Source organism: Rhizobium cerradonense, assembly GCF_030182455.1.
Lineage (GTDB): Bacteria > Pseudomonadota > Alphaproteobacteria > Rhizobiales > Rhizobiaceae > Rhizobium.
The window spans coordinates 171366-221855 of the sequence record NZ_JAQJCK010000009.1 but is presented as its reverse complement, the minus strand read 5'-3'; the positions used below and the strand labels follow the sequence as shown (position 1 = coordinate 221855).

Annotated in this window: 37 protein-coding genes, 1 pseudogene and 1 riboswitch (1 of these 39 cut by a window edge); of the genes and pseudogenes, 25 read left to right on the top strand and 13 right to left on the bottom strand. The window is 58.3% G+C overall.

Going from position 1 to position 50490, the window contains the following annotated elements; genetic code table 11:
- The coding region (locus tag PH547_RS21565; protein WP_285169419.1) for an ATP-binding protein at window positions 1-172 on the top strand (172 nt) is incomplete at its 5' end.
- Between the two features lie 73 nt (window positions 173-245).
- Here PH547_RS21565 and PH547_RS21560 read toward each other — a convergent pair.
- Together PH547_RS21560 and PH547_RS21555 are read right to left on the bottom strand one after the other, a co-directional pair.
- Entirely contained in the window at window positions 246-1460 is a 1215-nt protein-coding gene (locus PH547_RS21560) for a tetratricopeptide repeat protein (protein ID WP_285169418.1), read from the bottom strand.
- Window positions 1461-1588: 128 nt separating this feature from the next.
- A complete protein-coding gene (locus PH547_RS21555) occupies window positions 1589-1981 on the bottom strand; it encodes a hypothetical protein (RefSeq protein WP_285169417.1) in 393 nt (130 codons plus the stop codon).
- A gap of 864 nt (window positions 1982-2845) precedes the next feature.
- Between PH547_RS21555 and PH547_RS21550 the strand changes: the two genes are divergently transcribed.
- The 6 genes from PH547_RS21550 (at window position 2846) to PH547_RS21525 (ending at window position 21363) form a co-directional block, all read left to right on the top strand.
- Entirely contained in the window at window positions 2846-3658 is an 813-nt protein-coding gene (locus PH547_RS21550) for a helix-turn-helix transcriptional regulator (RefSeq protein ID WP_285169416.1), read from the top strand.
- A gap of 475 nt (window positions 3659-4133) precedes the next feature.
- Window positions 4134-4709: a toxin-activating lysine-acyltransferase gene (locus tag PH547_RS21545; protein ID WP_285169415.1), complete on the top strand. Its 576-nt coding sequence runs from the start codon at window positions 4134-4136 to the stop codon at window positions 4707-4709.
- Between the two features lie 348 nt (window positions 4710-5057).
- Window positions 5058-5609 (top strand): protein kinase family protein, encoded by a 552-nt coding sequence (locus PH547_RS21540; protein WP_285169414.1) that lies wholly within the window; start codon window positions 5058-5060, stop codon window positions 5607-5609.
- Complete coding sequence (locus tag PH547_RS21535) at window positions 5609-18286, top strand: calcium-binding protein (RefSeq protein WP_285169413.1); 12678 nt, start codon at window positions 5609-5611, stop codon at window positions 18284-18286. Before PH547_RS21540 ends, PH547_RS21535 begins: the two co-directional genes overlap by 1 nt.
- Window positions 18287-18340: 54 nt before the next feature.
- Window positions 18341-20056 carry a type I secretion system permease/ATPase gene (locus PH547_RS21530; protein ID WP_483315568.1) on the top strand — a complete coding sequence of 572 codons (1716 nt, stop codon included), beginning with the start codon at window positions 18341-18343 and terminating at the stop codon, window positions 20054-20056.
- Entirely contained in the window at window positions 20053-21363 is a 1311-nt protein-coding gene (locus tag PH547_RS21525; RefSeq protein ID WP_285169410.1) for an HlyD family type I secretion periplasmic adaptor subunit, read from the top strand. The genes PH547_RS21530 and PH547_RS21525 overlap by 4 nt, the downstream gene beginning before the upstream one ends.
- 131 nt (window positions 21364-21494) lie before the next feature.
- On the opposite strand, the pseudogene PH547_RS21520 reads toward PH547_RS21525, so the two are convergent.
- Together PH547_RS21520 and PH547_RS33845 are read right to left on the bottom strand one after the other, a co-directional pair.
- Window positions 21495-21917: pseudogene (locus tag PH547_RS21520) on the bottom strand (LysR substrate-binding domain-containing protein); the annotation flags it as partial.
- A gap of 52 nt (window positions 21918-21969) precedes the next feature.
- Entirely contained in the window at window positions 21970-22185 is a 216-nt protein-coding gene (locus PH547_RS33845) for an RNase H family protein (RefSeq protein ID WP_350223748.1), read from the bottom strand.
- Window positions 22186-22892: 707 nt separating this feature from the next.
- Between PH547_RS33845 and PH547_RS21515 the strand changes: the two genes are divergently transcribed.
- Window positions 22893-23381, top strand: a complete 489-nt coding sequence (locus PH547_RS21515; RefSeq protein ID WP_285169408.1) for a helix-turn-helix domain-containing protein — start codon at window positions 22893-22895, stop codon at window positions 23379-23381.
- A gap of 129 nt (window positions 23382-23510) precedes the next feature.
- Here the strand turns inward: PH547_RS21515 and ribB are convergent, their stop codons facing one another.
- The 7 genes from ribB to PH547_RS21480 all read right to left on the bottom strand — a co-directional run bounded on the left by ribB (window position 23511) and on the right by PH547_RS21480 (window position 30486).
- Window positions 23511-24152, bottom strand: a complete 642-nt coding sequence (ribB, locus tag PH547_RS21510) for a 3,4-dihydroxy-2-butanone-4-phosphate synthase (RefSeq protein WP_285169407.1) — start codon at window positions 24150-24152, stop codon at window positions 23511-23513.
- A gap of 119 nt (window positions 24153-24271) precedes the next feature.
- Window positions 24272-24417: riboswitch (FMN riboswitch) on the bottom strand.
- Between the two features lie 99 nt (window positions 24418-24516).
- Complete coding sequence (locus PH547_RS21505) at window positions 24517-25299, bottom strand: glucose 1-dehydrogenase (protein WP_285169406.1); 783 nt, start codon at window positions 25297-25299, stop codon at window positions 24517-24519.
- Between the two features lie 101 nt (window positions 25300-25400).
- On the bottom strand, window positions 25401-26141 hold the full coding sequence (gene tpiA / locus PH547_RS21500) for a triose-phosphate isomerase (protein ID WP_285169405.1): 741 nt from the start codon (window positions 26139-26141) through the stop codon (window positions 25401-25403).
- Between the two features lie 5 nt (window positions 26142-26146).
- Window positions 26147-26935 carry an SDR family oxidoreductase gene (locus PH547_RS21495; RefSeq protein WP_285169404.1) on the bottom strand — a complete coding sequence of 263 codons (789 nt, stop codon included), beginning with the start codon at window positions 26933-26935 and terminating at the stop codon, window positions 26147-26149.
- A 24-nt stretch (window positions 26936-26959) separates the two neighbouring features.
- Window positions 26960-28438, bottom strand: a complete 1479-nt coding sequence (locus tag PH547_RS21490; protein ID WP_260304823.1) for a sugar ABC transporter ATP-binding protein — start codon at window positions 28436-28438, stop codon at window positions 26960-26962.
- 22 nt (window positions 28439-28460) lie between these two features.
- On the bottom strand, window positions 28461-29390 hold the full coding sequence (locus PH547_RS21485; RefSeq protein WP_260304824.1) for a sugar ABC transporter substrate-binding protein: 930 nt from the start codon (window positions 29388-29390) through the stop codon (window positions 28461-28463).
- Window positions 29391-29505: 115 nt separating this feature from the next.
- A complete protein-coding gene (locus PH547_RS21480) occupies window positions 29506-30486 on the bottom strand; it encodes an ABC transporter permease (protein WP_285169403.1) in 981 nt (326 codons plus the stop codon).
- Between the two features lie 225 nt (window positions 30487-30711).
- Here PH547_RS21480 and PH547_RS21475 point away from each other — a divergent pair, with 225 nt between their 5' ends.
- The 4 genes from PH547_RS21475 to PH547_RS21460 all read left to right on the top strand — a co-directional run bounded on the left by PH547_RS21475 (window position 30712) and on the right by PH547_RS21460 (window position 34999).
- On the top strand, window positions 30712-31521 hold the full coding sequence (locus PH547_RS21475) for a transketolase (protein ID WP_260304826.1): 810 nt from the start codon (window positions 30712-30714) through the stop codon (window positions 31519-31521).
- Window positions 31521-32477 (top strand): transketolase family protein, encoded by a 957-nt coding sequence (locus PH547_RS21470; RefSeq protein ID WP_285169400.1) that lies wholly within the window; start codon window positions 31521-31523, stop codon window positions 32475-32477. The genes PH547_RS21475 and PH547_RS21470 overlap by 1 nt, the downstream gene beginning before the upstream one ends.
- Before the next feature lie 71 nt (window positions 32478-32548).
- Window positions 32549-34018: an FGGY family carbohydrate kinase gene (locus PH547_RS21465; RefSeq protein ID WP_285169399.1), complete on the top strand. Its 1470-nt coding sequence runs from the start codon at window positions 32549-32551 to the stop codon at window positions 34016-34018.
- Window positions 34019-34039: 21 nt separating this feature from the next.
- Window positions 34040-34999, top strand: coding sequence for a sugar-binding transcriptional regulator (locus PH547_RS21460; protein WP_260304829.1), 960 nt, complete (start codon window positions 34040-34042; stop codon window positions 34997-34999).
- 54 nt (window positions 35000-35053) lie between these two features.
- On the opposite strand, the gene PH547_RS21455 is transcribed toward PH547_RS21460, so the two are convergent.
- On the bottom strand, window positions 35054-37180 hold the full coding sequence (locus PH547_RS21455) for a bifunctional diguanylate cyclase/phosphodiesterase (protein WP_285169398.1): 2127 nt from the start codon (window positions 37178-37180) through the stop codon (window positions 35054-35056).
- Window positions 37181-37552: 372 nt separating this feature from the next.
- On the opposite strand from PH547_RS21455, the gene PH547_RS21450 reads away from it, so the two are divergent.
- The 12 genes from PH547_RS21450 to PH547_RS21395 all read left to right on the top strand — a co-directional run bounded on the left by PH547_RS21450 (window position 37553) and on the right by PH547_RS21395 (window position 49368).
- The gene (locus PH547_RS21450; protein WP_260304831.1) at window positions 37553-38248 is read left to right on the top strand and encodes a GntR family transcriptional regulator; all 696 of its coding nucleotides are present in this window, start codon (window positions 37553-37555) and stop codon (window positions 38246-38248) included.
- A 502-nt stretch (window positions 38249-38750) separates the two neighbouring features.
- Window positions 38751-39353, top strand: coding sequence for an amino acid synthesis family protein (locus PH547_RS21445; protein ID WP_285169397.1), 603 nt, complete (start codon window positions 38751-38753; stop codon window positions 39351-39353).
- A 16-nt stretch (window positions 39354-39369) separates the two neighbouring features.
- Entirely contained in the window at window positions 39370-40212 is an 843-nt protein-coding gene (locus tag PH547_RS21440) for an alpha/beta fold hydrolase (RefSeq protein ID WP_285169396.1), read from the top strand.
- The gene (locus PH547_RS21435) at window positions 40209-41144 is read left to right on the top strand and encodes a flavin reductase family protein (protein WP_260304834.1); all 936 of its coding nucleotides are present in this window, start codon (window positions 40209-40211) and stop codon (window positions 41142-41144) included. Before PH547_RS21440 ends, PH547_RS21435 begins: the two co-directional genes overlap by 4 nt.
- Window positions 41141-42181: an LLM class flavin-dependent oxidoreductase gene (locus tag PH547_RS21430; protein WP_260304835.1), complete on the top strand. Its 1041-nt coding sequence runs from the start codon at window positions 41141-41143 to the stop codon at window positions 42179-42181. Before PH547_RS21435 ends, PH547_RS21430 begins: the two co-directional genes overlap by 4 nt.
- Window positions 42182-42187: 6 nt before the next feature.
- Complete coding sequence (locus tag PH547_RS21425; RefSeq protein ID WP_260304836.1) at window positions 42188-43651, top strand: aldehyde dehydrogenase; 1464 nt, start codon at window positions 42188-42190, stop codon at window positions 43649-43651.
- 5 nt (window positions 43652-43656) lie between these two features.
- Entirely contained in the window at window positions 43657-43989 is a 333-nt protein-coding gene (locus tag PH547_RS21420; protein ID WP_104826382.1) for an NIPSNAP family protein, read from the top strand.
- 39 nt (window positions 43990-44028) lie between these two features.
- Window positions 44029-45039 carry a polyamine ABC transporter substrate-binding protein gene (locus PH547_RS21415; protein WP_260304837.1) on the top strand — a complete coding sequence of 337 codons (1011 nt, stop codon included), beginning with the start codon at window positions 44029-44031 and terminating at the stop codon, window positions 45037-45039.
- A gap of 119 nt (window positions 45040-45158) precedes the next feature.
- The gene (locus PH547_RS21410) at window positions 45159-46031 is read left to right on the top strand and encodes an ABC transporter permease (RefSeq protein WP_285169395.1); all 873 of its coding nucleotides are present in this window, start codon (window positions 45159-45161) and stop codon (window positions 46029-46031) included.
- 1 nt (window position 46032) lies between these two features.
- Window positions 46033-46833: an ABC transporter permease gene (locus PH547_RS21405; RefSeq protein ID WP_260304839.1), complete on the top strand. Its 801-nt coding sequence runs from the start codon at window positions 46033-46035 to the stop codon at window positions 46831-46833.
- The gene (locus tag PH547_RS21400) at window positions 46830-47906 is read left to right on the top strand and encodes an ABC transporter ATP-binding protein (RefSeq protein ID WP_104826386.1); all 1077 of its coding nucleotides are present in this window, start codon (window positions 46830-46832) and stop codon (window positions 47904-47906) included. Before PH547_RS21405 ends, PH547_RS21400 begins: the two co-directional genes overlap by 4 nt.
- A 10-nt stretch (window positions 47907-47916) precedes the next feature.
- Window positions 47917-49368, top strand: a complete 1452-nt coding sequence (locus PH547_RS21395; protein WP_260304840.1) for an NAD-dependent succinate-semialdehyde dehydrogenase — start codon at window positions 47917-47919, stop codon at window positions 49366-49368.
- A gap of 92 nt (window positions 49369-49460) precedes the next feature.
- Here PH547_RS21395 and mug read toward each other — a convergent pair whose 3' ends face one another.
- A complete protein-coding gene (mug, locus tag PH547_RS21390; RefSeq protein WP_260305222.1) occupies window positions 49461-49967 on the bottom strand; it encodes a G/U mismatch-specific DNA glycosylase in 507 nt (168 codons plus the stop codon).
- Between the two features lie 282 nt (window positions 49968-50249).
- Between mug and PH547_RS21385 the strand changes: the two genes are divergently transcribed.
- On the top strand, window positions 50250-50490 hold the 5' end (the start) of the coding sequence (locus PH547_RS21385; protein WP_104826388.1) for an acetolactate synthase large subunit. Its footprint extends 1406 nt past the window's final position; the window shows 241 of its 1647 coding nt (coding positions 1-241); the start codon lies at window positions 50250-50252; its stop codon lies off the right edge, out of view.

Genomic DNA, 50490 nt, shown 5'->3' with positions numbered 1-50490 from the left:
CTACGGCCGCCGATCAACCATCATCACCAGCCAACTTCCCGTATCGGCATGGCATGGCGTCATAGGAGACCCGACTTACGCCGATGCCATACTGGATCGCCTCGTTCACAACGCTCATCGCATCGAATTGAGCGGCGATAGCCTACGCCGAAACCTGCCCCGAAAAGCTTGACACCCTGCCTAAATGAACTGACAACAATCATCGCCTGCAGACCCCACTAAAAAGGGGCGAGATCATCCCGGAATCAAGGGGCGCAATCATCTCGGAACAAAGGGGCGGCTTCATCGGAATCGGCAGTCTGCATAGCCTTCTTCAGGTCTACCAAGGCGAGGTCTTGTTTTCCGGCTCGGTGGTAAGCCTCCGCCCTTGAGCGATAATAGGTGAGATTATTGGGATCTGTCTCAAGTAGCTTGCTTAAATCGCCCGCCGCAAGGTCATACTGCTTCGTCCTAAAGTAAAGGCGGACGCGCTGTTGTCGTGCCATCGCACTGTCGACAATAGCCAAGAGATCGCTGCAAACTTGGATTGCATGCAAGTCGGATTTTTGATCTAAGCCGGTGGCGGCGAAGCTGCAGTCAAATTCCGACGGTATCGTTTTGTTGAGGAGAGCCCCCAATGCTTCCCGCCCTTCCGCGCCGTTAGGATAGGCCGAAACTGCAGCGGTTAAGTCCAGCCGCGCTTTCTCCTTGTTGCCCATTTCCAGATAAATGCGACCCCGCTGCGTGAGGGATACGCTGAGATCGATCTTGAACTCTGTGTCCGTAGGGCTCACTTCTACAGCGCGATCGGCAAAAGCCAGAGCTTGCTCAAGCTCGTGGCGCGCAAGATGAATCTCGGCCATCATTTGCAGGACGTCAGGTCGCGGAGGTGCCATGGCGAGAAATTTCTCGCAATCCTTCAAAGCAAGATCGTCCTTGCCCGTTCCTTTGTAGGCGCTGCCCCTGAAAAGATAGACGAGTGGATCGTCAGGGCTGATCGCTGCCGCCGTGTCAAGATCTTCCAGTGCAAGCTGATATTGCTTGGTTTCAATTAGATAGCGGCCTCGCAACAAATAGGAGCGCGCTTGTTTCGGTGCGAGCTCCACGACCTTGTCGAGATCCGTTTTCCGTTGTGCCGCGGCGTTCTGCTTTTCGATGGGGTTCGGTGAAGTACCGGAGATAATGTCGTTAATCCGGGACCGTATGTCGTAGGCTGGGACGAGAAGCGGATCCAGCCTAGTAGCCCGGTCACAATCGATAGTGGATAGCCGAAATGGCGATTCTTTAAATTGAAGTCCGCATCGATCAGCGAGTGCTTGCGCGCGTCGAGATGTATCATTCGTCGCCTCAATTAGCTTGGCACAATCGGCTAATGTCGAGCAGAGTTGCGGCGCTGGTAAGTCGATCGAGCCTGCATGAGCATAGCTCACTCCCGCCAAGCCGATAATGCAGGACATAAGAATATTTTTGGGCAGGGTCATTCAATAATCTCGCGGATGCAAATTAGCCGTTCGCCGAATAAACTGGGATGTTACGAGCGATTTCAAACTTGTTCGATTCGTCAGTTTCAAATCTCGTCAGAGTGGGGTTTGCGGTGGTGATGAGGGGATCAACGAGTGATTTCAAGGCGCTCGATGTAGTCGTCGGCGATCCCATAGTGGCTTTCGTCGTGCATGCTTAAAAAATAGCGAAGCTCCTCGATGTAAAATCCGTGCTTCTTCCAGTCGGAGCTTTCGCAATCCAGTTGCCATGCACGGCCCTTAAGAGATGGATGGACAACGCTGGCCTCGATCGGTTGACCAATCTTACAGGAGGTTTTCCACGTGCCAGCTGTTGGCGATGTCCCAGTCTCGAAGGAAAAAGAGGCTCCCGCAGCCCATGTCGAGGCGTCCAGCGCGAATGCTGACGTAGTCGTTATCCTCTGGTCTCCCGAAGGTCCGAGATATCCCCGCGTGTTGTCTCTTGATTTCAACTGCGCGGGACCCATCAATTCACGATCCATGGTGAAATTCGTGTAGTCTTGCTTCCGGTGTCTCGTGCCAATGTGCTTGCTCGTCGTGAATCGTGAACTGCGGATGAGGATTCGCAGGCGACATATAGCAGTCAGCTTCTGGGGCAATGAATTTCACCTTTCCCGTTCTCAGAAGCTGTTCGATCAACCAAAAAAAGGCCTCCTCGTGCTCCTGGAACGTTAAGTGTTGGTTTCCACGCAGAACTGAGCCGGTTAGGCGCATAATTTCCATTGAGAATTGAGCCATGTGAACCTTCCCCCAACGCGGAGAGCGACGGGGGCAACGGAGTGATCCACATGGGACTTTTTAAACATCATCCGTCGGATGGCACTGCGCGAGAAGTTGTCGGTGCGCGAGATCAACCTCACCGAATTCACCGGAAAAGCTAATGCACCCGGCGACGCTGGCCTCGATAGGCCCTCAAACTATGGAGCAGGCCAATCAGTTCGCCCGCTTCAATGTCTATAAGAACCTAAGGCCTCCCATATTAATGATCGCTCGGGCGAGACTCCAATCAGCGTTATACTTCTGTCGGGCGCGCTCTAAGCTTGCCGACATTGTCGGCGAACTGCCAGCCATTGGCCGAATGTTTCCTGGTCTGGTTCCCGAAATACACTTCGCACTCACAGATAGTGTTCCGGAAAGCGCTGTTCGTTGCCCTTTATAACCACTTTTGTGCAAACGAGAGAGTAGTGGTTCGTTAAACCGTCAGACCCACTTGAAATTGCGTATTGCCGATCTCATCTCTCGCCTGAATAGCATTGAGACCGGTGGGTTTTTGGTGGCTCGCTACAGGTTCTCAAATTTTTCTGTAAACCTGACGTAAAAGAATTTTCGAAAACCAGGCTTGAATAATGAGCTATAACGCTTTTCTGATTCATGATCGTTCCGCAATCGAACGTGCTCAAACATATGATGATGTTTGTCGCTCCCTCTACGAGCTTCGTGAGCGTTATGGAGCTGCGAATGTGATTTACAATGCTTCGCGCTCTGGGAATTCCCTCGGCAGCTCGCCCCTCATGCTTGGAACATGCGATCCATCGTGGGTGAAACAATACTGCGACGAACGGTTGGCGGAAATAGATCCGATTGTACTGGCAGCTCGTCGTTCGATGTTGCCAGTGGAATGGAAAAATGTCGACCAATCCTCTCGCGCTAATCGCTATTTCTTTTCACAGCTTGACCGATTCAATCTTGGCCGCCATGGCGTCACGATTCCCCTTGAAGGTCATGGCGGTGAGCGCGGGTTTATAGCGATGAGCCATCACGGGAATGAAGATGATTGGCATACTTGCTATCATCAACACGTTGCCGAACTCACCTATCTTGGCCGGTACATTCATGATCGCATGCTAGCGATAAGAGAAGGTCCTCAGGCACGGGGAACAGCTAGACTCTCAAGACAAAGCGCTGCTTGTCTCGATCTATTAGCGCGCGGAAGCGATGCTGCGGAAATCGCCTACACGTTGGGCCTGTCAGTCCATACTGTTCGTAAACATCTCAATCGAGCCATGACGACCCTTGAATGCAAAACGAAAATGGAAGCTGTGCTCAAGGCGGCAAGACTGGGTTTTTTGCCAAATGCCGTTGGGTTTTTGAGCGCGGTGGTTATGTCGGGTGCTATGCTGGATGATATTTTCATTGATCGCATGATCATGTGGATTTAGTTGCCCGCTATTGCGTCGGAACAATAAATTTATCTGCTAATATAGATTTATGATCAATAATTTATCAAATTATGTGGTCAATTTTGGTACCTTGCGTCATAGCTGACCTTGCGTAATCTCATGCCACGGGCGGTCTTTCTTTTCCGCCGTGAACGCCGATGGATCGAATGGAGCAAAATATGACACATAGCCGGATTGGCGGGCCTATCCGCTTGATCCAGGACCGCTCATTTTCTGGCGCATTCGAGTGCCATCGGCTCAGGCACCGGCTCGTTTGAACCGGCGTGTAGGGCTGGAGTTCGAATTCGGACAGTAGTCGTGTCATCTGTTCTCGTCGTATTTTTTCGCCTTAAAGGCGCAAACAGGAAAAATTTTACTTGCAATTGTAGACTCAGTTTTTATCTTTATGCGTTAGTAACCTCTGCCATAGTTACAACTTTAGGGACTTCCTGCAGCAGTTTAATTGGGGGAAAATATGAACGCCATTGCGACGGAAGTGCCGTCAAAGCTAAATCAGAGCCAGATTTCTGAGGAGACCAAGCAAAAGCTTGCGGGAGCCAAGGCGGCATTGCAATCGACCTTTGGACAAGTTGTTCTCGCGATGAGTTCCGTTCCTCGGTACCGCAGTCAGATGATTTCCGATCTGTCTCACCTGGTGATCGATCCTCTTATTAACGACCGTGTTGCGATCGCTACCCCAAAGACGGCAACCGGCATCGAGCCGCCGGCAATTGCGATTTGGGCAACAGTGGGCGCCGAGGTTGATGCGCGAATTTCGGAGCAGACAAAAGCTGGCGTATTTCCAATCCGGTTGAAGCCGGAGGACTGGAAGAGTGGCGAGATTGTGTGGCTGTTAGATGTGATCGCCCCGACGCGCGAGCTCGCAACGCTGGTGCTGACGCACTTCCATCAGGTTGCCAAGCAAGGTAACATTAAAATCCATCCCATGGTCGCGCATCTGGTCGACCCGGAAGTTCTTGCCAAGCTGTCCGCGGGCGCTTCTGCGCCGTTTGATGCGGTCGGCGACGAGCCCAGCAAGCATCTGAACTGACGCCTCGATCGAGGCGCCAGCATCTCATTTTCAAGTTAAATTTTGTGCGAGACAGGCATGTCGATACGGCATGGCGTAGCTATTACGACGGCTAGTTCTACTCTGCCCAATGAAGCCTGGGGCAGGGATAGATTTGCAGTGTGTATAATAGCGCAATTACTCATCAATCGTGTCCGGCCTTCTTCGGCGCTTATAGTTAGAAAACTCCTGCTAATACTGTGGGGCACCATTCTATTGACAGGTTGCCAGGGCGAGACTGCGAGCGTCCGTTATCGTGTCATCGCAGGCGTTGAGGTCGATGGGAAACCTGTCGAAGCCTCGACGGTGATGGAGGTCCGCTATAGTCGCGTGACCCAAAGCCTTACGGGGGCAGGCGGCGCAACCAGGCTCTATGGCGAGACGCTGATCTTTGACCTACCGGGCAGAGGCACTTTCTACATCCTTCCGGTCGAGCATGAGAAGGGCGGTACACTCGCACAAATTTGGGAGAAGGCAATTCTCCTGACACTCGGCATTAAAAGCAGCATCGGCATGCTTCAAGACGCCGACTTTGATCGTATGAAGGCTGCGACCGGGAGAATGCCATTTCGGATGTTTGGTGGAAACCGGTATCCAGCATTCATCGCCTTTCGAGACGAACAAAATCCAAAGACGATTTACGAGATCCAACCACGGGATCTTGGGAGGGTCTTTCCAGGTGTCCGTTTTACAGGAATCGATATTCAAATCACAGACGAACCGGTGACCTCCAAAATACGTGATCGGCTGCCTTGGCTGAACACTCCCGTTGGCAAGCAAGTCTTCGAGAGAGACCCGCCAGGCCACCAGCGGTCGTATCGGGACAGTCCAATCGGATTTCTCATTACAAAAGCTCATTTTTTCGGTGACGGGAGCAGATGATGACTGCGACACATCAGGACGTAATGCTTGCGCTTCTCTCGCTTGATGCCTATTCGCGAGGAACAGTGCGCCAACTTGAGCGCGGCGGAGCCGAGCTCAGCCACAACATCGGCACTGCAACTTGGAGCAGGGTATCCGATGAAATTGATGGGGCGTTGGCGGCCGGCTTCAGTGCATCGAGCTACACATTGGCTTCGGGCGAGACCGTTATCGCCTATCGCGGCACCGATTTTTTCACGAGTACGTTGTCACCCCTCGAAACAATCAAGGATATCCTTGCCGGCTGGATGAGTTCCTTCGATGTTCTAGGGGCGGATGTTGAAGGCGTTGGCCTTCAACCATACTACGCGGGAGAGTTTTACAAACTGATCACAGGTCGGGAGCTATTCCCTGATTTAGGGGAGACAACCCCACCGACAGGAAATGTTATCATAACCGGTCACTCGTTGGGTGGCAGTCTCGCGGGCTACGTGTCGTCGCTCACCCACGACCAAGCGGTGATTTTTAATGAGATTCCGTATTTAGGCCTAGCCCTCACCGCCTCCTTAAACACCTTCATAGAAGGTATCGAAGAACAAGCGGACCCAACGGTTGTCTACCAACAGCTTGTCGACATTTTGAACGGCAATGGACTGAGCCTCCCTGGTCTGAACCTGCCCTATGCCACAGACGTCACCTCGTTTCGCACAACGGGCGAGATTGCGACATTCGCGCGTTTATTAGGCCCCTTTCTTGGCTTCCTCGCACAGGACTATCTCCCTGAAGATGTCGCTGCAAGCCAGGCAATTGCCGCCGCCGCGCTCATCTACGGCAACACCGCGGATGCGCAGCAGGGGGTCGTCTACCTCAATTCGTTCGGCGGCTTTCGCAACCCAATCGACCTGCATTCGCAGGGCTTGATGGTATTACTTACCTATGCTGATTCTGAAAATCTGGTCGACTGGCACGCGATCGGAGCGCCGCTTCTTGACGCACTGTTCAGCACCGACGTTGCACTAGCTGTCGGGGTAGACAAGCTTGGAGGTTACGCGGAAGCCGCTGCCAGGCTGATGGATATCTTGGCATACTCCGTCCTTGACGAGGGCGCGCTCGTCTTTGGCAATACCGGCGCGAAAGCCTTGTTCGATGATGCAAATGCCCTCGGTCAGCTCGTCGACGCGGATAAGGCGTCCAGGTTAGTAAAAGATGCCATGCCCGGTCTAGCCGATACACTCGTGCAATTTGCCGGGCTAATGGCCTTGAGGGAAATCGATTATAAGAACGTCGATTCCGCCTATCATCCTGAAAAGGGGATCATAACCCTCACCGACGCGAGCGGGAGCGAAGTCAACGATGGGGCAACCGCACAGGTATTGACGGTAAATGTCTCACAGGATTTGTGGGGTGTTGGAAAGGTCGAGACGGAAGACGACGTCATAAAAATCGTAGGTGTTCAAACCATCCTCGAGGGCCTCTACAAAAAAGGATTGGGCGCCGTTACCGAGTCCCTCATCTCCTCTGCGATGCAGGAACTTTACACAGATCCTCATGCGGACCATTTCTCGGTTTACGAGGTCATTGGGGCGCTCGAGTTTTCTCTTTCGGATGACCCACTCGTCTTGACCCTCGGCGACACTGCTGATGGCTATGATAAGTACCATGCCGGCCTTTTCGCAGCGACCGACGGCGACGACCAGATCACGGGCAGTGACGAGAACAATATCATCGCCGGCGGCGACGGTGATGACACGCTGACCGGACATCTTGGTCGCGACCTCTTGGTGGGCGGCAACGGTTCCGACAATTTCATCGATTCAGTTACCGTCGCCGATCATCAGACCGGCCGTCAGAACGAAAACGACGTCTACATTGGCGGAAACGAGAATGTCGGGCTCCTGACAGATTTCCTCGAATGGCTCGTGGGCGCAACCGAGACCGACACAGTTCGTTATACGGTCGACAACCTGATCGAAGACAATCCTAATACGCCCGTCGACGAAAGCGCTCTACAGCAGGAAGGCGTCAGGGTCACGGACCTGAAGGTCAACCACGACTTCGGCGGTATCGAGGCGCTTGAGGTCACCGTCGAGGATATGGCGACCGGAAAGGCAGGCACAGACACGCTGGTGTCGATCGACAAGATCGAACTTTCTGATCGTGCAGACGAACTGATCGTGACCGACGAGGGGCTTGATGCCCCGATCCTCATCGACATGGGCAAGTCAGGACGCATCCAGTCCGAGCTGCCGGCCGGCGAGACCCTCAGCCCCAACGCCTTCATCGAGAAGGTCGATGTTGTCGACTATTCCGGCCTGTCGCACGGCATCAACTATCTGAACGGCGTCACGTCAAACCACGATGACGTCGACACTCTCGACAACATCTTCCAGTGGCAGGGCTACGACCAGGAGCTGAAGACGATCGTCGACTATTTTGCAAATGGGGCGCTCGGCTACAACAACGCACTGCACGTTCAGGGCGCCGATCAGGTCAAGCTCAGCGACCACGACGACGTGCTGATCAGCGCCGACTTCGGTTCGATCATCACGACCGGCGAAGGCCAGGACAAGATCTGGTTCACCAATGGCATCGGTGTGACGGACCTCAGCGCTGACGACCGCATCGCGCTGGGTGGTGTGCTGACCCTTTATGGTGGCCTGAAAAACGAAGCGTCGGAGGACCCCTATGCCTGGGGACCCTATGGAACCTCGTACGGTCTCAATGCTGAGGGTGAACTCGTCATCCGCAATGCTTTCTGGCATGTTACCAACCCCGACGGGACGCCGTCCGACGAGGTCGCGACCATGTATGTCCTCAACTGGAAGGACAGGACGACACAGGGCCCAGGCGGTCAGGGCGAAGTCGGGCCGGGTGGGATTTTCCTCGCCGAATATCACATGTCTTTCGTACGCTTCCGCGACATTACGCAGGATATGAAGGGCCAGTATTCCGTCCTTGGCGAGGGCGCCTTCGATATTCTCGGCCTGATGATCAAGACGATGACGGGTCATTACCCCTGGGGTGGGCAGGATCCGCTCGTCCTCGACCTCGACGGCGATGGTATCGAACTCACCGCGCTCGATCGCACGAAGTCCAAGCTCGACCTCGACAACGATCTCTACGCCGAGTCATCCGGTTTCGTCGGCAAGGACGACGGTGTTCTCGTCCGTGACCTGAATGGTGATGGCAAGATCACCGGTTCCGACGAGATGTTCGGCAACGCCACCACTTCGGGCCTCGCCGCACTCGCCCTTCTCGACGGCAATCACGACGGCAAGGTCGACGCCAACGATAGCGGACTCGCAGACTTTAACGGTGATGGTGCGGTTACCGCGGCCGACAGCTTCTCCTCACTTCTCGTCTGGCAGGATGCCAACGAGAACCACCGCACCGATGCTGGTGAACTCAAGAGCGTCGTAGAGCGTGGCATTGCCTCGATCAACGTGACGCCCAACACCGGAACGGTGCCCCAGGTCGTCAATGGCAACACGATCGCCAGCACCGCAGGCTATACGCTCGCTGACGGTACGGTTCGCACGATCGCTGATGTGCTGCTCAAGCTCGACAACCAGAACACCACCTATGTCGGTGCCCCGATCCAGGTCTCGCAGTCGGTCCTCGACCTTGCCGACCTCAAGGGGCGTGGCACGCTCGTATCCCTGCATGAGGCAATGAGTGTTCTTCCGGCCGCTGAGACGGCCGTGCGTACTGCAGTCCAGACGCTGACCTCGCCGGTCCTGTCGGCTTTGCGTGAAGCAATCCGGCCGATCCTGACGGCATGGGCTGAAGGCTCTCCGGTCAAGATCAGCGCTGATATCATTACCGGTGCCGCAGGTCTGAGCACCTATGACGACCTTGCGATCGTTCGCAAAGACGGAAATGTTGTCGACTACGCCTGGGGCGTTTCCGCTTCGGGTGACGGAACGTCCGACATTCCGGGCATCCGAATGGCCTCCGGGGTCATCGTCTCGAGCAGTGAAGGTACGTCGGGGCGCGGCCAGCTCTCCGACCTCCTGTCGCAATGGACAGGCGCTGGTTCATCGAATGTCGTCACGACTGGAACGGAGCTGCATAATGGCGTTTCGGTATCCTATCTCGATTACCGCAACGGTGATGACTACTTTCGTATCTACAATTACCAGAAGGCTGACTGGAGCAGCGCTCTCGCATCGTCGACCACTCACACGCTCGGCAGCGGCGTCGTCATCGACACTGTCGCAGGCTCGGACTTCTCCTTCTATGAACGGTTGATCGGCGAGTCACTCCAGGCCTTCTTCGATATCCCGGATTCGGCGACAAACGGTTACAAGGCCGTCGCTGCCTTTCTCGATAAGATGGACGACGCCCTCAACCTCTTCGCGGTCCGCTTGGCGGTGCAAAGCGGCCCCCTTGCGCATTATTTCGACAGCATCGACTATAATGCCCAAAGCGACGGCTTCACATCGAAGAGCGGCTCTCAGATCGCCGCCGTCTTCACCGCGCTCCTTGTAGACGCCGAGCAGAGCAGCAACGCCGCGTCATGGCTCACCGAATGGAAGCCCTTCTTCGACGTCTTCCTGTCGGACTATTCCCGTGGTTCGGCATCGCAGAAGAATACCTACGCGTTCTTGGCACAGAACATGCTCAACGCGGTTGAGCAGCATGCCGGCGGCATCTCGGTTGTCGACTTCGCACGTGCCTTCGGCATGGCGCAGGATCTGTTCTTCACGGGAACCGGCGAAGTCAATGGCAGCGGGCAGGACGATATCCTGATCGTCGATGGTGGCGAAACGGTCGTGCGCGGCGGCAAAGGTTCCGACAACTATGTCATCGGCAAAAGCTTCGGCTCAACCGAGATCTTTGATGACGATGGTATCGGCGGCAGCGTCGACTCGGTCCGCTTCTCCGCCCACAATGCCGGCGACATTATCGCCTCGCGCGACGGCATCGACTTGCTTTTGACCGATAAGGTCACCGGCGCCGTTCTGCGCATCACCAATGAGTTCGAAGGGCGCTGGCCCGGCTCGATGGTCGGCGACGTCTCGCGCGACTATGGCATTAACCAGATCGTCTTCAAGGACGGCACTGTCTGGACTAAGGTCGATATCGCCGAAGCGGTCTCCAAGATCGATGACGCATCGACCCACATCGTCGGCACCGCCGATATCGACGTGCTCGAAGGCGGCAAGGGAGACGATCTGCTGGAAGGCGGGGGTGATACCGATATCTACCGCTATGGCCGCGGCGACGGCAAGGATATCGTTCACGACTACGAGGACAATGCCTTCCGCAACGACCAGGACATGCTGCAGTTCCTGGACGGCATCCGCACTGGTGACCTGATCTTCCAGCGTGACAGGGCCTCGGCTGACCTCGTCATCCGGTTCAAGGACCACCCGCTCGACCAGATCACCATCCAGGGGCAGTTCGCGGCGACCTATACCGGCGTCTACGGCACCTGGTACATGAGCCGCATCGATCTCTTCACCTTTGATAATGGCACCAGCCTAACGAGCGATCAGGTCGCAAACCTTGTGTTGAAGGCCTACTCGACAGACGGCAACGATCAGCTGTACGGCATGGAGCGCGAAGATATCCTGCGGGCCGGCAAGGGTGACGACTTCATCTCCGGCGGAAACCAGAACGATCTTTACCTTTATGCCTTGGGCGATGGACACGACATCATCCAGGACTCCATGACCAATATCCTGTCCGGAACCACCGATGTGCTGCGCTTCGGTGTGGGGATCGACAGAGACGACATCAGCTTCGGTCGGGTGGATGGCGAGCGCAATTCCGTCGTCATCTATGTCAACGGCGAAGAAGGCAGCGTCACCTTACGCAACGAGTTCTCCTATGCTGCCTCAGGCGTTTTCGGAGACATCTTCTTCGATCGCATCGAGAGCATCGAGTTCACATCGGGCGATCAGAGCATCGCCTGGTACCAAATCGCGACCGCGGTCATTGCTGGGCAGAAGACCGATGGAGGCGATGTCATCGACGGTTTCGATATCGATGACGTACTTGATGGTGGCGCTGGCAACGACACACTTTACGGCAACAACGGCAACGACACCTATGTGTGGGGTCGCGGCTACGGCAACGACAAAATCCAGGAGCGCGGCGCCGGCGCCCTGAATGGTGGCGATTCCGACAAGATCATCTTCCACGATTATGTCACCGCCGATGACATCGTCCTTTCACGGACACCTGGGGCTAGCGATATCATCATAACGCTGCAGGATACGGGCGAGACCCTGACCCTCATCGAGCAAGTATCTTATAACGCCATCAATTACCGCCCCGATCAGGTCGACGAAATCCACTTCTCGGATGGCGCAATCTGGTACGCGTCCGACATTCGCGCCCACTACCTGCTCGACGCCAAGACCGATGGCGACGACCACATCTACGGCTTCTGGACGAACAACACGCTCGACGGGGGCGCCGGCCACGACATCCTGGAGGGCGGCGACGGTTCCGATACCTATGTCTTCGGTTATGGCTATGGCCATGACGAGATCCGGGAAACCTACGGGATCGTTACCTATGATGATGACGATGCGGTTCGGTTTGCGGCAGGTGTCGATGTCGACGACGTCACCTTCCAGCGGTCGGGCGAATACGATTTGCTGATCTCGCTTGCCGGCTCGAGCGACACGCTTCTGATCACCAGCGAATTCTATGTTGGCGTCTGGGATATGAACGACGTCGAACGCTTCCTGTTTGCCGACGGCACACAGATCACCAGAGAACAGATCAGCCAGCGCATGATCGAAGCGCAGAGCACGTCCGGCGACGACACGATCAACGGATTCGAGCTCAACGATACGATCAATGGCGGTGGCGGCAACGACATCATCAACGCGGGCAAAGGCGCAGATTCGATCACCGGCGGCCGAGGAAACGATGTCATCGATGGCGGCGGATGGAGCGACTCCTATTATTATAGCCGTGGCGACGGCAACGATACCATCGTCGACGGTGACTGGAGCGGTGGTAACGACCGTCTCTTCTTTAAAGATGTAAATTCGAGTGAAGTCTCGCTCGTGCGCAACGGCAACAGCCTTCTAATCGTCATTGCAGAGTCCGCTCCCGGCGTTGGGGACGGCGGATCGGTGCTGCTGAAGGACACGATCGACGGCTTCTACGAGCGCGGCATCGAGACGATTTCGTTTGCGGACGGCATCTCCTGGTCGCGGGATGTCTTCGTGCCGATGGTTATCAATCAACAGGGCACGCCCGGCAACGACACGATCACCGGTTCAAACATTGCCGACACGCTAGCGGGCGGCAAGGGTGACGACATCATTAACGGCGGCGGCGGCTATGATACCTATGTCTATGCCCGCGGTGACGGCAATGACACGATGTTCGACGGCGACTGGAGTGGCAATGGCGACCGCCTGCTGTTCGTCGATATCAATCCGAGCAACATTTCGCTCCTTCGCCAGGGTAACAGCCTCAAGATCCTGATTGCTGAGACTGCACCCGGAGCAGGCGATGGCGGTTCGATCCTGTTCCAGGACACGGTCGACGGCTTTTACGAAAAGGGCTTCGAGACCATTCAGTTTGCCAATGGCACGATCTGGACCAACGACCAGGTTCGCCAGATGCTCGTGGATCAAGCGACCACCGCAGGCAATGACACGATCAACGGCACGGGCCGGGGTGATATCCTGCGCGGCGGCGTCGGTAACGATACGTTGAACGGCGGTGGCGGCAGCGACGCCTATGTCTATGCCCGCGGTGACGGCAATGACACGATGTTCGACGGAGACTGGAGTGGCAACGGTGACCAGATCCGCTTCGTCGACATCAATCCCAATGAGGTAACGCTCGTTCGCCAGGGCAACGATCTGAAGATCCTGATCCGAGAAAGTGTTGCGGGGGCGGGCGACGGCGGTTCGATCCTGTTCCAGGACACAGTCAACGGCTTTTACGAAAAAGGCTTTGAGACCATTCGCTTTGCCAATGGCACGATCTGGACTAATGACCAGGTTCGCCAGATGCTGATGGATCAGGCAGCGACCGCCGGCAACGATACGATCAACGGTTCGGACAGGGCCGATATCCTGCACGGCGACGCTGGAAACGATACGCTCACCGGCCGCGGCGGCAGCGACCTCTACGTCTGGGCGCACGGCGATGGCAGCGACACGATCGTCGAAGGAGATTGGTCTGGCACCGGCGACCGCCTCCAGCTCTCCGACGTCAACCCGCAAGACGTCACCTATCTTCGCAATGGCAACGATATCGTAATCGTCATTCCCGAAAGCGCACCTGGCGCTGGCGATGGCGGTTCAATTTCGCTCCCCTATTTCCTGGACGGCTATTACGAGCGTGGCGTCGAGAGCGTTCTCTTCGCAGACGGCACGATCTACACGCGCACCGAAATCCTGCCGCTATTGCCGATCATTCCGGCAACTGCCGGCAACGACAGCATCGACGGCTCGAACGGCGCCGACACCTTTGAAGGGGGCCGTGGCAACGATGTGCTGAACGGTCTTGGTGGTAACGACACCTATCGCTACTCGCGTGGCGACGGTGCCGATACGGTGATCGAGGGCAGCGCCGGCGGCAACGATGACCGGCTGGTGTTCACGAACATCAATTCCGCCGAGGTCTCGCTGTCGCGCAATGGTATCGATCTGACCATTACGATCCCGAAAAGCACGCCGACCGCAAATGATGCGGGAAGCGTTCTTCTACGCGCCGCTTTGGATGGCGACCAGGGAGGTGTCGAAACGGTCGTCTTCGCCGATGGCGTCGAGTGGACGAAAAACGATATCAGGGTGAAGCTGCTCGGCGCCGTCAGCACCACCGGCAACGATACGATCACTGGCTTCAGCAGCGGCGACGATATCACGGGTGGTCTCGGCAACGACACGATCAACGGCGCCGGCGGCAATGACGTCTACCATTATGCGCGCGGCGACGGTAACGACATCATCACCGAAGCGGCTGCCAGCGGCATGGCCGATACGCTCCTCTTCAATGGAATCGTCGCGAGCGACGTTAGCTGGGGCCGCAGTGGGGCTGATCTCGTCCTGACGATCGCTCCGAGCGTCGCGGGCGGAACGGACGGTTCGACCATTACGCTGAAGGGCGCGCTGGATGCGAATGCCGAGCAGGGGATCGAGCGAGTTGTATTTGCTGACGGAACGGTCTGGGCGTTCATCGATTTCGCCTCGAAGGTCGTCAACGTGGCTGGCACGACGGCGGCGGAAACGGTGAACGGCACCAACGGCTCCGATATCATTCGTGCAAACGCCGGCAACGACGTCATCAACGGTGGCGGCGGCAACGATGTTTACCTATACCAACGTGGTGACGGCAACGACACGATCAACGATGACGCCAATGGCGGTTCAAATGACCGCCTGGTCCTTGCCGATATCAACCCCGCGTCGGTTTCACTTGTTCGCAACGGTATCGATGTGTCGCTCGTCATCGCACCGACGGTGGCAGGTGGCGCCGATGGTGGAACCATCCTCATCAAGAACGAACTCGACGAATATTACGCGCGCGGTCTTGAGCAGATCGTCTTTGCCGATGACACAGTATGGTCGAGAGCGGACCTGCGGACAATGGTTCTGCAGCAGGCTGGCACCGCCGGCAATGACGTCATCGACGGCTTTAACATCGCGGATACGATCAGGGGCGGTAAAGGCGACGACAGCCTGAACGGTCAGGGCAGCAACGACACCTATCTTTACGCCCGTGGCGACGGTAACGACACGATCACCGAATGGGATAGCGCCGGCGACGACGATCGTCTGGTCTTCACTAACCTCAACGCGAGCAACGTGTCCTTGGTGCGTACCGGCATCGACCTGAAGCTGGTGGCCACCGAGAGTGCCGTTGGCGCAGGCGACGCCGGGTCGATCGTCCTCAAGAACATGCTGGACGAATATTACGCGCGCGGTGTCGACAAGGTGGTGTTTGCGGATGGAACGGCCTGGACACGGGCGGATTTCCGAACCAAGGTCCTGCAGCAAGCCGCCACTGATGGTAACGATACGATCGACGGCTTCAATGTCGCCGACACGATCCGGGGCGGTAAGGGCAACGACAGCCTCAATGGCCAGGGCAGCAACGACACCTATCTTTACGCCCGTGGCGACGGCAACGACACCATCACCGAATGGGACAGCGCCGGCGACGACGATCGTCTGGTCTTCACCAATATCAATGCGAGCGACGTGATGCTGGTGCGTACCGGTATCGACCTGAAGCTGGTGGTCGCCGAGAGTGCCGCCGGCGCCGGCGATGCCGGGTCGATTGTCCTCAAGAACATGCTGGACGAGTACTATGCGCGCGGTGTCGACAAGGTTGTGTTTGCTGACGGAACCGCCTGGACGCGGGCGGATTTCCGGACGATGGTCCTGCAGCAGGCCGTGACCGCCGGCAACGATACGATCGACGGCTTCAATGTCGCCGACACGATCCGCGGCGGCAGGGGAGACGACAGTCTCAACGGCCAGGGTAACAACGACGCCTACCTTTACGCTCGCGGCGACGGCAACGACACGATCACCGAATGGGACAGTGCGGGTGACGACGATCGCCTGGTATTTTCCGACATCAACGCAAGCGACGTGACGTTGGTGCGCACCGGCATCGACCTAAAGCTGGCGGTCACTGAGAGTGCCGCCGGCGCCGGCGACGCCGGGTCGATCCTGCTGAAGAACATGCTGGATGACTATTATGCGCGCGGCGTCGACAAGGTGGTTTTTGCCGACGGTACGATCTGGACGCGGGCGACGATCCGCACCAAGCTGCTGACGCAGGCGGCCACTGACGGCAACGATACAATCGACGGCTTCAACGTCGCCGACACGATCCATGGCGGCAAGGGCGATGACAGTCTGAACGGCCAGGGCAACAACGACACCTACGTCTATACCCGCGGTGACGGCAATGACGTGATCACCGAATATGAGAATGCCGGCGGTAGCGATCGGCTGGTGTTTGCAGACGTCAATGCTGCCGACGTGACATTGGTGCGCAATGGCAACGACGTGACCATCGTGGTGGCCGAAAGTGCCGTCGGCGCTGGCAACGCCGGCTCTATTACGCTCAAAGCGTCCTTGCAGGACTATTATGGACGCGGCGTCGACGCGATTGTCTTCGCCGACGGCACTAGCTGGTCGCGGGCCGATATGGTCGCACACGTGGCTTATGTCGGAGGAACAGCCGGCAACGAGACGATCAACGGATCCTCGGGCACCGACGAAATTCGAGCAGGCGCCGGTAACGATACGCTTGTCGGTGGCGCAGGAAACGACACCTACGTCTATTCGGCCGGAGACGGCAACGATATCATCGATGAGCAGACGTCAGGGACCGACAGCGACATCCTTCGACTCAACGATCTTTTGCGGAGTGACGTGCGGTTCGAGCGGACGGGATCGGCTGTCAACGATGTGATCATCCGCGCGCTTTCGACCGGAGAGACGATCATGCTCAAGAACCAATTCAACCTCGCAGGCGGCGTCGAATCGATCGTCTTCAAGGACGGTGAGGTTCTTGGGGGTGCTGCAGGTGCGCTCGACACGGCGTTCAAAGGTTTGGTTGTGATCTACGGGACGACAGGGAACGATACGCTCGCCGGCACTCCTGATGGCGACACCTTCATCGGTGGGGCCGGTGACGACCGCTATAACAGCGGTGCGGGCAGCGATGTCTATCTCTATGCCAAGGGCGAGGGCAGCGACTATATCGACGACCAGTCGAGTTCGACGGTCGATGTCGACGCCCTGCGCTTTAGTGACCTGAATGCCAGTGATGTCACATTCAGCCGGTTAGGGGTCCACACTCTGATCACAGTTAATGAGACAGGGGCGGTCATCACACTGGACGAGCAGCTTTCGTCGACGACCGCCAATTGGGGGGTGGAGCGCATCCAATTTGCCGACGGCACAGTATGGGACAGAACCCAGATCGAGGTAGCATCCTGGATCCGGGGTTCGGCTGGCAATGATACGCTGACTGGCACCGCGGGCAATGACACACTGGGCGGCGGTGCAGGCAACGACATCGTCAATGGTGCTGCCGGCAATGACACCCTCCATGGCGAGGTCGGCAATGATACGCTCAACGGCGGCGATGGAAACGATGCTCATTTCGGCGGTGACGGCGACGATCTTCTAATCGGTAATCTTGGCATCGACACATTTGACGGTGGTGAGGGCAATGATACGCTCGACTTCACCTATTACACGACCGCCAGCCACACGATCGATCTGGCTGCGGGTCTGGTGACCTTCTCGGACGCATCGCCTGCCGAGCAGATCCTGAACATCGAGAATGTGGTGGGCGGCGCCGGCGTAAATGATATCCGCGGGTCCGCGGCTGACAACAAGCTGGATGGCGGCGCCGGCAACGACGTGATCTCGGGCAATGACGGTAAAGATACCCTGATCGGCGGTGCTGGCAACGACACGCTGACAGGAGGATCGGGCGACGATGCCTTCGTCTTCAGGGTTGGCTTCGGTAAGGATACGATAACGGACTTCGTAGCGGGCGCGGCAAGCCACGACTCCATCGATGTCAGCACCAGCCTCTTTGCCGATTTCGCATCAGTGATGGCAGCCGCGACCCAGGTGGGTGCGGATACGCTGATTACCTATAATTCCAGCAATGTCATCACGCTGAAGAATGTTGCATTGACAAGCCTTCATCATGACGACTTCCACTTCACCACCGCCGCGTGATGAAAGGCATTCGTCTTGAGCAGTAATCGGGAACAACCGTCACAAGTCTTTCTTGTGGCGGTCCTTTCATCGCTTCGGCGGGCCTTCCTCGGTGTCGGCGTCACGAGCTGTGTCATCAATATTCTGGCGTTGACCGGTTCGTTCTTCATGCTGCAAGTCTACGACCGGGTCATTCCCGGTCGCAGCCTGCCGACGCTCGTCGGCCTCGGCATCATCGCAGCCACGCTGTTTATCTTTCAGGGCGTGCTGGAGTTGATCCGGTCGATGCTCCTGGTCAGGGTGGGAACGGCCATCGATGAGCGTTTCGGCGACCGCGTCTACGGTTCGCTCATCCTGTTACCATCGCGCATACAGATGCCGGGCGACGGGCTGCAATGCGTGCGCGATCTCGATACGATACGCGGCTTTCTATCGGGGCAGGGGCCAACGGCGCTTTTCGACATGCCGTGGATGCCGTTTTATCTTGGTCTTTGTTTCCTCTTCCACTTCTGGATAGGAGTGACGGCACTTGCAGGCGCCCTTTTGCTCATCGGTCTGACAGCGCTTACCGAAATCCGCTCACGCGCACCAGCAAAGGAGGCGGCAAGGCTCGCGGCCGAGCGTATCACCCTTGCCGAAGCTACCAAGCGCAATTCGGAAGCCGTGCTTGCCATGGGCTTTGGTCATTTCATCGGCGAGCAATGGGCCGGTCTCAACCGACGTTATCTCGCCAACCATGTTGCGGCGAGCACCGTTACCGGCGGGCTGGCGACGGCGTCAAAGATCCTGCGCATGATGCTGCAGTCGGGCGTTCTCGCCGTCGGTGCCTATCTGGTGATCAACCAGCAAGCGACAGGCGGGATCATGATCGCGAGTTCGATCCTCGCCAGCCGGGCGCTTGCGCCCGTGGAGCTTGCCATAGGTCAGTGGAAGGGTTTCGTCGCAGCAAGACAGAGTTGGGCGCGTCTGACCAAGCTGATGACGCTGATGGCATCGCAACAGCGCGAGATTGCCATGCCGGCGCCACGCGAAAGTCTTGCCGTCGAGAACCTGCATCTTGGGGCTCCTGGTGGTCGCAATCCGATCCTCAAAGGCGTCTCGTTCGGTGTCTCGGCAGGTGAAGCGGTCGGCGTGATCGGCCCGAGTGCGTCGGGAAAATCGACTCTCGCGCGCGCCATCACCGGCCTGTGGCTTCCGCTGAGTGGCGCTGTCAGGCTCGACAAAGCTCTACTTTCGCAATGGGAGCCGCGCGCCCTCGGCCGCCATCTCGGTTATCTGCCGCAGGATGTCTCGCTCTTCGACGGTTCAATCGCTCAAAACATTGCCCGCTTCGATCCGGCCGCCAATTCCGAGGCCGTCATCGCGGCCGCAAGGGCCGCCGGCGTCTATGACATGATCGTGCAGCTTTCCGACGGGTTCGATACGAGGGTTGGTGAACACGGATCGGTTCTCTCGGCCGGACAGCGGCAGCGCATCGCGCTTGCCCGAGCCCTTTACGGAGATCCGTTCCTAGTCGTGCTCGACGAACCGAACTCCAATCTCGACGCCGACGGCGAAGCGGCACTGACAAAGGCGATCTCTGGCATCCGTGCAAGGGGAGGGATTGCAATCATCATCGCCCATCGGCCGAGCGCGCTCGTTGCTGTCGATAAGGTCCTTGTCATGGGCAACGGCCAGATGCAGGCGTTCGGTCCAAAGGACGAGGTACTGAGCAAGACGACGGCAAGGCTGCCGAAAGCTGCCCCGCAGCCCGTGCGTCTCCTGGTCGGCGGGGAGGAGGCAGGTTCGTGACAGAGATCGGAGGGCCATCGGCGGAGCGCGCTATCAGTAAGCTGACAGTGGCAGCCCTCAGCGTCGTCGTGCTGCTTGGTGGTGTCATGGGAGGGCTTGCGGCAACCACGCATCTGTCGGGTGCCGTGATCGCCACCGGAACGGTGGTCGTCGACACATACGTGAAGCCAGTGCAGCATCAGAAGGGTGGGACTGTCGGCCAGATTTTCGTGAAAAACGGGGAGCTCGTGGAAGCCGGCCGGATCCTCATCCACCTGGATGATACGCAGACGCGCGCCAATCTCGCGATCGTGCGCAAGCGTCTGAACGAGCTTTCAGCCAGAACCGCGCGGCTGGAAGCCGAACGCGATGGAGTCGACGTTATCGAATTCTCCGAGGAGCTACTGAAAAAAGGCGACGATGCTGACGTCAGCCGCTCGATTGACGGGGAGAAGAGACTTTTCGCCGACCGCAGGTCCTCGCGCACGAGCAGGAAGGCGCAATTGCGAGAGCGCATCGAGCAGCTAAAACAGGAAGCCGAAGGTCTGGTCTCGCAGGAAACCGCCAAGCGGCAGGAGATCGCGTTGATCGAAAAGGAGCTGACAAGCCTGCAGCGCCTCTTCGACCAGGGGTTGGTTCCCGCAAATAGGGTCTATGCTCTCCAGCGGGAGGCGGCAAGCCTAACCGGCGAACTCGGCAGCCTCGTTGCCAACGAGGCGCAGACGAAGGGCAAGATCACCGAGACGGAGCTTCAGATCATCCAGATCGACGACGACCAGCGCAGCGAAGTCTCAGATCAGCTCCGCCAGGCAGAAAGCGATATCGGCGAATTTTCCGAGCGTCTGGTCGCCGCCGAGGATGAGCTGCAGCGCATCGATATCCGCGCGCCGCAGGGCGGCATCGTCCACCAGCTCGCCGTTCACGCACCCGGCGCCGTCATAGCGCCCGGAGAAGCGATCATGCAGATCGTCCCGGATCGCGATGCGCTGGTCGCCGAGGTCAAGCTTTCGCCGACCGACATCGATCAGGTCAGCATCGGCCAGGCCGTGCATCTTCGGTTTTCCGCTTTCAGCCAGCGTAACACGCCGGAACTTAATGGTATCGTCACAAGCGTAGCAGCTGACCTCACCGCCGATCCACGGTCGGGTCTCAGCTACTACGTCGTGCGTGCCAAAGTTTCTGACGGCGAATGGCAGAGGCTGGGCGAGGTAACACCACTGCCCGGCATGCCGGTCGAAGCCTTCGTCCAGACGGGGGAACGCACAGCTCTCGCCTATTTGACGAAGCCTTTCATGGATCAGGTCGCGCGTGCCTTCAGGGAGGAATGACCGGATCCTGACGGTTTACAGCGGCTGCGTCTCAGTCGAACGAGAATACGACGGTTCGTATCTCATCAAGGCGGCAGGTCTTTGTGGCATCGCTCATGCGGCGAACGATGCCAATCGGATCATAGAAATCGCTATATTTTCCCGGTAGCCATTTCCTTTGCCAGTTCGGCTATCACCGAGCGCAACCACCTGTGGGCTGGATCGTGGCGGTAGCGAACATGCCAAGCCATCTCGACCGGAAAAGTTCCGAGATCGACGGGCGTCGGAAGCACCTTTAGGCGCGGATCGCCTTCGAGGCTCTGGCAGACCAGCCTCGGCAGCGTCGCACAATAGTCCGTGACGGCAAGCATCGCGGGCACGGCAAGGAAGTGGGTGACGGAAACGGCGACCTCGCGCTTGAGGTTTTGTTGTCCCAATGCCTGGACGAGACCGACGCGTAGACGGCCCGGCGGGAGCACGTTTACATGCTTGAGGCTCTCATACTGCTCTCGGGAAATGCTGTCTCCGACGTCCGGATGACCCTTGCGCATCACGCAGGCAAGCCCATCGTCCAGATTTTCAGAAGTCTGTTGCAGCCGTCGACAACGTAGTGGGAATCGCACCAAATCACGACCGCTCGCGGATTTCTGAACCTTCGAGCCATTCAAGTGCTTGCAGCAGGGCCAGGACTTCCATCTGCCCGTTGCCCGGGGCCGCAACTCGCCCACAATTCGAGGTCACCTCAATTCCACCGCGATAAACCACGAATGCCCAGCCACCGGTTTTCGTGGTGGGCGAAAAGGAGCCATCGACGTAGACGTGGAGACTATCCAGGAGGGTCAAGCTTTATACCAGTTGTCGTCCAAGTTACTTCAGATTCCGGTGAGAGTACATCGATTGAGGAATTCGCTAAAGCTCACCAAGGGATCCATCCTCGCCAATGTCCAGCAATATTGGTCGCGCCAATTGTGACGGGGACTAAGCGACAGCTCAACTGGCTTCCACCGTCCGCGATGGCCGCTGTTTTAGTCTTTGAGAAGGAAGGGGGCGCCGGCGGGCGGCGTTGTTGCACGAGCGGTCGCTTGGACGCAGGAAGTTCCATCCACGAAGGAGCACGGGAGCCACGGCCGGGTGTCGCGAGCGCATCGTCGCAAATGGTAGGTTTCCTTATCGCGCTTCGAATAGCTCAGCACGTCATAGTATCTGCAAAGCGCGGATCTGCTGCTCTGCGAAGTACCGCGTGTTTCCAAGGTGAAGCCATTGAATCTTGTATAGAATTCGGTTGCGAAGCAAACTGAATTCCACTATCTTTTTCTGCGAGGCAGTACGCGCTGCCTTGGGGCTGCAAACCCCTGCTAGCGGTTGGTGTCGGCCGGTACGGCACCACACTCCTTGACCTTTGCGGTCGGGGAGCCTGTGGCGTATGTCCAGGTTCCTCGGAGCTAAAGGCCATAGGGCCGTCTAGCACGGTTTGCACTCCCCGATCAGTGGGTTGAGCGAGTTTTCAGCGGGGGCGTACCGCATGAAACTCTCCATTCGGGGTGTCGACCATGAATCGCCGTACAGCCGCCGCACAAATCCGATCGTCGAGACGTGGGCAAAGCAAGCAGCCGACCATTGAAAGCCAGTCAGCCCATCCCGTCGATCTGCATGTCGGACAGCAGATCCGTATCCGCCGCATACAATCGAATGTATCGCTCGGCGATCTTGGCGCCGGCATTGGCGTCAGTTTCCAGCAGGTGCAGAAATATGAAAACGGCAGGAACCGCGTCAGTGCATCCATGCTCTATGAGGTCGCCAAACGCCTGAGGGTACCCGTTGCGAAATTCTTTGAAGGCCTGCCCGATCCTGAAGGCACACAGGACCCGCAGATCGTGACCGAGGTCGATGACCGCATCGCCTATATCTCCACCGCGGAAGGCCGCCGTCTCATCGAGGACGTTTTGCTGCTTCCCCCGCGTGTCCGCAGCCGCGTCGTGGCGCTGGTCAGTTCCATTGCCGATGAAGAGATGGAAGAGAGGCCGGACACCGATCTATAGCGAAAGCAAAGGCGCGATTGTTGCGAGCGGATTGCACGAGCTCTTGTCTAGAAAGGTGCCTCCGCCAATCGCAGACACACAACAATCTTTTGCAACAGAACGCGCCATGTTGGCATCTAGTTTGAACGATTAGGCGGCCGACATTTCCGGTGTCGCCAGATCGCGCTGATCATTCAGGTAGGCGATCAGATCTTCAATCGTCACCAGGAGCAGGCCGTGCCGCTCGGCAAACTTCTCAAGATCGGGAAGGCGAGCCATGGTGCCGTCATCATTGGCGACTTCGCAAATCACGCCAGATCCGGAGCGCCCCGCAAGCTTTGCGAGATCGACGGCTGCCTCGGTATGGCCGGGACGTCCAAGCACGCCAGCCGGGTGAGCGCGCAGTGGAAAAATGTGCCCTGGGCGGGCAAAGTCGTCTGGCCGCGTGCCCTTGGTAACGAGGGCACGAACCGTCGCGGCGCGATCGGCTGCAGAAATCCCTGTCGTCGTTTCCGGAATGTAGTCGACGGACACCGTGAAGGCGGTCTTCAGAACCTCGGTATTGCGTGGAACCATCAGGGGAATGTCGAGCTCATCCAGCCTTTCACCTTCCACGGCCACACAGATCAGACCGCGCGCATGATTCATCATGAAGGTAATTGCCGCAGGCGTCACAGCATCGGACGCAATCACAAGGTCGCCCTCGTTTTCTCTATCCTGGTCATCAACAACAACAACGATCTCGCCGCGTGAAATCGCCGCGATTGCATCTTCGATTTTAGAAATTGCCATGCACTTTGCCTTTCAAGGGTTAGCTGCCTTCGCAGCATCCAAGACTTCTTTCGAAGTCACTGTTTATCCCTTGGGCGAACAAGCCTGCGGACGCGCAACAACACCGGTTGCGCTCGCACGGTTGCTCTCTTCCATCCGGACTTTAACCGTCGGCCCCGGCCTCTCACCGGGTCTGCTGACCCTCCGCGATTTGCAGAGGCGCTCGCGGGCTCCGAGTTTCCTCGATACCGCCGGTGGGGAGTTTCACCCCGCCCTGAGAACGCTGATAAGATAGGCGATCGATATGGCCTCCCGCAAGAGGGCAGTTTTCCTCTCACTGTCTTTTCTGCGACACAACCGGTGAACAGATTGTTTTCTCATGAACTCAGGACATGATGAGACCGCCGTCGACATTGATCGTCTGACCTGTGATGTAGGCCGCATCATCGCTCGCGAGGAAGGTGACGAGACCGGCGACGTCTTCGCCGGAACCGGCGCGCTTCATCGGAATGCCTGCGACCCACTCCTTCATCAGCTCGCCCGGACCGTAATTGCCAAGGAGCTTACCCCAGGCCTGATCATTATAGGCCCACATGTCCGTCTCGATGATGCCCGGGCAGAACGCATTGACGGTTATGTTTTCGGTGGCGACTTCCTTTGCGAGGCTCTGAGTGATCCCGACCACTCCCATCTTCGAGGCGGCATAGTGCGGCGTATAAATGAAGCCGTCTCGTGCCTGTCCCGATGCGGTATTGATGATGCGTCCGCCGCGGCCGTGTTTGCGCATGCGCAGGATCGCTTCCTGTGCGCACAGGAAAACACCCTTGGTGTTGACGGCCATGACCTTGTCCCACTCGCCTTCGGTCATGTCTTCAATCCGCGCGATTGTAATGACGCCGGCATTCTGGATCGAGACATCGACAGTACCGAAGGCATCTTCCGCAGCATCGTAAAGGGCCTTCACGCTTGCCTTATCCGTGACGTCGCCGACGAAGGAGATCGCTTTGCCGCCATTCTTCTTGATCTCTTCGGCGACGAAGTGCACCGACTCCTCATTGGCGGAAACGACGAGATTTGCGCCCTCTTTCGCAAAGCGCCGTGCGATGGCGGCGCCAATGCCCCGGCTGGCTCCAGTGATGACGACGGTCTTGTTTTCGAAGCGGTTCATTCGGATGTCTCCCGGTCCACCGCCGTGCTTCCTGGCAAACGGCGCTTAGCAAAATAAATCTTCAAGGCCGTCCCGTCGGCGGCCAACCATCGGGCTCGCATTCAGGGGACAGCACGCAGTATCGCTGCAAAATCCGATGCCTTCAGCGAGGCTCCCCCGATAAGCGCGCCGTCTACGAGGGCAATGGCAAATAGCGACGCCGCGTTCGATGGCTTCACGGAACCACCGTAAAGGAGCCGTATCTCGCTGCCCTCCGCGCCAAATCGCTTGATCAGGGCTCCGCGCAGGGCGGCGTGAACTTCGGCGATTTCGGCCTCCGTCGGAACGCGGCCGGTTCCAATCGCCCATACCGGCTCGTAGGCGATAACGGTGTTGGCAGCGCAAGCACTGTCCGGAACGGACGCCGAAAGCTGGCTTTCGACGACCGCAAGCGTCATGCCGCCGGTCCTCTCATCGTCGGTTTCGCCGACGCAGACGATGGCCGTCAGTCCGGCGCGGTAAGCCGCCGCCGCTTTTGCGGCGACGAGAGCGCTGGTCTCATCATGGTTTGCCCGACGCTCCGAATGGCCGAGGATCACACAGGTTGCTCCGAGATCGGCCAGCATGTTCGCGGAAACATCGCCCGTGTGGGCGCCCGACGGCGAGGCGTGACAATCCTGCCCGCCGATCCGCAATTTTGAGCCGCGCGCTATCGACGCGGCGCGGTCGATAAGGGTGGCGGGTGGGCAAATGATGGCTTCGGCCTTGGCGTCATCGGCGGCGGCCGCGATGGCGACAATCTCGTTTAGGTCCGAGAGCAGCCCGTTCATTTTCCAGTTTCCGGCGATCAACTTGTGCGGCATCGTCATCACCAGCAGCAGAAACCGCCATCGACCAGCAGGTCGACACCCGTGACAAAGCTTGACGCGTCCGAAAGCAGAAATACGGCGGGACCAACCATCTCATCGACCGTCGCCATGCGCTGCATCGGCGTCTGCTCTTCAAACAGCTTTGTCTGATGGACCATCTCCGGCCGGGTGTTCATCGGTGTCGCCGTATAGCCGGGGGAGATCGTGTTGACGCGAATTCCGCGGTCGACCCATTCCATTGCCAGGGACTTCGACATGTGGATGACGCCGGCCTTGGACGCGTTGTAATGGCATTGGTTCAGGCCGCGATTGACGATGACGCCCGACATGGACGCGATGTTCACGATCGATCCCTTGCCCCTCTTCAGCATCGAGCGCGCTTCGGCCTGGCAGGACAGAAAAACCCCCTTGAGGTTGATGTCCATCAGCGTCTGATATTGCTCCTCTTCCATCTCCTCGGCAGGATTGGCATTCGCGATGCCTGCGGCATTGAGGGCGAGGGAGAGGGGGCCAAGTTCGACATCCGCCCGTTCCACCGCTTCGGCAAGCGCTGCCTTGTTTGTCACATCCGCGGCAAGCTGGATCGAACGGCGTCCAGCCTTGCGAACGAATTCGGCGGTCTGCGACAGGCCATCGTCGTTGCGGCGGTCAAGCAATGCGACATCTGCGCCGCATTGAGCCAGACCGATCGCGATGCGCTGGCCGATACCGCTACCGGCGCCGGTCACAAAGGCAACCTGGCCGGAGAGGTCGAAAAGCTTGGGAGCATTCAGAGTGATGTCGGGCATCGCTCTTCCTTTCTTGATGTCATTTTAGATTGTAGCCAATTCCATGACGGAGACGTCGTTCGCCTGGTCGCGCTCCAGAATTCCCGCTTGTTTGCCTTGCGCAAGGACAAGGATGCGGTTTGATACACCGAGAACCTCTTCCAGATCAGAGCTGACCACGATGACGGCCACGCCCCTGTTCGCGAGGCCGACAATGATGTCGTAGATGCCGGCGCGAGCCCCGACATCGATGCCTCGGGTCGGTTCATCGAGCACGACCACTTTGGGATCGCGCATCAGCCATTTTGCGATGACGATCTTCTGCTGGTTGCCGCCGGAGAGATCGGAGGCCAGTTGATCAGCACGGCCCTTGATACCAAATGTCGAAATGGCTCTTTTTGCGAAATCCCGCTTCATCGAGGACGTAATCCAGCGGCTTTCGAACCGATCGAGGTTTGGGTAAACAATATTTTCCGCGATGCGGTGGTTGACGACCAATCCCTGAAGCTTGCGGTCTTCCGGCACCATAACGATGCCTCTCGCTACCGCGTCAGCCGGACTATGCAGTTTTAACGCTTCGCCATTGAGGCGCACAGCGCCGGACCTTACCGGATCTGCTCCGGAGATGGCCCGCACCAATTCGGTTCGCCCCGCGCCGACCAGGCCGGCTATACCCAGAATTTCTCCGGCCCTTACCTCGAAGCTAATATCGCGGAATGAATCGTCCACCGAGGTCAGAGCGTCGACCTGCAACACCGGACGATCCTGCGGCACCGGCAATGTCGGGAACATTCTATCGAGCGAACGGCCGACCATGCTTTCAACGATCGTGCGCACAGGGGTCGAGCTATCGGCAAATTCCTGAACACGTTCGCCGTCGCGAAGAACGACAATGCGGTCGGTGATCTGCTTGATCTCTTCCATCCGGTGCGAAATGTAGATGATCCCGACGCCTTCGGAGCGCAATTTCCTGACCTGCTCGAAGAGCGCCTCGGTTTCCGCACCGCCGAGTGCGGCCGTCGGTTCGTCGAGGATCAGCAGCTTCGCATCGAGCGCCAGGGCCTTGGCAATTTCAATGAGCTGTTGGTTGGCGGTCGACAGTCCCGCCACCTTGCGCGTCGCAGGAATATGCAGGTTCAGGCGCGAGAGCTGTTCTTGAGCGCGTTTGACCATTTGTGTCCGGTCGACGACGCCGTTCTTCATCGGCCAGCGACCGATGAAGACATTTTCGGCGATCGTCAGCTCGGGAAGCAGTTGAAGCTCCTGGTGGATCAGGACCACGCCCTTGTCGATCGCCTCTCTCGGATTGGCAGGGGCATAAGGCTGCCCCTGCCATGTCATGGTACCTTCGGAAGGCGTGCGTGATCCGGCGATGATGCCCGATAGGGTCGATTTGCCCGCGCCGTTTTCGCCGAGCAAGGCGACGACCTCGCCCGGGAAGACATCGAGACTGACGTTCTTCAGGACTTCCAGAGGGCCGTAGCGCTTGGAAATACCTCTGAGTGTGAGCACCGGATCAGTCATCGCACCGCTCCCTTGGTTATGCTTACGGATGGTTGGCGATAAAGCCGGCCACGTTATCCTTTGTGGTCAGGGTCGCATCCATAAGCTGGACCGGGGGCGCTTTCTCGCCGCCGACGATCTTTACAGCATTGGCAACGGCATCGCGGCCCATTTTCTGGGTCTGCTGCGTCGCGGTCACGTCGAAGACGCCGTTCTTCAAAGCTTCCAGAGCTGCGGTGTCGCCATCGAAGCCGCCGAGAGCAATCTTCTGCGAGGGGTTTGCGACCTTGATGGCCTGTGCCGCGCCGAGAGCGAGAGCGTCGGCCTGCGCGAAGACGATCGAAACGTCAGGATTTGCCTGAAGCATGTTCTGCATGATCTGGAAGCCTTCATCCTGGCTCCAGATGTTCGACCATTGCTCTGAAACGATCTTTACGCCCGGATTTGCCTTGACGGCATCCATGCAGCCCTTCGTGCGATCGACTTCCGGCGTCGTGCCCTTCTGGCCATGGATGATCACCATGTTGCCCTTACCGCCGGCCTTCTCGATGATGTACTTGCAGACGGCGTTTGCCGATGCAACGGAATCCGTGGCCAGGAAGGTGTCGCCAGGTGCACCGTCGGCGTTGCGGTCGACGTTGATGACCGGCACGTTCGACTGATGGGCGAGCTTCACCGGAATGGTTGCGGCGGCGGCACCGGCGGGAATGTAGATGAGCGCATCGATGTTCTGCGTGAGAAGATCCTGGACCTGGTTGACCTGCGTCGGACCGTCGCCCTTCGCGTCAACGGTGATGACTTCGATGCCGCGGGTCTTGGCTTCCGCTTCGACAGCCTGCTTGATCTGGTTGAAGAAGTTTGCCTGAAGGTTGGCGACCGCGAGGCCGAGTTTCTTGACTTCCTTGGCCTGAACCGAGCCCAGCGACAGTGCGAGTATGGCTGCCGTGGTCAAGAGAGTACGGGAAAGTTTCATGAGTTCCTCCTTTGGTTTCAATCCGCCCTTGGATACGTCCTCCGCCCTCGGGCTTTCACAATCCCCGTCCGTGCAGCGGAAGGGGAATTCTGGCTATCGGCCTTAGTGGCTCGTCTTATGCCTTCTTCCGGCGCAGCGTTTCAGCGCCGACCGCAAGAACGATGACGACGCCGATGATCACTTGTTGCAGGAATGGTGAGACGTTGAGCAGGTTCAGGCCGTTGCGCAAAACGCCGATGATGAGCACGCCGATCAGCGTTCCGCCGATGCCACCAGCACCGCCCGACAGAGACGTTCCTCCGATGACGACGGCCGCAATGGTGTCGAGCTCGTAGCCAAAGCCGCTTGAAGGTTGGACGGCATCCAGGCGCGCAGCAAGGACGATCCCGGCAACGCCCGCCAATATGGCGCACACGACGTAAACGCCGATCGTGACCACCGGCACATTGATGCCGGCCAGGCGGGCGACCTCGGGATTGCCACCGATTGCGTATAGCATGCGGCCTTCGGAGCGGTATTTGAGAAAGAGCCACGAGACGATGACGATCGCCAGCATCAGGAAGACGGTCGCGGTCAGGACGCCGAAGTGACGGTCGATCGCCAGCATCGTAAACCAGTCGGGAAAGCCGACAATCTGCTGGCCATCGGTAATCATATTGGCAATGCCACGGGCGACCGACATCATCGCAAGGGTGGCAATGAAGGCGGGCACACGGAAACTCGTGACCATCAAGCCGACAATTAGGCCGCTGAAAGCTGAAGCCAGGAGCGCCAAGGGGATTGCGACAGCCATCGGCAAGCCCGCAACATTGGCAACCCAGCCCATGACCATCATCGACAGCGCAAGGACCGAGCCGACGGAAAGATCAATGCCGCCGATCAGAATGACGAAGGTCATACCCACGGACATGACGCCGAGCACGGTGATTTGATCGAGGATGTTGAGCGCGTTGCGCACCGAAAGAAACCGGTCCGTCGCAACGCTCAGGAAAACGCAGAGTATCAGCAAGCCGATCAGCGGACCCGTGGCCCCGCTAAGCCATGCAAGTGAGGTTCGCGGCTGCTGGCTTTGCTCGTTAACGCCCAAGGCTGACATGGCTCCTCCACTCCCTATGCTTGCTCCAGGTGATTTTCCTTCAAGCTTGCATATTTATGCATTCATGTTGGAAAATTCATTATCAACTCATATTTGGCCTGTCAAGCACTGAAAAAGGCGCATAGCTTTCTGCCAAAGCGGCATGCAATCAATAAATGGGCTTGACTGAATGGTCTTTTGTGCAAAAATATCTGTGATTGAATATTTATGCAACGAGGGAGCATCATGCAAGTTAAGGAACTTGAGCGCGTCGCGCGTCAGATACGCCTGCGTGACCTGCAAGCGGTCTATGACGCAGGTGCGGGACATATTGGCGGTGAGATGTCGGCGATCGACATCCTGACGGCTCTCTATTTTCGCGTTCTGAAAATCTATCCCAGCGAACCGAAGCGGCCCGATCGTGATCGGTTCATTCTGTCAAAGGGCCACACGGCCTGCGCGCTGTACGTCACCTTGGCAAAGCGCGGGTTCATTTCGGAAGAGGAGATCTCAACGTTTTTGCAGCCGCATTCACGGCTCAACGGCCATCCCAATTGCAACAAGGTGCCGGGTGTCGAAACCAACACCGGTCCGTTGGGGCACGGATTGCCTGTGTCCGTCGGCATTGCCAAGGCCGGCAAGATGAATGGCGCCGGCTATCACACCTATGTCATGACCGGGGACGGCGAGATGCAAGAGGGATCGAACTGGGAGGCCATCATGGCGGCATCGCAGTTCAATCTGGACAATCTGACCCTGATCATCGATCACAATCGCTTCCAGCAAGGCGCGGCACTCGCCGATACCAATAATGTCGCCCCGCTCAGACCGAAACTCGAAGCATTCGGCTGGGAAGTCAGCGAAATCAACGGCAACGAAATGACGCAAATCGTTCCCGCATTGGAACATCGCGGCCCGCGTCCGCACTGCATCATCGCCCACACCAACAAGGGCCATGGCATCTCCTTCATGCAGGACCGGGTGGAGTGGCATCATAAGGTGCCGAACAAGGAACAATACGAACAAGCAGTCGCAGAACTGTCGGAGGCACTCTAATGGACGCGCCCAACTCGAACATCAATCTTCACGATTGCCGTGATGCTTTCGCTGCGACTTTGGAGGCGTTGGCGGGTAGCGAGCGGACGATCATTGCGGTCTGCAACGATTCCGTCGGCTCATCCAAGCTCGGCGGGTTCAAATCCAAATTCCCGGAACGACTGGTCAATGTCGGCATTGCCGAACAAAACATGGTCGGCGTTGGAGCAGGGCTGGCGAACGGTGGACAGATCCCATTCGTCTGTGGGGCCGCGTGCTTCCTGACCGGCCGTGCTCTGGAGCAGATCAAGGCCGATATTTCCTATTCGAATGCGAACGTCAAACTGATCGGCATTTCCTCCGGCATGGCCTATGGCGAACTCGGCCCGACGCATCATTCCATCGAGGATTTCGCTTGGACGCGTGTCCTGCCAAATCTTCCGGTTATTGCGCCATGCGACCGCATTGAAACGGCTGCTGCCGTAAAATGGGCGGCAAGCTATGCCGGACCCTGCTTCCTCCGCCTGTCGCGCGTCGGCGTTCCGGACCTGCTGCCTGACGATCATAAGTTCGAGCTCGGCAAAGCCAATGTGCTGCGCGAGGGCAGGGACGTGACGCTGATTGCCAACGGCACGCTGACGCATCGTATTGTCAAGGCGGCAGAGATACTCGCAACCCGGGGGATCGACGCCCGTGTTCTCAACATGGCAACCGTGCGGCCGATCGATGAGCAGGCCATCATCGCCGCCGCAAAGGAAACGGGCGCCATCGTGACGGCCGAGGAGCATTCGATCTATGGGGGTCTCGGCTCTGCGGTCGCCGAAGTCGTCGTCGATAATGCGCCTGTTCCGATGAAGCGTCTGGGCGTTCCTGGTATCTATGCCCCGACAGGCTCGGCGGAATTCCTTCTGGATGAATTCGGAATGGCTCCGGACGCCATTGCGCAGGCGGCGTTGACGCTTCTCAAGAGGAAGTGATCTGACGCTGACAGCGCGCTTACCGAGGCGTTGTGCTGAATGCCCCGACCCATTCTTGGAGGAAACATTTTATGCGAGCCATCCTGGCAATCGATCAGGGCACGACGAATTCCAAGGCCATTCTGGTATCGGAAAAGGGCGAGCTGATTTCTCGCGGTGCTGCGCCCGTTGGCATCAGCTATCCGCAACCAGGCTGGGTCGAGCAGGATCCAAATCGCATCTGGCAATCGGTATGCGAGGCGGTACGTGCTTGTATCGAAGCTGCGCCGGAAAAGGTTGCGATCGAAGCGGTTGCGATTTCCAATCAGCGGGAATCGGTAACGATGTGGGATGGCGATACCGGCGAGGCGCTCGGTCCCGTCGTGAGCTGGCAGTGCCGCCGCACGGCCGACGATTGCGAAAAGCTGATTGGGCTCGGGCATTCGCAGTGGGTCGAGGAGACTACTGGCCTGCCGATCGATCCGATGTTTCCCGGCTCGAAGATGAAATGGCTGCTGGATCGCGCCCCGGCTGGGCGCGCAGTGCGAATCGGCACCGTGGATAGCTGGCTTATCCACTGCCTGACGGGTGGTAAGAAGCATGTCTGCGATGCATCGAATGCAGCCCGCAGCCAACTCTTCGACCTGAAAGCCCAGCGTTGGAGCGACGAGCTTTGCACATTGTTTGGCGTAGACAAAGGCCTGCTTCCCGAAGTTCTTGACAGCGCCGGGCAATTCGGAACGACCACGAGCCTCCCGGGCGTGCCGGACGGAACGCCCGTTTGCGCTGCCATCGGCGATAGCCACGCCGCTCTCTTCGGGCATGGGGCCCATAAGGCGGGAGACGGCAAAGTGACGTTCGGCACGGGTTCGTCGGTCATGACGACATTGCCGCACTTCATCGCGCCGCAACATGGGATCACGACGACCGTTGCCTGGCGCATTGCGGGAAAACCGACCTTCGCTTTCGAAGGCAATATCCTCGTCTCAGCGGCAAGCCTGCCGTGGATGACAGAAATTCTCGGGCTTTCCGACGTCACCGCACTCGTCGAGCTGGCGGCGACCGCCGAGCCGGGTGGGCCCGGCTTCGTTCCCGCGTTTGTCGGCCTCGGGGCGCCCCATTGGAATTCGGATGCCCGCGCGCTGTTTTCCCAAATCAACTTCAGCACCACCCGCGCGCAGTTGGCGAGGGCCGTTACCGATTCCATTGCGCTGCAGGTGCATGATGTCTTCCAGGCGATGCAGAAGCAGAATGGAGGAAACATCGGCTCGCTCTATGTCGACGGTGGACCCAGTCAGAATACGTTTCTCATGCAGTGTGTCGCGGATCTATTGGAACACGCTGTTATTCAATGCGCAGCGCCGGAGGCGTCGGCGCTGGGTGCCGCCTATCTGGCCGGCCTGTCGTTGGGCATGTGGGCGGATCTTGACGCTATCGGTCGCCTTCCTCGACAGAACACAATCATCAAGCCGCGGGCAAATGACAACGCGGAAAGGTTTAAAACGTGGAATGATGCGATTGCACGCTCGACGTTCGAACCGCCGCCCGCTATTGGTGAATAAAAATTCACTGATGGAACAAGCATGGGACGGATCAACGAGCTTCGCCTGATTTCTCGTGTCGCACAGATGTATCACATCGAGCACAAGAGACAGGCTGATATTGCCCAGCACCTGAGGCTGTCGCAGGCGACCGTCTCTCGAATGCTTAAGCGGGCGGAAGCCGAAGACATCGTGCGGACCACCGTTATCCCACCTGTCGGAACCTATACCGAACTCGAAACCGCGCTCCGGGAACGTTTCAATCTTCCCGAAGCGATCGTCGTGGAATGTTCCGAAGACCGGGAAGGCGCCATCATGGCGCGGATCGGCGAAGCCGCCGCTCACCTTCTCGAAGTCACCCTTTCCGAGGGCGAAATTATCGGCGTTTCAAGCTGGAGCCAGACGATTTTCAAGATGGTGGAGAATATCCACCCGCAAAAAAGCGCCCAGGCAAAATATATCGTTCAGACCCTCGGCGGCATGGGCGACCCTTCCGTTCAGACCCATGCGACGCAGCTAACCACAAGGCTCGCCCGTTTGACTGGCGCCGAACCCAAACTCCTTCCGGTCCAAGGCGTGACAAGTTCAAGGGAGGCCAAGCTGCTTATGATGGCCGATCCGTTCGTGCGGGAAACGATCGAGCTTTTCGGGGCGATCAGCGTCGCAATCGTCGGCATCGGCGCGGTCGAACCGTCCGAGCTTCTGGCCCGGTCCGGCAATATCTTCTCGTCGCGCGAATTAGCGGACTTGGCCGATGCTGGAGCGGTCGGCGATATTTCCCTGCGTTTCTTCGACGGCAAGGGCAAACCGGTCAAAACGCCCCTGGACGAGAGGGTGATCGGTATCTCGCTCGATGAGCTTGCCAAGGTCGATCGGGTAATTGCGCTAGCGGGAGGCGAAAAGAAGACCGCGGCCATCGCCGGCGCACTGCGTATAGGCGTGATTGATACCTTGGTGACCGACAAATTCACCGCGCAGCGGCTGATCGATCAACCGGCATAGGTCCAATGCCGCAGGCCGTATCTCGACGGCTCGATTAGCTCAGAGGTTGATAGATCACGCGGCTGAGTTGCGCTGACGGAGCTTCTCGCCAATCTCACCAGGCGACATGGGTTTACCGACTAGGTAGCCCTGCAATTGGTCGCAACCGGAGGCGCGCAATATCTCCGCCTGGCGAAGATTCTCGATCCCCTCCGCAGTCACCGGAATTTCAAGCGCCGTTGCCAAAGCGACCGTGGCGCGCAGAATATCGATGCCGTTGGCGTTCTCTTCCAGGCCCAACACCAGCGACCGGTCGATCTTCATGCGATCGAATCCGAATTGCCGCAAGGCGCCGATACTTGCATAGCCGCAGCCGAAGTCATCGAGCGCGAATTTGATGCCGATGCGCCGGAGCACATCGATTGATCGGCGCGCCTGGTCAGGATTGGTCATCAGGACGCCCTCGGTTATTTCCAGCGTCAGGCGGGTAGGATCGAAAGCGGATTCATCAAGGACTGCCGTGACTTGTGCGGCAAAGTCCGGATTGCAGAGCTGGATGGGCGAGACATTGACCGAAAGCGCCAGGTACGGCCAGGCCTTCGCATGCTGGATCGACGTCCGTAGCATATGAACGCCCAATGCATCGATAAGGCCGGACTTTTCGGCAAGCGGAATAAAAACTTCCGGGCTGATGCTTCCAGTCGCACTCCGCCAGCGTGCGAGAGCCTCAAGACCAATAATTGCACCCGTTGATGCCGACACGAGCGGCTGGAAAACCGGTTCGATCGCGCCGCTATTGATAGCGTTTCTCAGCTCGCCTTCCAGTTCGGCGATACGCTGGCGCTCGCGATCCAGTTCGAGATCGTAGGTAACGGCCTGGCCCTTGCCATTTTCTTTGGCGCGGTAAAGAGCGATATCGGCTCTGCGCAGAAGCTCCAGTGGCGCGATATTGCCGATGCGGCCCGCCACGCCAATGCTCGTCCCGACTTCGATCGTGCGCCCGCCAATTTTGAAGGGATTGCGAAAAAGTTTGAGAATGGATTCTTCTATATCTCGATGTGGAGCGGATCCGACCTGCACCAACGCGAACTCGTCACCGCCTAACCTTGCAGAATCATGGATTTCGGGATGACAGCCCTGCAGCGCTTTTGCGACAATCCGGATCAGTTCGTCTCCGACTGCATGTCCCCACGCATCGTTGACAGCTTTGAAACCGTCGAGATCGATCATGTAGAGCGATGCTGGCAAGCTGGTATTGTCCAGTTGATTCAGCATCCCAAGAAGGCCGTGTCTGTTCAGCAGGCCGCTCAAACTGTCATGACCTGCTTCAAATCTGGCCGCCTCGGCCAAACGGCGGAGACGCCCGGCTTCGGACGCGCCTGCAAGCAGGACGGCTGCCAGAAAAAGGGCGAGGATGCTGGCGGCGGCAGTCACATAGGGATAGACCTTGTCAAAAATGGCGTTCCCCGGAGCCTTGCTAGGCCAAACGAGATAGCCGATGACCGTGCCACCCATGTCCTTGATCGGGGAATTCAACTGGCTCGGTTCGGGCGTCGCCTGGAGCCGCAGACCGTCAAGCTCGTGCTCATCCGAGAGTGCATCGATGACCTCTGGGGTCAGCTCTTTAAAGAAAGTCAAAACGCTGAGCTTCGGAAGCTCGCCCTTTGCTTCGAAGGGTTGTATTGCCTGTGATGCCACAAGCAGGATTCCCGCCTCAGTCTTGAAGAAGTTGAGCAAGGGTGCTGGCTGGGGGGTGGCGGCAGCTTCAATCTGGCGGTCGAAGCCGGCTCCGAAATAGTCGCGCGGCTGAAAGGGTTTGCCCTTCAGATAGGCGGAAACCGCATTGCCATCGGGCCCGATTACAACGGCACCATCATAGAGTGAATAATCCGCGCTAGTTTTGCCCCAATTCTCAAAGGCCCAATCCGCAGCGGCAGCCGAGCCAATAGCAGCATAGGCATCATCCCAGACGGCATTGTCTTTCATCGTGCCGCTGAGCTTGGCCATGAACGAAATGATCGCGGCACGCGCAGCGCGGTCTGCCCGCGCATCGTCGATTTCGTTCGCTGACCGTGTCATCGTCGCGACCACATGCGCCACGAGGCCGGTCAACACCAACGCGACGGCGATGAAGCACACCGTTATCGCGATCACGGAAGAAGTTTGGGCACGGAAATGGCGGGGCGTCGGATTGGAAGACATGAGGATACGCAAACTCAGATTGACAGGTCATGCCTTGGGGGACGGCAGGAGACATCATGTCCGCTATGCGCTGCCTTTGAATTCTACCGTCTGAAGCCATAAACCATTATTAACAACGCGTAGCGCAGCGTAGTCTTCACGAAAAATCCTGCGCGAATCGGCTAGGCGCAGCGCAATTTGCTCGGTCTGCTCGATAGAGGCGGATTGGCCGGCAGGAAGCCTAAGCATCCGAACGCATGGGCGGACAGTCTTGCACACTGGTTGAATTGCCAACCGCCGACAGTGTGTGGTACGCCATAATACGATTCTAATAAAGTCGATTGCCGAACGGAAGTCGAGCGTGCGAAACACGTCCAATACTGAGGTGCAAGAATGAGCGGTGCTCTAAAGGACGCGGCGATCAGAGTGGAGCGTCCCGCAAAAACGCTGCGAGAGCTCGCGCTCGATAAGGTCCGCGAAGCCATCGTGAGCGGATATTTTCGCCCGGGAGATCGACTTGTCGAACGCGACATGTGTGCTCAGCTCGGCGTGAGCCGGACGATTGTGCGCGAGGTTCTGCGGCATCTGGAATCGGAAGGGCTGGTCGCCAATCTGCCAAACAAGGGCCCGATCGTTGCCCAGCTCGATCTCGACGAGGCCAAGCAGATCTACGAGATCCGCGGTGTGCTCGAAGGTATGGCGGCGCGACTGTGCGCGCAGCGCGGAAGTCCGGAGATCGTCGCAGCGCTGGAGGCGTCGCTGCAGGGTATCCGCGATAGCTACCGCGACAAGGACATGCCCGGAGTGCTCGCGCACACATCTTCTTTCTATCAGACGCTGTTCACGATGGTCGACAGGCATGTCGCCTGGGGCGTCGTCAATCTCCTCACCGTGCGCATAAATCATCTTCGGTCGATGACGATCAAGACGGAAAATCGCGACATCGAGGGCCCGCGCCAAATGGCGAAGATCGTGGACGCGATCCGCCGTGGTGACGGGGAGGGTGCCTACAAGGCCGCCATGGACCATGTTGCCGCCGCCAGCGCCATTGCGGAAGCGGTTCTCTCCGCTAAGGAATCCGCCGATTAGGCCTGTAAACGCTCCCTGCATGCAGTCCGGGAGCGATTGGAACCTCTTTCGATCTTCAATTTCGATCTGATTGGGCCCGCGAGTCTCCTCGCGGGCGCTCCCGCGACTCCGCAAAATACGGCAAACCCCACATTGCAAGCTTGACACCCAACTTTGCTCAATGTGATGGTATGCCATAATAAGTAATAAGGTGGAGCGTCATATGAAATGCATTGCCGTGCCTGCCCAACGCTCATCTAACATTCATCGACACCGCTGAAGCGCTGCAGGCCTGTCGCGACGAACCTAGCCTAGCCACTACTCGTTCGAAGGCCCAAGTGGCCGACTCTGAGCGATCTGGGAAGTTCGTTGTAGATGGCATAGCGCGAGCGCTAATCTAATTATTTGTTTTCACATAATTTTTTCCGACATTCACCTTGAATCTTCTTAGCCGGGAGAAATCGGCTTGACACTTTAATATTATGGCATACCATAATACACAACGTCAGAATTGAGGTGTTCGATGACTATCCAAATTCGTAAGACCGGGCTGCAGATCGAGACGACGCTGATCGAGGGCGGTAAGCCGGCGCAGGTTCCCCTGAAGCTGTTTTCCGCCTACGCCGTTGTGAAAAATCCCTGGGCCGGACGCGGCTTCGTCGAAGACTTGAAGCCCGAAATTCACGCGGTCGCTCCGATCCTTGGCGAGCTGCTGACGAAGATGATCATCGAGGCCGTTGGCTCCGGCGATACCGTCGAGGCATACGGAAAATCAGCGGTGGTCGGCCTGGATGGCGAGCTCGAGCATGCCTCGGCACTGATCCACACGCTTCGCTTCGGCAATCATTATCGCCATGCGGTCGGTGCCAAATCCTATCTCGCCTTCTGCAACACGCGCGGCCCCGCCAATTCACCGATCATGATCCCGCTGATGGACAAAAACGATGAAGGACGCCGCTCGCATTACTTGACGATCCAGACCGCAATTCCGGATGCGCCGGCCGCCGACGAAATTGTCGTCGCGCTTGGTGCGTCCGTGGGCGGGCGTCCGCATCATCGCATTGGCGATCGCTACCAGGATCTCAAGGATCTGGGCCAAGACGTCGCCAACCCCGCCGGCGTTTGAAAGGCTGGACGCTGATATGCTGACCGTTGGATCAAACACGCAAGGCGCCTCCCCAAAGATCGACTGGGTCTTTGCGAGGGACAAGACTGCCCGTGGAACGGCTTATTACGAAGCCGGAAGCGGTGAGCCGCTTGTCCTGATCCACGGTGTCGGCATGCGGCTTGAAGCATGGGCACCGCAGATATCAGCCTTTGCTGGAAACCATCGCGTAATCGCTGTCGACATGCCCGGGCATGGTGAAAGTGCCGGATTGCCGGTCGGAAGCCGCCTTCAGGAATTCGTCGCCTGGTTCGGGCAATTCCTGGACGAAATGGCGATTGAGACCGCAAATGTTGCCGGCCACTCGATGGGTGCATTGGTGTCCGGAGGGGCGGCTGCAACGTTCGGCAGCCGTATCAAGCGTGTGGCATATCTCAACGGCGTCTACCGGCGTGACCCGGAGGCAAAGGCGGCGGTGCTCGCGCGCGCGGCTGCCATTCCCCTGACGGGTGTGGACAAGGAAGGCCCGCTACTTCGATGGTTCGGCGACGATCCCGACAGTGTCGTTGCGCGCGACCTGACGCGGCAATGGCTGAGCCTTGTCGATCCGCAGGGCTATGCCGTCGCTTATTCGGCATTTGCCGAAGGGGACGAGACCTATGCGGATCGCTGGAAGGACGTCAAGGGACCGGCGTTGTTTCTGACGGGATCGGATGACCCCAATTCGACGCCGCTGATGGCGACCCAAATGGCGGCACTTGCGCCCCATGGTTGGGCGCGGATCGTCGAAGGCCATCGCCATATGGTCAATCTGACCGCACCCGACACCGTAAATGCGCTGCTCGCCGAATGGCTTTCAGAGGGGGAGGATGTGAAATGACCCTACAGCTTGCGGACCCAAGAGCGCTTCGCGATGCTTTCGGCGCCTTCGCGACAGGGGTAACGGTCGTGACCGCCCAGGATGCGGACGGAAAGCCTATCGGCTTCACGGCAAATTCCTTTACGTCGGTGTCGCTCGATCCACCTCTTTTGCTTGTTTGCCTGGCTAAGACCTCCCGTAACTACGCGACCATGACGAGCGCGAAGCATTTCGCCATCAATGTTCTGTCGGAAAGCCAGAAGGATGTGTCCAATACCTTCGCGCGCCCGGTCGAAGATCGGTTCGCGCTGGTCGATTGGCAGGCGGGCGCCGCAGGCTGCCCAATCTTGGCGAACGTTGCGGCGTGGTTCGAGTGCGCCCTGGAAAAATTGGTCGAAGCCGGTGACCACGTCATCCTGATGGGGCGGATCGAAGCCTTCGAAAACAGCGGGCTGAACGGATTGGGTTATGCCCGCGGCGGCTACTTTACGCCGATCCTCGCCAGCAAGGCCGTTTCGGCTGCAGCCGAAGGGAATATCGAACTCGCAGCCGTTCTGGAGCATCATGGCGAGGTTCTTCTCATCGGCGATGAGATCCTTTCGCTGCCGAGCTGTGATGGCAAGGAGGGAAGCCCTGCCGACATACTTCGCGATTATCTGGAAGAACTCACGGGGCTTTCGGTGACGATCGGCTTCCTCTACTCGGTTTACGAAGGCAAGAGCGATGGAAAGCAACACATCGTCTACCGCGCCTTCGCCTCGGAAGGCGAGCCGCGCAATGGCAGGTTCCTGAAACCCGACACGTTGGCCAAGGCCCATTTCAAGACAAGTTCGACCGCCGACATCGTTGCGCGCTTCGCGGTTGAGAGCCAGCTCGGCAATTTTGGCGTTTATTTCGGCGACGAGACCGTCGGCACGGTCCGTTCGGTTCCAGCAAAGGCAGCACAGCCATGAAATTCTCTCTCTTTGTTCATATGGAGCGTCTCGACGCCGGCCAGAGCCACAAGAGCCTCTATGACGAGTTCGTGGCTCTCTGTGAAATCGCCGATAAGGGTGGCATGCATGCCATATGGACGGGCGAACATCACGGCATGGATTTCACCATCGCGCCCAATCCTTTCGTGACCATCGCCGATCTGGCGCGCCGCACATCGCGGGCAAGGCTTGGGACGGGAACGGTGATCGCGCCGTTCTGGCATCCGATCAAGCTCGCCGGCGAGGCGGCCATGACCGACATCATCTGTGACGGGCGGCTCGATATCGGCATTGCGCGCGGCGCCTATTCCTTCGAATACGAGCGCCTGCTTCCCGGCCTCGACGCCTGGGGCGCCGGCCAGCGGATGCGCGAGCTCATTCCAGCGGTCAAGGGCATATGGAACGGCGACTATGCCCATGACGGGGAGTTTTTCAAATTCCCTTCGACCACTTCGGCGCCGAAACCGCTGCAGCAGCCGAACCCGCCGATCTGGGTTGCTGCGCGCGACCCGAATTCGCATGAGTTCGCCGTTGCCAATGGCTGCAACGTCCAGGTGACGCCGCTCTGGCAGGGCGATGACGAAGTCGTGGCGCTGATGGGCCGCTTCAACGATGCCTGCGCCAAGAATCCCGATATTGACCGACCCAAGATCATGCTGCTGCGCCATACCTATGTCGGCTCATCCGAGGAGGACATCGCGCAGGCAGCCCACGAACTGAGCGTTTATTACAACTACTTCTTCGCCTGGTTCAAAAACGAGAAGCCTGTCAAGCAGGGCCTGATCGAGCGGATCCCGGAGGAGGAGATCAGCGCGAACCCGATGCTTTCCGATGCGGTCATGCGCACCAACAACGTCGTCGGCAATGCCGAGACCGTTATCGCCCGCCTGAAGACCTACGAATCCATGGGCTATGACGAATATTCCTTCTGGATCGACACGGGCATGTCCTTCGAGCGCAAGAAGGCTTCGCTCGAACGCTTCATTGCCGAGGTCATGCCGGCATTTGCGGAGTAAACCCCCATGCAACGCTTCCAGTCCTACATCGACGGCGAATTCGTAGACGGAGAGGCCCGGTTTGCAAGCGTCGATCCGGCGACCGGCGAAATCTGGGCCGAGATGCCGGAGGCGCGCGAGAAGGATGTCGATCGTGCCGTAGATGCGGCGGAGAAGGCGCTCTATGACGGACCCTGGTCGAAATTGACGGCCACCCAGCGCGGCAAGCTCCTTTACAAGCTTGCTGATCTGGTTGCAGCCAATGCGCAGAAGCTGGCCGAGCTGGAGACCCGCGATACCGGCAAGATCATTCGCGAGACTTCGGCGCAGATCGCCTATGTTGCCGATTATTATCGCTATTATGCCGGGATCGCCGACAAGATCGAGGGTTCCTATCTTCCGATCGACAAGCCTGACATGGATGTCTGGCTGCGCCGCGAACCGATCGGCGTCGTCGCCATGGTCGTGCCCTGGAACAGCCAGCTCTTCCTGTCGGCCGTCAAAATCGGCCCGGCGCTGGCCGCCGGCTGCACCATGGTCGTCAAGGCATCGGAGGACGGACCGGCGCCGCTTCTGGAGTTTGCGCGCCTCGTCGACGAGGCAGGCTTTCCCGCCGGCGTCGTCAATATCATTACCGGTTTCGGCCCCGCCTGCGGCTCCGCTCTCAGCCGGCACCCGAAGGTCGCCCATATCGCATTCACCGGCGGGCCGGAAACGGCGCGTCATATCGTGCGCAATTCGGCGGAAAATCTCGCCTCCACCTCGCTTGAGCTCGGCGGCAAGTCGCCCTTCATCGTCTTTGCCGATGCCGATCTCGAAAGTGCCGCTAATGCGCAGGTTGCCGGTATCTTCGCGGCAACCGGACAAAGCTGCGTCGCCGGCTCGCGGCTAATCGTCGAGCGAAGCGTCAAGGAACGCTTCCTGGCGATGCTGAAGGCCAAGGCGGAGGCGATCCGCATCGGCTCGCCGCTGGACATGGCGACGGAAGTGGGGCCGCTGGCAACGAAACGTCAGCAGGATCATGTTGCGGCGCTCGTCGAACGATCCGTGCAGAGCGGCGCCCGCCTTGTCACCGGCGGCGAACGGCCTGACGGCGCGGGTTATTATTTCCGGCCGACGATCCTCGATTGCGACGATGTCGCCTCGCCATCGCTTGCCGAGGAGTTCTTCGGCCCGGTTCTGTCGGTGGTATCGTTCGAAACTGAAGCAGAAGCGCTGAAGATCGCCAACGATACGCGCTATGGTCTTGCCTCGGGCGTTTTCACCCAGAATCTCACGCGAGCCCACCGCCTGATGAAGGGCATCCGGGCGGGTATCGTCTGGGTCAATACCTATCGCGCCGTATCGCCGATTGCACCTTTCGGCGGCTTTGGCCTTTCCGGCCATGGCCGGGAAGGCGGCTTGGCCGCGGCCCTCGATTTTACCCGCACGAAGACAATCTGGCTCAGGACGTCGGACGATCCGATCCCCGATCCTTTCGTCATGAGGTGACGCCGATGTTCTATGAAATCCGGACTTATCGGCTGAAGAACGGTGCAATCCCGCAATATCTGAAGGTCGTCGAGGAAGAAGGGATCGCCATTCAGAAAGCTCATCTCGGCAATCTGGTCGGCTATTTCTTTTCGGAGATCGGGACCATCAACGAGATCGTTCACATCTGGGCCTATGAAAGCCTCGATGATCGCGAGGCAAGGCGCCAGAGATTGGCGACCGACCCGCAATGGCAGGCCTTCCTGCCGAAGATACGCGACCTGATCGAAGTGGCCGAGAACAAGATTATGAAGCCGGCAGGTTTCTCCCCTCTGGGGAAGAGCCCGCCAGCCGCATAAGGCATGCCTGTAAGACACCAAGTATAAGGACAAGGGAACATGAAACGTACAATCGCACTGGCGGCTTTCGCCGCAATAATGGCTGTGTCCGGGGCCGCAAAGGCCGAAACGATGGTCTTCACGAGCTGGGGAGGAACCACGCAGGACGCACAGAAGGTCGCCTGGGCCAATCCGTTTGCAGACAAGACCGGCACCGTCGTCGCACAGGATGGACCTACCGATTACGGCAAGCTGAAAGCCATGGTCGAAGCGGGCCAGGTCAGTTGGGATGTCGTCGACGTCGAGGGCGACTATGCCGCCCAGGCGGGCAAGGACGGGCTGCTGGAAAAACTGGATTTCTCCGTTATCGACAAGTCCAAGCTCGACCCTCGTTTCGTCACGGACTATTCGGTCGGCAGCTTCTACTATTCCTTCGTGATCGGCTGCAATGCGGACGCCGTGAGCGCCTGCCCCAAGACCTGGGCCGATCTCTTCGACACGGCGAAATTTCCCGGTAAGCGTACCTTCTACAAATGGTCGGCCCCGGGCGTGATCGAGGCGGCGTTGCTGGCCGATGGCGTTCCTGCCGACAAGCTCTACCCGCTGGATCTCGATCGGGCATTCAAGAAGCTGGATACGATCAAATCTGACATCATCTGGTGGTCCAGCGGCGCCCAGTCGCAGCAGCTTCTCGCATCCGCCGAGGCCCCGTTCGGCAGCCTGTGGAATGGCCGCATGACCGCGCTCGCCGCCAGCGGCATCAAGACGGAAACCTCTTGGGAGCAGAACATCACGGCGGCCGACTCGCTGGTCATTCCGAAGGGTGCACCGAACCTTGAAACCGCGATGAAGTTCATTGCGCTTGCAACGTCGGCCCAGCCGCAGGCCGATCTTGCCAAGGCGACCGGCTACGCACCCATCAACATCGACTCGGCCAAGCTGATGGACCCGGCAATAGCCAAGACCTTGCCGGACCAGCAGACCGCCAGCCAAGTCAATGCAAGCATGAAGTATTGGGCCGAAAATCGCGATGAAATCGGCAAGCGGTGGTATGCTTGGCAGGCCAAATAAGTTGAAGAAACTCCGAGGCTTCACCGCGGGCGTCGTTCCGCCCGCGGTGTCTGACGCAGGTTCGAAATCTTCCTCGGAGCTGGCGCCGTTGTCTGATCCTACGGCGGGAAAGGATTGCCATGTCGACTTACATTGACGTCGCCAGTGAAACTGCGACTACGTCCAAGGCCGTCAGGCCTGCGGGCTTAGGCGAAATTATGCCGGCGCTGATTTTTGTTGGGATCTTCTTCATTGTACCGGTCGTCGCCCTTTTGCTGCGAAGCGTGCTGGAACCGGTTGTGGGCTTCAGCAACTATGCTGAACTCCTGGGTTCGGCGACGTATCTGAAGATATTCGCCAACACCTTCATTGTCTCCGGCCTTGTGACGGCAATTTCGCTGCTGATCGGCTTTCCCGTCGCCTGGACGCTGGCAATCATGCCGACAAGGCTGGCTTCGGTGATTTTCGCAGTCTTGCTGCTGTCGATGTGGACCAATCTGCTAGCACGAACCTATGCCTGGATGGTCCTGCTTCAGCGTACCGGGCTGATCAACAAGATGTTGATTGGAATGGGACTGATCGACCGGCCGCTGCCGCTCGTCAACAATCTGACCGGTGTAACGATCGGCATGACCTATATCATGCTGCCTTTCATCATCCTGCCCCTCTATGGCGTCATCAAGAAGATCGACCCGGCCATCCTGCAGGCGGCGGCACTTTGCGGCGCGAACCGCTGGCAATGTCTTACGCGCGTCCTTCTGCCTTTGGCTGCGCGAGGCATGGTCGCGGGTGCCTTGATGGTCTTCGTCATGTCCCTCGGCTATTACGTTACCCCGTCGCTTCTCGGCGGCACGGCGAACATGATGCTGGCCGAACTGATCGCCCAGTTCGTGCAGTCCCTGGTCAACTGGGGAATGGGCGGTGCCGCGGCCCTGGTTCTCCTCGTCGTCACGCTTTCGCTCTATGCGGTCCAATTGCGGCTGTTCGGCGTGCAGAACACGGGAGGGCGCTGACATGCTGCTCAATTTCGATCGCCTCGGCTGGTGGAAATATGTGCTTGTGGCGGTGACCGTCTTGACGGCAGCCTTCTTGCTGCTGCCGATCCTCTTCATCGCGGCGCTTTCCTTCGGATCTTCGCAGTGGCTGATCTTTCCGCCTCCGGGCTGGACGCTACAATGGTACAGCCAGCTTTTCGCCGATCCGCAATGGCTGGGATCCGCCTGGACGAGCTTCAGGATCGCCTCGATCGTCACGGTTCTTTCCGTGCTGCTTGGGCTGATTACTTCATTCGGTCTGGTGCGTGGAACTTTCTTGTTCCGCGACGCGCTGAAGGCGCTTTTCCTGACGCCGATGATCCTGCCTGTCGTCGTCCTCGCCGTTGCTCTCTATGCCTTCTTCCTGAGGATGGGTCTCGGCGGCACCATGATTGGCTTTGTCATTTCGCATCTCGTGCTGGCACTGCCCTTCTCCATCCTTTCGATATCCAATGCGCTCGAAGGGTTCGACAAATCCATCGAGGATGCCGCGGTGCTGTGCGGTGCGTCGCCTCTTGAGGCGAAGATCAGGGTGACCCTGCCGGCCATCAGCCATGGACTGTTTTCCGCGGCTGTCTTCTCGTTCCTGACATCCTGGGATGAAGTGGTGGTGGCGATCTTCATGGCGAGCCCCACACTGCAGACGCTGCCGGTGAAGGTATGGTCCACCCTCAGGCAAGATCTGACGCCGGTCATCGCTGCGGCATCGTCCCTTCTCATCCTCTTGACGATCACTTTGATGGCGCTTGTCGCGATCGCACGCAAGGTACTGAAATCATGAACGAATCTTTCCTACAGATCAGAGGCATCCGCAAGGAATACGGTCCTGTCGTCGCGGTGCAAGATGTCAATCTCGAGGTCCAGCGTGGCGAGTTCCTGACCTTTCTCGGGCCGTCCGGTTCGGGCAAAAGCACGACCCTCTACATATTGGCGGGCTTCGAAAACCCGACGAAAGGCGACATAAGCCTCAACGGGCAAACGCTGCTTTCGACCCCGTCGCATAAGCGCAATATCGGCATGGTCTTCCAGCGGTACACCTTGTTTCCGCATTTGACGGTCGGTGAAAACATCGCTTTTCCGCTCAAGGTACGGCGCAAGTCCAAGGCGGAAGTCGATAGCAAGGTCAAGGAAATGCTGCGGCTTGTCAGGCTTGAGGGATTTGAGGATCGCAAGCCCGCGCAGATGTCGGGCGGCCAGCAGCAGCGCGTCGCGCTCGCCAGGGCTCTCGCCTATGATCCGCCGGTGCTTTTGATGGACGAGCCGCTTTCGGCACTCGACAAGAAGCTTCGCGAAGAAATCCAGCACGAGATACGCCGGATTCACCAACAGACCGAGGTGACGATCCTCTACGTCACGCACGATCAGGAGGAGGCCCTGCGTCTCTCCGATCGCATTGCGGTGTTCTCCAAGGGCGTCATCGACCAGATCGGAACCGGACCGGAACTCTACGCCAATCCACGCACCCGCTTTGTTGCCGAATTCATCGGCGACAGCGACTTCATTTCCTGCGATCTGCTGTCATCGACGGATGGACACGCGACGATCTCGCTTGGTGGCGACGCGGTCTTCAGAATTCCGGTGCATGGCCAGGCCATCTCCGGAAAGAGGGGAGCGTTGATGCTGAGGCCCGAACGCATTCGCTTGTCGCGAAACCGAGTGCAGAAAGGCAGCCTTGCGGCGACTGTCAGCGATATCACTTTCCTCGGCAATAACGTTCATGTTGCCACCGAAACCGCCGCAGGCGAGGCCCTGGCCGTGCGCCTTCCCTTCGGCCATGAAGCAATTACCGGGCTCAGCCGTGGCGAACAGGTGCATCTGGATTTCGATCCGGATGCCGCTCACGTATTTTGCTGAAAGTCGTCACATGAAGCTCCATGATTTGTCACTGTTTCGTCAGGCCTGTCCGGTTGCGGGCAATTGGATAGAGGCGAAGGACCATCAGGCGACAACCATCCGCAATCCGGCCACGGGCGAGGCACTCGGCTTGGTTCCGGATCTGGGTGCTGCCGAAACCGAGGACGCCATCCGCGCCGCCGTCATCGCTCAGAAGCTCTGGGCAAAGAAGACCGCGGGGGAGCGCGCCACCATATTGAAGGCGTGGTACCGCCTGATGATCGAAAATCTCGATGACCTGGCGATGATCCTGACATTGGAGCAGGGAAAACCCCTGGCCGAGGCCAAGGGGGAAATCGCCTATGGCGCGAGCTTCATCGAATGGTTCGCCGAAGAGGCGAGGCGCATCAACGGCGAGACCATACCCGGCCATCAGCAGGACAAGCGGATCCTTGTCCTACGCCAGCCTGCAGGTGTTGTCGCTGCCATCACGCCCTGGAACTTTCCAAATGCCATGGTGACCCGCAAGGTCGGCCCGGCGCTTGCCGCTGGCTGCGCGGTCGTGCTCAAGCCGGCGCCGCAGACGCCTTTTTCCGCGATCGCGCTTGCCGTTCTTGCTGAGCGCGCGGGTCTGCCGTCGGGCCTCCTCAACATCGTCACCGGTGATGCCGCCGCAATTGGCGGGACGTTGACTGCAAGCCCAGCCATCAGGGTTCTGACCTTCACCGGTTCCACGCGCACGGGTGAACTGCTTTACCGGCAATGCGCGCCGACGATCAAGAAGCTCGGTCTCGAGCTTGGCGGTAATGCACCTTTCATCGTGTTTGACGACGCGGATCTCGACGCAGCGGTCGAGGGCGCGATCATCGCCAAGTTCCGCAACAATGGGCAAACCTGCGTTTGCGCCAACCGGCTGTATGTGCAGGATGGTGTCTATGAAGCTTTTGCAGCCAAGCTCGCCGACGCGGTTGAAAAACTGAAGGTTGGCAACGGGCTGGATCAAGGTGTCGTCCTTGGCCCGCTGATCGACCGGAACGCCGTCCTCAAGGTTGAGGCGCATATTCGCGACGCGTTGGATAAGGGTGCTGAGGTCCTCTCAGGCGGCAATCGTCATACTCTTGGCGGCAATTTCTTTGAGCCGACAGTCCTTCGCAACGTCGACGGCAGCATGCAGCTTGCCAGCGAGGAGACCTTTGGGCCAGTCGCGCCGCTCTTCCGCTTCCGCGACGAGAGCGACGTCATCGAACTGGCAAATGACACCGAGTTCGGGCTCGCCTCCTATTTCTATGCACGAGATTTGTCGCGCGTATTCCGGGTGGCGGAAGCGTTGGAATACGGGATGGTCGGCGTCAACACCGGTCTGATTTCCACCGCTGAGGCGCCTTTTGGCGGCGTGAAAATGTCCGGTTTGGGTCGGGAGGGCTCACGCCACGGCATCGACGAATATACCGAGCTGAAATACGTCTGTTTGGGCGGCATATAGTCTCTTTTGCAGGAAGCGGAGGCCCCTGTTCCACAGGGAAGGTTCCTCAGCGTTGCACTACGGCGGCTCGATGGAATTGATTGTCATGCCAGCTAAAGCGTCAATTTCAGCTCGCGGTAGTGTTCCGTCAATCTCGCCAGGTTGAAGGCCCTGTTGAGCCCGCTTGGATTTGGAAGCACCCAGATTGAAACGCCCGCAAATTCGTCCGGCTGCCTGCCCCATTCGACATGCGTTCGGAGGCTGATCGCCGCGTATGCTGCCTTTCCCAGAAAGGCGAGATTTGCCGGTGCGAAGTTTCTTATCTTGCTTTCCAGTGCAGGAGCCGCGTTGACGTAATCGTGGTTCTTAAGCTCACTGGCGCTTTTGGTGGGCCGTGAGACCGCCGATGTCAGGCCCAGGCCATATGTCAGCATCTCGCGCTCTTCGTCCGCCCGCAGCAGGCGGGGTGTAAATCCGGCGAGATGCAATACACGCCAAAAGCGGTTGCTTCGGTTCGAGAAGTTATGGCCGTCCCGAGCAGCGGAAAGGGCTGGATTCAACCCGCAGAAAACCACGGAGAGGCAAGGCGCAAGGATTTCCGCCAGCCCGCCCGCCTGCATTGCGGCGTCGACTGGATCATGCGTGTCCTTGGCTGAAGTATTTTCTTGCATACCAAACTTCGCTTTGGAAATGACGGTGGAGACGGGGGTGCGTGCGGCGCCGTCAGCAAGTCTACCGGCAAATTGTCGTCATTGTGGCAGGCAGCGGTGTCTGGCATTGCCCTTCAAGCCTGGCGTCAAACTACGATTGGACAGCTTCCCAAAAGAAGCTATCTTCAAGGTCTTCTTCCAATTCGGTAAGCCCCGACCGGTCGATCCGCCAACCAGCACGGACGTTCATCCATGACCAAAGGCTCTGATCTCTTAGTGGCCGCACTTGAGAATGAAGGTGTCGACCGCATTTTTGGCATTCCCGGCGAAGAGAACCTTGACGTTGTCGAGTCCATCCGCAAATCGTCAATCCAGTTGGTACTCACCCGGCATGAACAGGCAGCCGCCTTCATGGCAGCGACCTACGGCCGCCTGACGGGAAAGCCGGGAGTGTGCCTGACGACGCTTGGACCGGGTGCCCTGAACCTTTCGA

Coding starts and splice junctions, on each gene's coding strand:
- PH547_RS21560 (WP_285169418.1), bottom strand. CDS start 1,460: ATGACCCTGCCCAAAAATATTCTTATGTCCTGCATTATCGGCTTGGCG.
- PH547_RS21555 (WP_285169417.1), bottom strand. CDS start 1,981: ATGGATCGTGAATTGATGGGTCCCGCGCAGTTGAAATCAAGAGACAAC.
- PH547_RS21550 (WP_285169416.1), top strand. CDS start 2,846: ATGAGCTATAACGCTTTTCTGATTCATGATCGTTCCGCAATCGAACGT.
- PH547_RS21545 (WP_285169415.1), top strand. CDS start 4,134: ATGAACGCCATTGCGACGGAAGTGCCGTCAAAGCTAAATCAGAGCCAG.
- PH547_RS21535 (WP_285169413.1), top strand. CDS start 5,609: ATGACTGCGACACATCAGGACGTAATGCTTGCGCTTCTCTCGCTTGAT.
- PH547_RS21515 (WP_285169408.1), top strand. CDS start 22,893: ATGAATCGCCGTACAGCCGCCGCACAAATCCGATCGTCGAGACGTGGG.
- ribB (WP_285169407.1), bottom strand. CDS start 24,152: ATGGCAATTTCTAAAATCGAAGATGCAATCGCGGCGATTTCACGCGGC.
- PH547_RS21505 (WP_285169406.1), bottom strand. CDS start 25,299: ATGAACCGCTTCGAAAACAAGACCGTCGTCATCACTGGAGCCAGCCGG.
- tpiA (WP_285169405.1), bottom strand. CDS start 26,141: ATGCCGCACAAGTTGATCGCCGGAAACTGGAAAATGAACGGGCTGCTC.
- PH547_RS21495 (WP_285169404.1), bottom strand. CDS start 26,935: ATGCCCGACATCACTCTGAATGCTCCCAAGCTTTTCGACCTCTCCGGC.
- PH547_RS21490 (WP_260304823.1), bottom strand. CDS start 28,438: ATGACTGATCCGGTGCTCACACTCAGAGGTATTTCCAAGCGCTACGGC.
- PH547_RS21485 (WP_260304824.1), bottom strand. CDS start 29,390: ATGAAACTTTCCCGTACTCTCTTGACCACGGCAGCCATACTCGCACTG.
- PH547_RS21480 (WP_285169403.1), bottom strand. CDS start 30,486: ATGTCAGCCTTGGGCGTTAACGAGCAAAGCCAGCAGCCGCGAACCTCA.
- PH547_RS21475 (WP_260304826.1), top strand. CDS start 30,712: ATGCAAGTTAAGGAACTTGAGCGCGTCGCGCGTCAGATACGCCTGCGT.
- PH547_RS21470 (WP_285169400.1), top strand. CDS start 31,521: ATGGACGCGCCCAACTCGAACATCAATCTTCACGATTGCCGTGATGCT.
- PH547_RS21465 (WP_285169399.1), top strand. CDS start 32,549: ATGCGAGCCATCCTGGCAATCGATCAGGGCACGACGAATTCCAAGGCC.
- PH547_RS21460 (WP_260304829.1), top strand. CDS start 34,040: ATGGGACGGATCAACGAGCTTCGCCTGATTTCTCGTGTCGCACAGATG.
- PH547_RS21455 (WP_285169398.1), bottom strand. CDS start 37,180: ATGTCTTCCAATCCGACGCCCCGCCATTTCCGTGCCCAAACTTCTTCC.
- PH547_RS21450 (WP_260304831.1), top strand. CDS start 37,553: ATGAGCGGTGCTCTAAAGGACGCGGCGATCAGAGTGGAGCGTCCCGCA.
- PH547_RS21445 (WP_285169397.1), top strand. CDS start 38,751: ATGACTATCCAAATTCGTAAGACCGGGCTGCAGATCGAGACGACGCTG.
- PH547_RS21440 (WP_285169396.1), top strand. CDS start 39,370: ATGCTGACCGTTGGATCAAACACGCAAGGCGCCTCCCCAAAGATCGAC.
- PH547_RS21435 (WP_260304834.1), top strand. CDS start 40,209: ATGACCCTACAGCTTGCGGACCCAAGAGCGCTTCGCGATGCTTTCGGC.
- PH547_RS21430 (WP_260304835.1), top strand. CDS start 41,141: ATGAAATTCTCTCTCTTTGTTCATATGGAGCGTCTCGACGCCGGCCAG.
- PH547_RS21425 (WP_260304836.1), top strand. CDS start 42,188: ATGCAACGCTTCCAGTCCTACATCGACGGCGAATTCGTAGACGGAGAG.
- PH547_RS21420 (WP_104826382.1), top strand. CDS start 43,657: ATGTTCTATGAAATCCGGACTTATCGGCTGAAGAACGGTGCAATCCCG.
- PH547_RS21415 (WP_260304837.1), top strand. CDS start 44,029: ATGAAACGTACAATCGCACTGGCGGCTTTCGCCGCAATAATGGCTGTG.
- PH547_RS21410 (WP_285169395.1), top strand. CDS start 45,159: ATGTCGACTTACATTGACGTCGCCAGTGAAACTGCGACTACGTCCAAG.
- PH547_RS21405 (WP_260304839.1), top strand. CDS start 46,033: ATGCTGCTCAATTTCGATCGCCTCGGCTGGTGGAAATATGTGCTTGTG.
- PH547_RS21400 (WP_104826386.1), top strand. CDS start 46,830: ATGAACGAATCTTTCCTACAGATCAGAGGCATCCGCAAGGAATACGGT.
- PH547_RS21395 (WP_260304840.1), top strand. CDS start 47,917: ATGAAGCTCCATGATTTGTCACTGTTTCGTCAGGCCTGTCCGGTTGCG.
- mug (WP_260305222.1), bottom strand. CDS start 49,967: ATGCAGGCGGGCGGGCTGGCGGAAATCCTTGCGCCTTGCCTCTCCGTG.